Here is a 56828-nt window from a genome sequence, read left to right on the forward strand (position 1 = left end):
GTAGAGCACGGCGCCGCCGAGGCGTGCCGGTTCCTCGGAGCGGACGCGTCCGCGCAGGAACGCGTCGTGGTTGGGCTCGCCGGGGCGCAGGGTGCCGTAGACGAAGAACGGGAGTCTCACAGAAACGATTCTCTCCCCTCACACACCAGCACATTCACTCTATGGACATGACATGTCATGGCCCCTTAAATCTCAGGCATCAGCGCCGCCCCCACGCGCCCGAAGGCGCCTTGCCTAGGAGACCGATGAGTCGGACACGGCACATCCGAGGTTCCCGTCTCGCCGCGGCCGGTGCGGCCGCCACCACCGCCACCCTGCTGGCCGCCGCCCTCTCGCCCGCCGCCGAGGCCGCCGGCAGACCCACCCGGGACAGCGCGATCGAGAACGCCGCGGCGGTGCTCTCGGACCACGCCGCGAGCCTGGGCCTCACCTCCGCGCAGGACACGGCCGTCCGCGACGTCGTCGTCGACGAGGACGGCACCCAGCACATCCGCTACGACCGCACATACCGCGAACTCCCCGTCCTGGGCGGCGACTTCGTGCTCCATCTGGCCGCCGACGGCTCGTACCGCAGCGCGTCGCGCGCGACGAAGCGGTCCATGTCCCTGTCGAGCGTGACCCCCGAAGTGTCCGCGCCCAGGGCCGCCGACCTCGCGGTGAACGCGCTGCGCGCCGCCAACCCCGGCGAGACCCTGAAGAAGGTGACGGCCAAGCCGCGACTGGTCGTCGACGCTCTGCACGGCGCCCCGAAGCCGGCCTGGCGGACCGACGCCGTGGCCCAGGACTCGCTCGGCAACCCGGTCGCGCACACGGTGCTGACCGATGCCCGCACCGGTGCGCAGATCGACGCCTGGGACAGCATCGAGACCGCGACGGGCGACGGCAGGTCGCTCTACAACGGCACGGTCGCGCTGGAGACGACGCTGTCGGGGTCGACGTACCAGCTCAAGGACGCCACCCGCGGGAACACGTACACCGGCGACGCGGCGGACAAGACCGACCTCTGCATCCTCGGCATCTGCTTCAGCCGGGCACCGTCCACGGTGTTCACGGACGCCGACAACCACTGGGGCACGGGCACGACGTCCGACCGCGCGTCGGCCGCGGTGGACGCGCAGTACGGCACGAACAAGACCTGGGACTACTACAAGAACGTCCACGGGCGCAGCGGCATCGCGGGCGACGGCAAGGGCTCGTACAACCGCGTGCACTACGGCAGCGGCTACAACAACGCCTTCTGGGACGACGGCTGCTTCTGCATGACCTACGGCGACGGTGACGGGACGACGTTCGGGCCGCTGGTCTCCCTGGACGTGGCCGGCCACGAGATGTCCCACGGGGTCACCTCGAAGACGGCGGCGCTGACGTACTCCGGCGAGTCCGGCGGCCTCAACGAGGCGACCTCCGACGTCTTCGGCACGCTCGTGGAGTGGTACGCGAACAGCACGTCGGACCCGGGTGACTACCTGATCGGCGAGAAGATCGTCCGCTCCGGCTTCGGCCGGGACGCCCTGCGCTACATGGACAAGCCGTCCAAGGACGGCAACTCGGCGGACTGCTGGAGCAGTTCGGTGGGGAATCTGGACGTCCACTACTCGTCGGGGGTGGCGAACCACTTCGCGTACCTCCTGGCGGAGGGCAGCGGCGCGAAGAAGGTGGGCGGCGTCAGCTACAACTCGCCGACCTGCAACGGCTCGACGGTCTCGGGCATCGGACGGGACAAGCTCGGCGCGATCTGGTACCGGGCCCTGACGGTCTACATGACGTCGTCGACCAAGTACGCGGGCGCCCGGACGGCCACGCTGAACGCGGCGAAGGATCTGTACGGGGCCGGCGGCACGGAGTACGACGCGGTGGCGGCGGCCTGGAGCGCGGTCGGCGTGACCTGACGTTCGCGGGCGCGTGACGAGGCCGCCCCCGGCTCGCGGCCGAGGGCGGCCTCGCGCTGTCCTACGGGTCCCTGCCGGAGCGCGGCCCGTCGCGCAGGGCGATCCGGCGCGGGGCGCGGGCGGCGCGCCCGGTCACCCGTTCACCGGCGTCGCCGAACCCGATCGTGTTCTCCTCATCGGCACCCCCACGCGCGCGCTTGACCTGCCGGAACACGCCTCGGGCAGCCCTCGTGGGCGTCGCCGGGGACACCCGTTCACCGCATTTCTGACGCAACGTCAAGGAGCGGACTGGCCTCGGTGCCACTTACCTCGGAAGGGCAGGGGCGCGACCGACTCGGCGGCACATGGGGGTGCCGCGGGCCGTGCCCCGACCGAAGAGCTCGGAGGAGCACCGATGCGACGTACCGTCCGTCTGCTGACCGGCACCGCGCTCGCCGTCACCGCCGCGGGCCTCGCCGGTGCGCCCGCGTACGCCACTGGTACCGGCAGCCTGGAGCTGTTCCCCTCCTCCGTCGTACCGGGCGGGCAGGTCACGGCGAACACGGCGGCGTGCGGCGACGGCGGTACGGCCGCGGGCGACGCCAGCGCGGTGGGTGCCGGCTCCTTCACGCTGGCGCCCAGCGCGCACAAAGGCGACGCGATCGGGCAGTTCCGGGTGCCGCCGAGCGCGCAGCCGGGGACGTACGAGATCGTCGCGACGTGTGCCGAGGGCGGCAGGCGGGTGTCGGGCGACCTGGTGGTCACGCTGACGGCCGCCCGGGAGCAGGCGCGTCCCCGGGGAAGTGTGAAGACGGGGATCGGCGGCGCCCTTGGCCCCGATCCCGTGCAGACCGCGGCCGGTGTGGCGGCTCTCGCCGTCGCCGCCGCGGGCGGTACATGGCTCCTGCATCGCCGGGCGAGAGGCGACGGGATCTGACGGACACCCTCCGCTGTCCGTCCGCCGGTACCGCATGTCCCCTCCCCCTCCGGGTCCGACGCCCCTCGCGGCCCGGAGGGGGAGCTGGGCCGACGAGGAGGAGGCTCGCGTGCGCAGGTTCAGCAACGTCGTCATAACGGTCGTGACCGTGGTGGCCCTGTGCTGCGGCGCGTGGCTGCTGCGCAGCGGCGCCGAGACGCACGCACCACCGCAGCCCTCCGCGGCCCAGGCCGGCTCCGGGCAGGACGGCCGGCTGTCCGAGGCGCCCGCCGCGCCCGCGCTGCCGCCCTCCCCGCCCGACCGCATCCGAATCCCGGCGATCCGCGTGAACGCCCCCCTGATGGGCCTCGGCCTCACCCCCGCGGGCAGTCTCGACGTCCCGCCCGCCGCGAGGAAGAACCTGGCCGGCTGGTACGAGGCCGGCACCACTCCTGGCGAGACGGGCACCGCGATCGTGGCCGGCCACGTCGACAACACGGAGGGACCCGCCGTCTTCTACGACCTCGGCGCCCTGAAGAAGGGCAGCACCGTCGAGGTGGACCGCCGGGACGGCAGGGTCGCGCTGTTCACCGTGGACGCGGTCGAGATGTACGAGGCGAAGGACTTCCCCGACGAGAAGGTGTACGGCGCGGCGCACCGCCCGGAGCTGCGGGTGATCACATGCGGCGGCGGCTATTCACGCTCGACCGGGTACCAGGGGAACGTGGTCGTGTTCGCGCATCTGACGGGAAGCCGGTGAGTTCGCCCGGTCCCCGGGCGAGCTCCCGGCCCGCGGCGACCGGGGCCTCGCAGCGGACGCCGGCCCACAGCACGTCCGGGCCGGCCAGCGCCTTGCGCCACCGCTCCCCCGGGGTGGCGCGGGCCTGTTCCGGCGGATAGGCCCGGAACAGGGGCGGCTCCTCGTCCACGCCACCGGGAGATCGCCGGTCGTAGACGATGCTGCCTGCACGGAACCCCGCGGTGCGGCTTCCCGCGTCCCGCCCCTCCTCCGCCCCACCTCACACCGCTCCCCCGCCGCGCTCTCCGAACCCTCACACCTACCCCCGCCCACCGCTGAGGGCAGCGTTCCTCGTGGGAAACAGCCGTGATGCGGTCGGGAAACACCCGCACCGCACGCTCCTAGGCATGACCTCGAATACGCGTGTGGTGGTGATCGGCGCCGGCCTCGCGGGCGTACGACTCGCCCGGCGGCTCGGTGAGCTCGGCACGCCCGCGCTGGTGATCGGCGAGGAGGAGCACCGGCCGTACAACCGGGTGCTGCTCGCCGAGGTGCTGGCCGGCCGCTACAGCCCCGAGGTGATCGCCCTGCCGGCGCCCGCGGAGCTGACCCGGGGCCGGGTCACGGGCATCGACCGCGAGGGGCGAGCCGTGCACCTCGCGGACGGCTCGGTGATCGCATACGACACACTCGTCCTCGCCACCGGCTCCAACCCGGTACTCCCGCCGCTGCGCGGCCTGTTCACCCCGGACCACGAACTGCCGGAGGGCGTGCACGCGTTCCGCACCATGGACGACTGCCTGGGCCTGTCCAAGGCGGTACGGCCGGGGGTCCGGGCGGTCGTGATCGGCGGCGGCCTGCTGGGGGTGTCCGCGGCCCGCGCGCTCGCCGTGCGCGGCGCCCAGGTCGTCCTGGCCCAGCAGTCCGAGCGGCTCATGGAGCGCCAGCTCGATCCGAGCGCGTCGAAGCTCGTCAAGCGGCACCTCAGGGAGCTCGGCGTCGAGGTCCACACCGAGTGCCGGGTACGCGACGTGCGCTGCGTCGGCGGCGCGGTCCGCTCGGTCGAGATGGCCGACGGGTACGCCCTCGACGCCGACCTCGTGGTCCTGGCCTGCGGGGTCCACCCTCGCGTGGGTCTCGCCAAGGAGGCGGGGCTCGCCGTCCACAAGGGCATCGTCGTCGACGACCAGCTCCGGACGTCCGACCCGCACATCCGCGCCCTGGGCGACTGCGTCCAGTACGACGGCACGGTCTACGGCCTCGCCGCCCCCGCGCTCGAACAGGCCGACGTCCTGGCCGAGCTGCTGGCGGGCAGCGCCGGGAACGGTGACGCCCGCTACACCGGCACCCGTTCCCTCACCCGGCTCACCCTCGCCGGGAACAGCGCCTTCGATCTCGCCGCGTTCGGCGAGACGGAGCCGCGCCCCGGCGACGACGTCGTGCAGCTCGCCGACGCCACCCGCGGCACCTACCGCAAGGTCGTCGTCCGCGACGACCGCCTGGTCGGCGGGGTCCTCGTCGGCGAACTCGGCACCGTCGGCGCGCTGGCGCGCGCCTGGGAGGGAGCAGAGCCGCTCCCCTCCGGCGGCGGTCCCCTGCTCCACCTGCTCACCAACGATGGAGGCTCCTGATGACCGCCACCCTGGGGGCCACCCCCACGATCGTGCTCGTCGGCCACGGCATGGTCGGCCAGCGCTTCCTCGAAGCTCTCGCCGAGCGCGGCCTGACCGCCACGCACCGCGTGGTCGTGCTGTGCGAGGAGCCGCGCCCGGCGTACGACCGCGTCCAGCTCACCTCGTACTTCTCGGGCAAGACTCCCGAGGATCTCTCCATGACCGACATGGAGTTCATCAAGGACCACGGGATCGAGCTCTGCGTCGGCGACCCGGCGGAGACGATCGACCGCGAGGCCCGCAAGGTGACCGCCCGTTCCGGTCTGGTCGTCGACTACGACATCCTCGTGCTGGCCACCGGCTCGTACCCGTTCGTCCCGCCCGTCCCGAACAAGGACGCCGAGGGCTGCTTCGTCTACCGCACGATCGAGGACCTCCTCGCCATCGAGGAGTACGCGAAGTCGAAGGCGACGACGGGTGCCGTGGTCGGCGGCGGTCTGCTCGGCCTGGAGGCCGCGGGTGCGCTGAAGGGCCTCGGACTCACCAGCCACATCGTGGAGTTCGCCCCGCGCCTGATGCCCGTACAGGTCGACGAGGGCGGTGGCGCCGCGCTGCTGCGCACCATCGAGGACATGGGCCTGAGCGTCCACACCGGCGTGGGCACGCAGGAGATCGTCGTCGGCGAGGACGGCGCGGTCACCGGCATGAAGCTGTCCGACGGATCCGAACTCGCCACCGACATGGTGGTGTTCTCCGCCGGTGTCCGCCCCCGCGACCAGCTGGCCCGCGACTGCGGCCTGGCGGTCGGCGAGCGCGGCGGCATCACGGTCGACGAGCAGTGCCGGACCGTCCTGGACCCGCACGTCTTCGCGATCGGCGAGTGCGCGCTGGCCGCGGACGGCCGGGTGTACGGCCTGGTCGCCCCCGGCTACGAGCAGGCAGAGACGGCGGCCGCGACGATCGCCGCCGACGAGGCGTCCTTCCTCGGCGCCGACCTGTCCACCAAGCTCAAGCTCCTCGGCGTCGACGTCGCCTCCTTCGGTGACGCGCACGGCACCACCGAGGACTGCCTCGACGTCGTCTACTCGGACTCGCGCTCGGGCACGTACAAGAAGCTGGTCATCGGCCGCGACGGCGAGCTGCTCGGCGGCATCCTGGTCGGCGACGCGGAGGCGTACGGCACCCTGCGCGCCCTCACCGGCTCCGTCCCGCCGATCTCGCCGGAGCAGCTGGTGCTGCCCGCCGGTTCCGGGGGCGGCGCCCAGCTCGGCCCGTCCGCGCTGCCGGACGAGGCGGTCATCTGCTCCTGCCACAACGTCACCAAGGGCACGATCCGCGGCGCGGTCACCGACCACCAGTGCACGACCGTGCCGGAGGTCAAGAAGTGCACCAAGGCCGGTACCGGCTGCGGCAGCTGCGTCAAGGTCCTCGGCCAGCTCGTCACGGCCGAGCTGGAGGCCAGCGGCGTCGTGGTCGACAAGGGCCTGTGCGGCTGCTTCTCCCAGACCCGCGAGGAGCTGTACGAGATCGTCCTCGCCCTGCGTATCAACACCTACCAGGACCTCCTGGACCGCTACGGCCGCGAGGACGCACGGGGCGGCGACGGCTGCGAGGTCTGCAAGCCGGCGGTCGGCTCGATCATCGCCTCCCTCGCCCCGACGATCGGCGCGAGCGGCTACGTGCTGGACGGCGAGCAGGCGTCCCTGCAGGACAGCAACGACCACTTCCTCGCCAACCTGCAGAAGAACGGCTCGTACTCGGTCGTCCCCCGTATCGCCGGCGGTGAGATCACCCCCGAGGGCCTGATCGTGATCGGCGAGATCGCCCGTGACTTCGGCCTCTACACCAAGATCACCGGTGGCCAGCGGATCGACATGTTCGGCGCCCGGGTGGAGCAGCTCCCGCTGATCTGGGCCCGGTTGGTGGACGCCGGCTTCGAGTCGGGCCACGCGTACGGCAAGGCGCTGCGCACCGTGAAGTCCTGCGTCGGCCAGACCTGGTGCCGCTACGGCGTCCAGGACTCCGTCCGCATGGCGATCGACCTGGAGCTGCGGTACCGGGGCCTCAGGTCCCCGCACAAGCTCAAGTCGGCGGTCTCGGGCTGCGCCCGCGAGTGCGCCGAGGCCCAGTCGAAGGACTTCGGCGTCATCGCCACCTCCAACGGCTGGAACCTCTACGTCGGCGGCAACGGCGGCGCCACCCCGCGCCACGCGGACCTGCTGGCCCAGGACCTGACCGATGCCGAACTGGTCCGTCTGATCGACCGGTTCCTGATGTTCTACATCCGCACCGCCGACCGCCTGGAGCGCACCTCGACCTGGCTGGAGCGCATCCCGGGCGGCCTGGACCACGTACGCGACGTCGTGGTGGAGGACTCGCTGGGCATCTGCGAGGAGCTGGAGTCGCTGATGGCGGACCACGTGTCCCACTACCGCGACGAGTGGGCCGAGACCATCAACAACCCGGAGAAGCTTGCCCGGTTCGTCTCCTTCGTCAACGCGCCGGACACCCCCGACCCGGTCGTCGGCTTCGTCCCCGAGCGCGACCAGATCAAGCCCGACCTCCCGCTGCTGAGCATCGGCATGCGACCCCTGGAAAACGCGGAAGACGTCCTGGAAGGAAGCGCCCAGCGATGACCCTGGCACCCGAGACGACCGATCTGAAGGTCCAACTCCAGCTGGACGGTGAGTGGTTCACGGTCTGCGACCTGAGCGTGCTGCTGCCGGGCCGCGGGGTGGCGGCGCTGCTGCCGGACGGCCGCCAGGTCGCCCTCTTCCGCGACCGGGCCGGCCAGCTGTACGCCGTCGACAACCGGGACCCGTTCGGCGGTGCGGCGGTCCTCTCCCGCGGCCTGACCGGCACCCACCAGGGCCGCCCGTTCGTGGCCTCGCCCCTGCTGAAGCAGCGCTTCGATCTGGAGTCCGGGCAGTGCCTGGACGACGAGGCGGTGCGCATCGCGACGTACGAGGTGCGGACGGCGTAGCGGGGCCGCGGCCGGAGTCGGCCGCTGTCCCCGTCCGCTGCCCGGCGTTCAGACCGTCAACCGGTCGTATGCCACACCCGTCAGCTCCTCGGAGACGGTCCAGAGCCGTTCTCCCGCCGTGTCGTTGAGCGTCCACGGCGCCCGCCAGGACGGTGCGGGCGCCCCGCGCCACATCGCGAAGGACGGTCCGGTGAAGGAGTCGGGGCGTATGTCCGGCGCGGTCGCCGCACAGAGGGTGGGCAGGGCGCCGGCCTCGGCCGACTGGGCGAAGAACCGGTTGCCGATCTCCATGAACCGCTCGGTGGTCCTGCGGCCCGCCATCCGCGGCCCGGCGAACTGCAGGTTCGTGGCGGCGTACCCGGGGTGCGCCGCGGCCGCGACCACCTCCGAGCCGTGCGCCGCCAGCCTGCGTGCCAGCTCGTGGGTGAAGAGCAGGTTGGCGGTCTTGGAGCGGGCGTAGGCGGTCCAACGCCGGTAGCGGCGCTCGTTGTTCAGGTCGGTGATGTCGATGCCGGCCATCGCGTGCACCGGACTGGAGACGGTCACGACACGCGCGCCGGGGGTGGCGAGCAGCGCGGGGAGCAGCAGTCCGGTGAGCGCGAAGTGCCCGAGGTGGTTGACGCCGAACTGCGTCTCGAACCCGTCCGCGGTAGTCCCGTACGGCAGCGCCATCACCCCGGCGTTGTTGACCAGCAGGTCGAGCCGCTCGTAGGGGAACCGGTCCGCGAACTCCCGCACGGACCCCAGGTCAGCCAGGTCCAGCCGCCCGAGTTCCACCTCGGCGCCGGGCGCCTCGCTGATCATCCGGTCCACGGCCCGGGTGCCGCGTGCCTCGCTCCGGCAGGCGAGCACCACCCGGGCGCCCCTGCGCGCCAGCTCCCGCGCGGTGACGTACCCGATGCCGCTGTTGGCCCCGGTGACGACGGCGACGCGCCCACGCTGGTCGGGGATGTCCTTCTCGCTCCAGCCGGACATGGGCGGCCTCCCTCCGCTGACGGTGTGGGCTCAGAGCCTGTGTCCCCCCGGCCGGATCAGCGCACGTCGTCATGGGGGTCCCCCCGCTCGTGCGGAGCCGAGAGTGGGGGAGCGTGCGAGCGCAAGGCGCCGGAGCGCCTCGTGGCTGAGTCACGTGGGCGGTTCGGCAACGCGGCATGGGGGTCCCCCCGCTCGTGCGGAGCCGAGAGTGGGGGAGTACGTGCCGGACGGCGCGCGCCCGGCCGGGGATGTGCCACAGGTCTCAGCCTACGAGCGGCGGTCGCTCCGCGTAGTCGTCCGGCACGGGCCGGGTGTCCAGGTAGAACCACTCGGCTTCCGGGCCCGGCGCGGGCGCCTGCGCCGTGGGCGTCCTCTCCGCCACGGCCTCGGTCCCGGTGCCGCCGGTTCCGGGGACCGCCGGCTTCGCCGGTCCCGGCAGCAGCAGCTCCACCCTCAGGCCGCGCTCCCGCTGCTGGGCGGTGAACTCCTCGACCTGGTTGCGGCAGGCGTGGTCCAGATGCGTCACGCCGGTCAGGTCCAGGCGGATCCGCGGCTTGCCCGAGGCGGCGGCGGCCTCCAGCGCGTCTATGACCTTCGGCAGCCGCAGGAAGGTGGCGTTGCCGGCCATGACGACCTTGGCGGTGTCCTCCTCGACGTGCTGCCCGATCGCGGTCTGCGACATGCGCAGCGCGGCCAGCACGATCCCGGCGGCGAGCCCGACCAGCACGCCTTCGAGCAGCGCGGTCGCCACGATGACCAGCATGGTCAGGGTCATCACCGCGCACTCGCCCCGGTCCTGGCGCCACATCTTCGGGAACTCCCCGGGCGCGAACAGCTTCCAGCCGCTGTGCACCAGGACACCGGCGAGCACCGAGATCGGGATGAGCGCGAGGACCTGCGGCAGGAGCAGCGCGAAGCCGAGCAGCCACAGGCCGTGCAGGGTCCTGGAGAGCCGGGTCTTCGCACCTGCCTGCACGTTCGCCGAGCTGCGGGCGACCACGGCTGTGATCGGCAGGGCCCCGAGGATGCCGGCGACGGTGTTTCCGGCGCCCTGGGCGACGAGTTCGGTGTTGTAACGGGTGCGCGGGCCGCTGTGCATACGGTCCACGGCGGCCGCCGTGAACAGGCTCTCCGCGGAGGCGATGACCGTGAAGGTGAGGACGGACGTGATGATCGCCGCGTCGGCCAGGCCCGCGAACTGCTCGGCGCCCGGCACCTGTACGGAGGCGAGGAGATCGCCGACCTGGAGGGTCTTCACGTCCACGCCGGGCAGCGCGGCGACCGCGATCCCGATGCCCACGGCGACCAGCGCGGCCGGCATCTTCCCGGCCGGCCCCGGCACCTTCTTCCACACGAAGCTCAGCACGACCGTGACGACGCCGAGGAGCGCGGCGATCACCGCCTGCCGGTCCGCCAGGGTGTCGGCGAACAGTCCTGGTATCCCGGCCATGTTCTCGACCGGGGTGCCGGGCGCCTTGGCGTCGGCCGCCGGATAGGCCTGGCTGAACATCAGCGGCAGCCCGATGCCGGCCAGCATGCCCTGGACGACCGCGAGGGAGATCGCCTGGAACATCCGCCCGAGTCGTACGACGCCGAGGACGATCTGCAGGATCCCCGAGCACAGGACGATCACGCCGAGCATGGCCACGCCGTGCTCCGCGACGGTCTCCGCGACGAGCGCGGCCAGTCCGGCGGCGGGCCCGCTGACCTGGAGCGTGCTGCCCCGGACCGCGCCCACGACCAGCCCGCCGATCACCCCGGAGATGATCCCCAGCTCGGCCGGCACGCCGGATGCGACGGCGACGCCGATGCACAGGGGCAGGGCGACGAGGAACACGACGAGGGAGGCGGTGATCTCGGTGCCGATGTCGGCCTTCGCGCCCGCCTTGGCCCCCTCCTTCGGGCCTGCCGTGGCCCCTGCCTTCGCGCCCGCGGTCCTGGCGCCCGCTGCACGGCCGCGTGCGTGCGCCCCGCTCATCCGGCGTGCTCCCGGAAGCTGCCGTCGTCGTCGAGCTCGTACACGCGGCCGGTGTCGACCTCGTAGTACCAGCCGTGCAGTCGCAGCCGGCCGTCGTTCAGCAGTTGCCGCACCGTGGGGTAACTCCGCAGCGCGGCCAGCTGGTTGACGACGTTGCGCTGTACGACGTCGGACAGCGACGGATCGCCGGACGCGCCGGTGAGCACCGGGGCCAGCTCCGGGCGGGCCAGCGCGAGCCAGGCGTCCACGCCGGGCAGCGCGGTCAGGTCGTCGCCGGACTTCAGCGCATCCATCGCTCCGCAGTGTGAGTGACCGCACACGACGATGTCCTGAACTCCGAGCACGCCGAGTGCGTACTCGATGGTGGCTGCCTCACCGCCGGCGCCGTGCTGCCCGTACAGCGGCACGATATTGCCCGCGTTGCGCAACTCGAATATCTCTCCGGGCCGGGCGCCTGTGATGAGGGCGGGTATGACCCGCGAGTCCGAACAGGTAATGAAGAGCGCCTCGGGATATTGTCCCTCGGCAAGTTTCCGGTATTCGTCGCTCTCGAAATCCACCCGCCGCTTGAACGAACGGGCACGGTCCAGCAACGCCTTCAACGAAGCCTCCTCGATGGGGAGTTCGGTCAGTTGTCGCCACCGTAGAGGGACGAGGACCAGCCAAAGGTTAAGCGAACACCAGAGCGCGGCCAGCGTCCGGACATTCTTTGTCCGACACCTCGGCCACCCTCACACAATCGCTTTCTGAGCGGCTGGTCACACTGGGCCGCATTTACGCGACGCACGGTTGACATTGCTTGTAGCTTGTCAACTCCACGACATGGCATTTGAGTTGTCGTGTTGTCCGGATTTCACGAAAAGACAGGACCTATGGGCCTTCGAGTGCTGCTCATCGAGGACGACGAGACGATCGCCGAACCGCTCGCCGAGGGGCTGGGGCACTTCGGGCTGACAGTCGATCACGTGACCACCGGAGCGGAGGGGTTGAGAGCCCCGTACGGCGATGTCGTCCTGCTCGACCTCGGGCTGCCCGACATGGACGGCATCGACGTCTGCCGGGGCATCCGGCAGGTCTCCGACGTCCCCATCGTCATCCTCAGCGCGCGCGGCGAGGAGGCGGACCGGGTGCTGGGGCTGGAGCTCGGCGCGGACGACTATCTGGCGAAACCGTTCAGCGTGCGGGAGCTGGTGGCGCGGGTGCGGGCGGTGACCCGGCGGACGCAGCTCACGCAGGCGGCCGCGGAGGCATCGGTGACGACCGCGTACGAGCCGGCGGCGCCTCCGCTGTCGTACGAGCCCGCGCAGGGAACGCCGTACGAGACAGGACCGGAGACCGAACCCGGACCGCTCGTCGTCGACCGCCGCACCCGTCAGGTCTGGGTCGGTGAGGTCCCCGTCGCCCTCACCCCCAAGGAGTTCGAACTGCTCGCGCTGCTCACCGAGGACCCGGGCGCGGTCTACTCCCGGCAGCAGATCCTCGACCGGGTGTGGGACCCGCACTACGAGGGTCCGACCAAGACCCTGGACGTCCATGTCGCCGCACTGCGGCGCAAGCTGGGCCATCCGGCGTGGATCCAGACCCTGCGCGGTGTCGGCTTCCGGCTGGCGGTGCACACCGAGCCGAACGACCGCCCATGACGCGTCGGCTGCTGCTCAGCTACCTCACCCTGGCCGCCCTGGTGCTGCTGGGTCTGGAGATCCCGCTGGGCTTCGTCTACTCACGCGGCGAGCGGGAGCGGGTGGTCAACTCGGCGAAGCACGAGGCCGAGTCGGTCTCCGCGTACGCCGCACTGTCCCTGGCAGCGGGCCGGGCGGAGCTCGACCTGCCCCGGCGGGTGCACCACTGCGCCGACCGCATCGGCGGAAAAGTGGTGATCGTCGACGACGCCGGCGCACCGCTCGCCACCTCGCACCCGCTGACCGCCGCGGCCTCGCGTGCGCTGGCCCGCCGTCCCGGGATCGTGGCCGCGCTCCATGGCTCGTCCACGGTGGACGTCCGCACCTCGACCATCGGCGGGGTCGAGTACCTGTCGGTCGCCGCGCCCGTACTGCGGGGCGGGCGGGCGCAGGGCGCCGTTTGGCTCACGGTGCCCACGCGGACGGTGCACGAACGCGTCCACCATGTGTGGCTGCTGCTCGGCGCCGGCGGGTTCGGGGTTCTCACGGCGATCGCCCTGGTCGGCTTCGGCATCGCCCGCTGGACCGGCCGCCCCATCCGCGAACTGGAGCGCGCCACGCACGAACTGGCGGAGGGCGGCCGGGCCGACCCGGTGACGGTCGCGGTCACCAAGGGGCCGCCCGAAGTACGCAGCCTGGCCGCCGCGTTCAACCAGACCGCGGCGCGGCTCGCCCATCTCCTCGACTCCCAGCACGCCTTCGCGGGCGAGGCCTCGCACCAGCTCAAGACGCCCCTCGCAGCACTGCGGCTGCGCCTGGAGAACCTGGAGCCGAACGTCTGCGACCGCGGCCGGGCCAGCCTCACCGCCGCCGTCACCGAGACGGACCGCCTCTCCCGCATGGTCGAGGGGCTGCTGGCGATGGCCAGGCTGGAGGAGGACGCGGCCACCCCGGGCCCGGTGGACGTCGGCGCGGTCTGCGCGGAACGGCACCGCACCTGGACGCCGCTGTTCGAGCAGCAGGGCGTCTCGCTCGTCCTGTTCGCGGGCAGTGTGGGCCCGGTGCTGGCGCTCCCGGGTTCCGTCGAACAGATCCTGGACAACCTGCTCTCCAACGCCCTGCGGGCGTCCCCGTCCGACAGCACGGTGACCATCGAGCTGCGGCTCCACGTCCCGGCCCGCCGGGCACTGCGCGACGCCCGCCCCTGCTGGGTCGACCTCCACGTCACCGACGAGGGCCCCGGCATGACGGCGGACCAGCGGGCCCGCGCTTTCGACCGCTTCTGGCGGGCCCCCGGCGCCCCCAAGGGCGGCACGGGCCTCGGCCTCGCCCTCGTCCAGCGGCTCGCCCACGCGAGCGGCGGGGAGGCGAGCCTGCACGCCGCGGCCACCGGCGGACTCGACGCGGTGGTCCGCCTGCCGTCCGCGGAACCGCCGACGGGCACGCATCCCGTGGGCAAACCGGGCCCTCGGCGCCGGGAGGCACCCGCGTTGCCGGCCTGAGGCGCCGTTGGTCATGTGGAACGTACGCCCGCGTCACACCGAGTCCACGACACGTCAACCCCGCAACCGTAGGGTCCGTGACCGCGCGACCCCGCCGCCGACCGGTGGCGGGGCGGTCACGACACCCTTGGAGCAAGTGTGGAACGTCGTACCTTCCTGCGTGCGGCCGCGGTCGGCGGCACCTCGGCCGCCCTCGGCGGAACCCTGTGGCGCGGCGCCGCGTACGCCGCACCCGCCCAGCCCGGAACCGGACCCTACGGAGCGCTCGGCTCCCCCGACGCCAACGGCATCAGACTCCCGAGCGGCTTCACCAGCCGGGTGATCGCCCGTTCCGGCCAGACGGTCACCGGAACGTCGTACACCTGGCACAACGCCCCCGACGGCGGCGCCTGTTACGCCGACGCCACGGGCTGGATCTACGTCTCCAACTCTGAGATCAACCCCTCTGGCGGCGCGAGCGCCGTGAAGTTCTCGTCGACGGGCACGGTCACGGGCGCGTACCGCATCCTGTCCGGCACCCGGCAGAACTGCGCGGGCGGCAAGACGCCGTGGAACACCTGGCTGTCCTGCGAGGAGGTGTCCCTCGGCTACGTCTACGAGACCGACCCCTGGGGTGTGAACGCGGCGGTGCAGCGGCCGGCGCTGGGCCGCTTCAAGCACGAGGCGGCCGCGGCCGACCCGGTGCGCAAGGTGATCTACCTGACCGAGGACGAGACGAACGGCCGCTTCTACCGCTTCGTGCCGACGACTTGGGGCAACCTGTCCGCCGGCACCCTCCAGGTCATGGTCGCCGGCAGCGGCACGTCCGGCTCCTTCACCTGGGCGAACGTGCCCGACCCGGACGGCTCCCCGACCTCCACCCGCACCCAGGTCTCCGGCTCGAAGTCCTTCAACGGCGGCGAGGGCTGCTACTACGCCGACGACACGGTCTGGTTCACCACGAAGGGCGACAACCGTGTCTGGCAACTGAACCTCACAAGCAACACCTACGAACTGGCCTACGACGACTCCCTCGTCAACGGCACGGCGCCCCTCACCGGCGTCGACAACATCACCGGCTCCTCCTCCGGCGACCTGTTCGTGGCTGAGGACGGCGGCAACATGGAAATCTGCCTCATCACACCGGACGACGTGGTCGCCCCCTTCCTCCGGATCGACGGGCAGTCGTCGTCGGAGATCACGGGCCCGGCCTTCTCCCCCGACGGCACCCGCCTGTACTTCTCCAGCCAGCGGGGCACGAGCGGGAGTTCCTCCGGCGGAATCACCTACGAGGTGACGGGCCCGTTCCGGTCCTAGTGCCGCGTCAGCCAAGGTTCGCCCCGTCGCGACGCCCGGCACGCCCTCTCGCCGCACCGGCCGAAAGGCCAAGTACGTCCAGTACGAGGACTTCCGGCCGGCACGCCGAGAGCACGCACCGGACGCCGCTCCTTGACGGGCAAACCTTGGCTGACGCGGCACTAGTCACCATCTGGGCGGGCCCGCATCGCTTCGTCACGTCGAAAGTGCCTCCGACGCTGTGAGGACAAGGCTGCGGCAATTCTTGTCCTCACTGGTCAGAGCTGGTCAGAGCTGGTCAGAGGCACTTTCTGACGAGCCGCGCGGGGAGTCGCTCCTCCCGCTCCTCCTTCCGCTGCGTGGCCTCAGCGATGCTCTGTGTTGCGGGCCTCCATGTCCGGTGCGACCGTGTTCGAGGGGGCGGTGCCGACGGCCTGGCAAGGACAACCTTGCGGGTGACGTCAGTACGCGTCGTACACGGAAGAGCCGCGGCCCACCATCCTTGGCGCCTGACACGCCGTGATTCGGCGCGCGTCCACGAACCGGGGGAGTCCACAGAAAGCGGGAAATTCAATGGCGAACGGCCCCATGGACAGGCGCGGCTTCGGCGACCAGCCCGATTGGCCGAGTGGTCACCCCACGGGCCACGGCACGGAATACACCGGCCGATACGTGGTCCTGCTCGACCCGAACAACCAGGACAGCGGGCTGAACGCGTTGCGTTCCGCCGCCGACATCGCGTCCGTGGAACGGGTCCGGGGAACCGAGACCACGAACGTCTCCGAACTTCTCGAGCGCCCCGATGTCTCAGTGCTCTTCGAGGAACTCAGTGCCGCTGTCGTCGAGGTGCGGCCCGAGCAGCGCCACGCCCTGGTGACCACGGCCGAGGCGGAATCGTCGATCATCACTGCGGAGCCGGAGCGCATGGTCTACGCCCTGCCGATCACCGCCCCGCAGCAGGCACCGACCGAGTTCTTCCCGGCCTACCGCAGTGACGAGGACGTGGTCACCCGCCACACCAGGGCCGAGATCGCCGCAGGCCAGGGCCCGGACTGGAACGAGGAACAGTGGACCTGGGGCCTGCAGGCGATCCGGGCCAACCTGTCCAGCCTGACCGGACGCGATGTGAAGATCGCCGTCCTCGACACCGGCGTGGACACCGACCACCCGGACTTCGCCGGCCGCATCGAGGCGACCGCCTCGTTCGTGCCCGGTGAGACCGTCGAGGACGGCAATGGCCACGGCACGCACTGCATCGGCACGGCCGCCGGTCCGGCCAACCCCCACCATGGCCCCCGCTACGGCGTGGCCCCCGAGGCCCGGATCCTCGCGGCCAAGGTGCTCAGCAACGCGGGCAGAGGCACCGACGGCCAGATCCTGGCGGGCGTGGCCTGGGCCGTCGCCCGCGGCGCCCGGGTGATCTCCATGTCGCTGGGCGCGCCGGTCCGGCCGGGCGAGATCTTCCCGCAGACGTACGAGAGGCTGGCCCTGCGCGCGCTCGAGCGCGGGACGGTGATCGTCGCCGCCGCGGGCAACGAGAGCCGCCGGCCCCCGCACATCTCGCCCGTCGGCCGGCCCGCCAACTGCCCCTCCATCCTTTCGGTGGCGGCGCTCGACAAGGCGATCGCACCGACGTTCTTCTCCAACTCCGGCATCAACGGCCAGGGCGGCGAGATCAACATCGCCGCGCCCGGCTGGCAGGTGCGCTCGGCCGCCCCTGGCGGCGGGTACCAGCCGCTGAGCGGCACCAGCATGGCCACGCCGCACGTCGCGGGTGTCATCGCCCTGCTCGCCCAGGCGAACCCCGACGCTTCCGCGGCCGAGCTCATGGCCGGTCTGAAGTCCGGCGCGTTCCCGCTGCAGCAGCCCGTCACGGACGTCGGCGCGGGTCTGCTGCAGGCCCCGTGAGCCAGTCGTCCGAGCCCGCCCCGGTCGGGGTCGTCCTCGCGGTCGACCCCGACCGGTTCGCGGACGTCGTCGAGGCATTGCGACAGGCCGGGCTGACGGTCACGGGCGAGCAGCCGATCCTCGGCACGCTCTCCGGCACCGTCGCGGAGGACGGCATAGCGGCCTTGGAGGCGGTCGACGGCGTCGAGTCCGTCGACCGGGAGCGCACCGTCGGACTCCCCCCGCCCGACTCCCCGATCCAGTGAGCGCGAGAAACGGAACTGCCGGCTGCGCCAGTCCGCGCCACGCCGAAGGGGCGGCACCCCCGCACGGGTGCCGCCCTCTTCTTGCGTGCCGGAGCCGCCGCCGATCGGTTTGGTCGGGGACCAGCGGCGACTCCGGGGCCAGAAGGGTCAGCGGTGGTCGCCGCCCTTCGCGTTCCGGAGCCGCTGCCGATCGGTGAGGGTCGGGACCAGCGCCGGCTCCGGGGTCTGTCTGAAGGGTCGGCATCGATCGCATCGATCGCCGCCCTCATGTACCGGAGCCGCCGCCGATCGGTTTGGTCGGGGACCAGCGGCGACTCCGGAGTCGAACGGGGTCGGCATCGATCACATCGATCGCCGCCCTCATGTACCGGAGCCGCCGCCGATCGGTTTGGTCGGGGACCAGCGGCGACTCCGGAGTCGAACGGGTCAGCGGTGGTCGCTGCCCTGCGACTGGGAGGCCGCCCGGCCCGCCTCCAGGCGCGCCACCGGGATCCGGAACGGCGAGCAGGAGACGTAGTCCAGACCGACCTCGTGGAAGAAGTGGACCGACTCCGGGTCACCGCCGTGCTCGCCGCAGACGCCGAGCTTCAGGTCGGGCCGGGTCTCGCGGCCGGCCTTCGCCGCCAGCTTGACCAGCGAACCCACGCCGTCCTTGTCGATCGTCTCGAAGGGGGAGACTCCGAAGATGCCCTTCTCCAGGTACGCCGTGAAGAACGAGGCCTCCACGTCGTCCCGGCTGAAGCCCCACACCGTCTGGGTGAGGTCGTTCGTGCCGAAGGAGAAGAACTGCGCCGCCTCCGCGATCTGACCGGCGGTCAGCGCGGCGCGCGGCAGCTCGATCATCGTGCCGATCGACAGCTTCAGCTCCGTGCCCGTCGCCGCCTGCACCTCTGCGATGACCTGGTCGGCCTCCTCGCGGACGATCTCCAGCTCCTGCACCGTACCGACGAGCGGGATCATGATCTCGGCCCGCGGGTCGCCCTTCGCCGACTTGCGCTCGGCCGCGGCCTCGGCGATCGCCCGTACCTGCATGGTGAACAGGCCCGGAATCACGAGGCCAAGACGCACACCGCGCAGACCGAGCATCGGGTTCTGCTCGTGCAGGCGGTGCACCGCCTGGAGCAGGCGCAGCTCGTTCTCGTGCGGCTCCTGGCGGGACTCCGCGAGGGCCACGCGCACCGACAGCTCGGTGATGTCGGGCAGGAACTCGTGCAGCGGCGGGTCCAGCAGACGGACCGTCACCGGCAGGCCGTCCATCGCCTCGAACAGTTCGACGAAGTCCTGCTTCTGCAGCGGGAGAAGCTCCTTCAGGGACTCCTCGCGCTCGGCCTCGGTGTCGGCCAGGATCAGCCGCTCCACCAGCTCACGCCGGTCACCCAGGAACATGTGCTCGGTACGGCACAGGCCGATGCCCTGCGCGCCGAAGCGACGGGCGCGCAGCGCGTCCTCGGCGTTGTCCGCGTTCGCGCGGACCCGCAGGCGCCGCTTGCGGTCCGCGAACGCCATGATCCGGTGGACCGCCGCGACCAGTTCGTCGGCGTCGTCCGCACCCGCGTGCATCCGGCCCTCGAAGTACTCCACGACGGGGGACGGGACCACCGGGACCTCGCCCAGGTACACCTTTCCGCTCGACCCGTCGATGGAGATGAGGTCGCCCTCCTCCACCACGTGCCCGCCCGGCACCGTCATCCGGCGCCGCTTGGTGTCGACCTCGAGCTCCTCGGCGCCGCACACACACGTCTTGCCCATGCCGCGGGCCACGACGGCCGCGTGGGAGGTCTTGCCGCCGCGCGAGGTCAGGATGCCCTCCGCCGCGATCATGCCGTCCAGGTCGTCGGGGTTCGTCTCGCGGCGGACCAGGATGACCTTCTCGCCCGACCGCGACCACTTCACGGCGGTGTACGAGTCGAAGACCGCCTTGCCGACCGCCGCACCCGGCGAGGCCGCGATGCCCCGGCCGACCTGCTCGACCTTCGCGTGCTCGTCGAAGCGCGGGAACATCAGCTGCGCGAGCTGGGCGCCCGTCACGCGCTGGAGCGCCTCGGCCTCGTCGATGAGCCCCTGGTCCACCAGCTGCGTCGCGATGCGGAAGGCAGCGCCCGCCGTGCGCTTGCCGACACGCGTCTGCAGCATCCACAGCTGGCCGCGCTCGATGGTGAACTCGATGTCGCAGAGATCCTTGTAGTGGTTCTCCAGGGTCTCCATGATCTGCATCAGCTGGTCGTACGACTTCTTGTCGATCCGCTCCAGGTCGGCCAGCGGGACCGTGTTGCGGATGCCGGCCACCACGTCCTCGCCCTGGGCGTTCTGGAGGTAGTCGCCGTACACGCCCTGGTGCCCGGAGGCGGGGTCACGCGTGAAGGCCACGCCGGTGCCGGAGTCGGGGCCCAGGTTGCCGAACACCATGGAGCAGACGTTGACCGCGGTGCCCAGGTCGTGCGGGATGCGCTCCTGGCGGCGGTAGAGCTTCGCCCGGTCGCCGTTCCAGGAGTCGAAGACCGCCTTGATGGCGAGGTCCATCTGCTCGCGCGGGTCCTGCGGGAAGTCCCGGCCGGCCTCGGTCTTGACGATCTTCTTGAACTTGGTGACCAGCTTCTTGAGGTCGGCCGCCTCCAGCTCGGTGTCGACCGTGATCTTCTTGGCCGCCTTGGCCGCCTCCAGCGCCTCCTCGAAGAGGTCGCCGTCGACGCCGAGGACGGTCTTGCCGAACATCTGGATGAGGCGGCGGTAGGAGTCCCAGGCGAACCGCTCGTCGCCGGCCTGCTTGGCGAGGCCCTGCACGGACTTGTCGGAGAGGCCGATGTTGAGGACGGTGTCCATCATGCCCGGCATGGAGAACTTCGCCCCGGAGCGGACGGAGACAAGCAGCGGGTTGTCGGCCTGGCCGAGCTTCTTGCCCATCTTCGCTTCGAGGGCTTCGAGGTGCGCGCTCACCTCGTCACGGAGTGCCACCGGCTCCTCACCGCTGTCGAGGTAGACCTTGCAGGCCTCGGTGGTGATCGTGAAGCCCGGAGGCACCGGAAGACCCAGGTTGGTCATCTCGGCGAGGTTGGCGCCCTTGCCGCCGAGGAGATCCTTGAGGTCCTTGTTGCCTTCGGTGAAGTCGTAAACGAACTTCACGCCCTCAACGCTGGTGCCGTGCTCAGCTACGTGGGGATCTTTGTTTTCCGACACGGGTCTCGACTCCTCGAGGACGCGGTGGCTGCCCTGACGGCCAGGAACATACCCAGATCGAAGGCGCCTGGGTACGTCCACTTGCGTGTCATACGCCCGTAACCGATCGTCCGCCAGCGGATCGAAAGTCAAGGCTTGGCAAGCGACCGTCCGCTTGTGTTTTCACTTCTTGAACCCGCCAGCCCGCACAGATGGCCTGGGTCGCTCAGATGAGCGGCTTTCAGCACGCCTGAGTTCGATCGATGAACGATCAAGGGGTGGCACTCAGTGCCACCCCTTGGAGAAGTGCAGTCGCCCAAGATCCGCTCATCTGAGCGCAGCCCTTATCAAGGGTGGCGAGAATCACGCTGCCACAGGAGACGGGATTTCACCATGCGGACGCGTCCGGGGACCGAAACCCGCCCGTCACAAACCTGCCGGTCACACGCCCATCGCGAGCAACCGCTCCTCCGCCCGCTCCGGCGCGTACAGGTACTCCACGACCAGGGCCGCTGCCCCCACCAGCCCGGCCCGCTCGCCGAGCCGCGAAGTCACCACGCCCAGATGAGCGGTGGAGCGCGGCAGCGCCCGCTGGTACAGCAGCTCCCGCACGCCCGTGAGGAAGGGCGTTCCGGCCAGATCCCCCGCGATCATCAGAACTCCGGGGTTGAGCAGTGTCACCACGGTCGCCAGGACGTCACCGACCTGCCGCCCGGCCTCACGCGCCAGGGCGGCCGCCTCCGGATGTCCGGCAGCCAGCAGGTCCCGCACATCCGATCCGGAGGCCGCCGGGACCCCGGCCTCCGTCAGCTTCCGCGCCACGGCGCCACCACTGGCGACCGCGGCCAGGCAGCCGTAGGACCCGCACCGGCACAGCACCCCGGCACCCGCCGGCACCCTGATGTGGCCGATGTCCCCGGCACCGCCGTCGATGCCCCGGTAGAGGGAGCCGCCCACCACGACCCCCGCGCCTATGCCCGTCGACACCTTCACAAGGACGAACGCCGAACAATCGGGGTGTCCGGCGCGCTGCTCGCCGTACGCCATGAGGTTCGCGTCGTTGTCCACGAGCACCGGCACCGCCGCCGCTCCCGTGCGCTCCGTGAAGGCCCGGGCCAGGCGGCCCCTTATGTCGTAGCCGTCCCAGCCGGGCATGATCGGCGGCTGGACGACCCGGCCCGTGTCACTGTCGACGGGGCCCGGCACCGCGAGCCCGATACCGCAGACCTCGGCCCCCGTGTACCCGGCCTTCTCCAGCAGTTCGGCGAACCAGCGGCCGAGTTCGCCGAGAACGGCGTCCGGGCCGTCCTCGACGACCAGCGTGCCGCCGTGCTCGGCGAGGATCTCGCCGGTCAGCGACAGCACGGCCGCCCGCGCGTGCCGGGTGTCCAGGTCCGCGGCGAGCACGACGGCGTGGGCGTCGTCGAACTCCAGCGTTATCGAGGGGCGGCCGCCCAGCGGGGAGTCCACGGGCCCTCCGGCGCCCTCGCGCAGCCAGCCGGCGCGGAAGAGGCGGTCGAGGCGCTGGCCGACGGTGGCGCGAGAGAGTCCGGTGGCCTGCTGGAGCGCGCCGCGGGTGGTGGCGCGGCCCCTGCGGACCAGTTCGAGCAGATCGCCGGCGCCGGCCTGGGTCCGTCCAGTCATGCGCACCCCCTTGTGTTTCCCAAGTCTGCATTACATATTGGGTTTTGCGTGTTAAATAGACGTAACCCAATCGTAGCCAGCGCCGAACCAGGTCGGCCGGACGTCTTCGGGGAGCCCCGAGTGGATCGCACTGCCCAGCTCACTGCACGCCCCACGGCGCGTGACATCGCATACGATCCGCCGCCCGCGGCGGATTCGCTGCACGTCAGGGCCGCCGGGGTGCTGGAAGGCAACTGGACCGGCACGTCGACGGTGCCCTCGCGGGGCCTGTACCCGCACCAGTGGTCGTGGGACTCCGCGTTCATCGCCATCGGCCTGCGCCACCTGTCGCCGTTACGGGCCCAGACGGAGCTGGAGACGCTGCTGGACGCCCAGTGGGGCGACGGGCGCGTACCGCACATCGTCTTCAACCCCTCCGTCCCGCTCGACGCATACTTCCCGAGCCCCGACTTCTGGCGCTCCTCGACCGCGGGGCGCGCTGCGGGCGCCCCGCGCACCGTACAGACCTCGGGCATCGTCCAGCCACCGGTGCACGCGCTGGCGGCGTGGCTGGTGCACCGCGCCGACCCGGGGCTGTCACGGGCACGTGGCTTCCTCGCCGGCGTGTATCCGCGGCTCGCCGCCTGGCACCGGTACCTGCTGCACCGGCGGGACCTGGGCGGAGGCGGGCTCGCGTCCGTCGTGCACCCCTGGGAACAGGGTATGGACAACAGCCCCTGCTGGGACGCCCCGCTCGCGCGCATCACCCCCGCTCCGGCCCGCTCTTTCTGCCGCGCCGACCTCGATCACGGCGCCCCGGAGGACCGGCCGACGGATCTCGACTACGGGCGGTACGTGCGGCTGGCCACGGACTACCGGGACGGCGGCTATGCCGACGGGGCGAGCGAGTTCGCCGTGGAGGACCCGTCCTTCAACGCGCTGCTCATCGCCTCCGAGTACGCGCTGGCGCGGATCGCGCACGAACTGGGCGCGACCGGCACGGCCCGGCACGCACGCGCGGAACGACTCACGGCGGCGCTCGTCGACCGGCTCTGGGACCCGGCGCGGGGCATGTTCTTCTGCCGGGACGTGCGCAGCGGGAGGCTGATCCCCGAGCGCAGCGTCTCGGGCCTGGTCCCGCTGCTCCTGCCCGCCCTCCCCCGCGGCCTCGCGGCCGGCCTCGTCCGCACGGCGTGCTCACCGCACTTCGGCCTCGGCACCTCGACGCGCCTCGTACCGAGCTACGACCTGCTCGGCGAGGCCTTCGACCCGCACCGCTACTGGCGGGGGCCGGCCTGGTTCAACACGAGCTGGCTGCTGGAGCGGGGACTGAGGCTGCACGGCGAGCAGGCCCGGGCGGAGGCGCTGCGGGAGGCCGTCCTGCGCACCGCCGACGTGTCGGACTTCGCGGAGTACGTCGACCCGTACACCGGCGAGGCCTGCGGGGCGACCGGCTTCAGCTGGACCGCCGCGCTCACGCTCGACCTGCTGCACGAGCCCCTCGCGGCCGGCGCACCAGGCGTGAACAGTCTGAACGACCAGCACAAGACGGCACTCAAGGGCGTCAAGGGAGGGGACCGGGGATGACGAACAGGCATCATCTGCTCGTGCACGGCGGGACGTTCGCCGCCGTGGGGGATGGCGGGGACATCAGCGGTGTACGGGGTGGGGGCTCCCCGGACGGATTGTTCGTGCGCGACGCCCGGCACCTCAGCCGTTGGCAACTGACGGTCGACGGTGCGGTGCCGGAGGCGCTCACGCCGGTCGCGGACGGGGACTCGGCACGCTGTGTCCTCGTCCCGCGCGGCGGCCGCCAGGAACCGCCCGCGTACACGCTCTTCCGCCAACAGGCCGTCGGCGACGGCGTGTTCGTCGAGTCGCTGCGCGTGACCAGCAACCGCCCCGTGCCCACGGCGGTCCGTCTCGCCGTCACCGCTGACGCCGACTTCACCGACCAGTTCGAGCTGCGCTCGGACCACCGCACGTACGCCAAGACCGGCGCCATCCGCTCCCGCCAGGTCCTCGACGACGGCGTGGAGTTCACCTACCGGCGCGGCGAGTGGCGGTCCTGTACGACGGTGACCGCCGAGCCCGCCCCGGACGGCATCGAGGAGACGGGCACGGGCGCCCGCCGTCTCGTATGGACGCTGGACCTGGAAGCGCACGGCACGGCGGAGCTGACCCTGCGGGTGATGGCGCGCCCCCACGGGGACCGGCGGGCCCGGCGCGTACCGCGCTCCCCTGCCGCCGTGAACGAGCAGCTCATCGCCCTGGAGGGCGAGTTCGTGGAGGGCGTGGCTTTCCCGACCGGCTGGCCCGAGCTGGCCGCGGCCTGTGCGCGCGGCCTCGCCGACCTCGCCTCGCTCCAGGTCCCGGCGACCGGTCCGGACGGTGAGGAGCTGCGCGTCCCGGCCGCCGGCGCCCCCTGGTTCCTGACGCTGCTGGGCCGCGACGCCCTGCTCACCTCACTGTTCGCTCTCCCCTACCGCCCGCAGCTCGCCGCCGCCACCCTCCCGGCGCTCGCCGCGGCCCAGGCCACGGAGTCCGGCACCGACTCGGTCGCCCAGCCCGGAAAGATCGTCCACGAGGTACGGCACGGCGAGCTGGCGCACTTCGGGCAGGTGCCGTACGGGCGCTACTACGGATCGGTGGACGCCACCCCGCTGTTCCTGGTGCTGCTCGGGGCGTACGTCGAGCAGACCGGCGACACGGGACTCGCCCGCCGTCTGGAGCCCCACGCCCGCGCGGCGATCGGCTGGATGCTCGACCACGGCGGCCTCACCTCGCGCGGCTACCTGGTCTACCGCGCCGACCAGGGCGGCCTCGCCAACCAGAACTGGAAGGACTCCCCCGGCGCGATCTGCTCCGCCGACGGCAGCAGGGCGAGCGGCGCGGTGCTCGCGGCCGGGGCCCAGGGGTACGCGTACGACGCGCTGCGCCGCACCGCGCACCTCGCCCGCACGGTCTGGGACGACGAGGTCTACGCGGCCCTGCTGGAACAGGCCGCCTCCGACCTCCGCGACCGCTTTCAACACGACTTCTGGATGCCGGACCGGTCCTTCCCCGCGCTCGCGCTCGACGGCCAGGGCCACCAGGTGGACGCGCTGGCCTCCGACGCCGGGCATCTGCTGTGGTCGGGGCTGCTCGACAAGGAGTACGGCGAGCTGGTCGGCCGGCGTCTGCTGGAGGCCGACTTCTTCTCGGGCTGGGGTGTGCGCACGCTGGCGGCGGGCCAGCCCGCGTACCACCCACTCTCGTACCACCGCGGTTCGGTCTGGCCGCACGACAACGCGCTGATCGCCCTGGGCCTGGCCCGCTACGGCCTGCACGACGAGGCCCGCACGGTCGCCCACGCCCTGGTCGACGCGGCGACCGCGACCGGCCACCGCCTCCCCGAGGTCCTCGCGGGCTACGGCCGCGACAGCCACGCGGAGCCGGTGCCCTACCCGCACGCGTGCGTACGGGAGTCCCGGTCGGCGGCGGCTCCGCTGGCGCTGCTCACCGCGGTGGGGGGCGCGTAGCGGCGGCGGCCGGCGACCTCGGCGACGAGGTGGTTGACGTGGCGTTTGCCCGGTGTTTGCCGAGCCCTGGCGCTGGTACGTGAACAGGGCTCGCGAACCGGCCGTACGGGAATACGGCGGCCCCGATCCTCCCGTATCGGGTCCGCCGGTCACCGGGCTTCGTACGGAAGGACCCTCGGGTGCCTGTCTTCACGCGCTTTCGCCACCTGCCTGACACGGACGACGACGTGCCCGCCGCCGAGGACGCGTCAACGGCACCCGAAGCCGAGGCACCGTCGGCGGCACCGGCCGCCGACGCCGACGCCGACGCCAACGCCGATGCCGACGGCAAGCCGGCACCGGCCCAAGACGACGCCGACGCGCCCACCACCGAGAACCCGCCCACGGCACCCAATACCGCGACACCGCCACCCGCACCAGCCGACCACGCCAGCGGCAAGCCGGCACCGGCCGAAACCGACCCGACGCCTCCCGCCCACCAGACCACCGTCATCTCCTCCGTCAAGGCCCGCATCGCGCACTGGCGCACCTGGCGCGCCCGGTGTCCCACCGCCGCACGCGCCCTGCGGTGGACGACCACCGCCCTGGCCGCGGCCCTCGTCCTCGGTGCGCTGCTCCTGCCGAACAGCGTCGCCGCGCTGCACGTCAACCGGTTCGCGCGGCTGCCGGGGGAGGCGATCGTCGTGGCGGCCGTGCTCATCGCTCTGCCTCACCGGCCGCGCATCGCCTTGGCGGCGGTGTCCGGGGCGGGCCTGGGCGCGCTGACCGTGCTGAACCTCCTCGACATGGGCTTCACCGAGTACCTGGGCCGCGGCTTCAACGCCGTCCTCGACTGGGAGCTGCTGGACGACGCGCGGGCGTACGTCGAGGACTCGATGGGGAAGCCGACGGCGATCGCCGCGACCGTCGGTGCCGTCGTCCTGGTTCTGCTGCTGCTGGCCCTGATGGCGCTGGCGACGGTCCGGCTCAGCGATCTGCTGGCCCGCAACACCCGGACCGCCACCCGGGCCACGCTGATCGCCGGAACCGTCTGGATCACCTGCTCGACGCTCGGCGTGCAGATCGCGGGTGTGCCGGTCGCCTCCGACCGTGCCGCCAGCGCCCTGGAGATCCAGGCGCGGCGGGTCCGGGACACCCTGCGGGACGAGGCGGCGTTCGCGAAGGAGGCCAAGGCCGACGCCTTCGGCAACACCCCCGGCGACCAGCTGGTGCCCGACCTGCGCGGCAAGGACATGATCTTCACGTTCATCGAGAGCTACGGCCGCAGCGCGATCGAGGACCCGGTCATCGCCCCCGGCGTGGACAGGACTCTGGAGGCCAGGACCGCGGCCCTGGCCGAGGCGGGCTTCCACGCGAAGAGCGGCTGGCTGACCTCGGCGACGTACGGCGGCAGCAGCTGGCTCGGCCACTCCACCACGATGTCCGGCCTGTGGATCGACAACCAGCAGCGCTACCGCACCGTCATGGCCGGCGGCCACCTCAGCCTCACCAAGGCGTTCCGGAAGACGGGTGACTGGGACACGGTCGGCATCATGCCGGGTGTGCAGAAGGGCTGGCCGGAGGCGAGGTTCTACGGCCTCGACAAGGTCTACAACGCCTTCCAGATGGGCTACAAGGGCCCGAAGTTCAGCTGGTCGACGATGCCGGACCAGTACGCGCTGGAAGCCTTTCAGCGGCTGGAGCACGGCAAGAAGCGCGACAAGCCGCTGATGTCGGAGATCATCCTGACGTCCAGCCACCAGCCGTGGGCGCCGATCCCGAAGTCGGTCGGCTGGGACGAGCTCGGCGACGGCTCGGTGTTCGGCCCGATCGAGCAGGCGGGCAACAAGCCCTCGGACGTCATCGCCGACTCCACCCGCTCCAAGCAGGAGTACGGCAAGTCCATCCAGTACTCGGTCAACAGCCTCACCCAGTGGCTGGAGCGCTACGGCACCGACAACACGGTCCTCGTGTTCCTCGGCGACCACCAGCCCATCGCCCGGGTCAGCGGCGACAACGCCAGCCGTGACGTGCCGGTCTCCATCGTCGCCAAGGACCCGAAGGTCCTGGACGAGATCGCCGCCTGGAACTGGACGGACGGCCTGAAGCCGGCCCACAACGCCCCGGTCTGGAAGATGAGCTCGTTCCGCGACCGCTTCCTGACGGCGTACGGGTCCACCCCGCACCCCTCCAAGGACTGATCAGCCCCCGGAGGTGTCCAGCTCCGCGTCCTCGCTGATGCCCGCGCAGTCGTACGGGTCTTTCAGCCAGCCGTCCGGCAGCACCACCCGGTTGTTGCCGGACGTGCGGCCGCGGGGGCCGTCGGCACCGGTGGGCCAGGGCTGGCCGAGGTCCAACTCGTCCAGTCCCGCGCGGAGTTCCGCCAGCGAGGAGGTGATGGCGAGGCGCCCCCGCATCTCGGAGCCGACCGCGAAGCCCTTCAGGTACCAGGCCACGTGCTTGCGGAAGTCGATGACCCCGCGCGACTCGTCGCCGATCCACTCGCCGAGCAGGGTGGCGTGGCGGACCATGATGTCGGCGACCTCGCGGAGGGCCGGCCGCGCGATGTCGTCCGGGCGCCCTTCGAACGCCGCCACCAGGTCCGCGAACAGCCACGGCCGCCCCAGGCAGCCGCGGCCGACCACCACCCCGTCGCAGCCGGTCTCCCGCACCATCCGCACCGCGTCCTCGGCCGACCAGATGTCGCCGTTGCCGAGCACCGGAATCTCCGGCACGTGCTCCTTCAGCCGTGCGATGGCGTCCCAGTCGGCGGTGCCGCCGTAGTGCTGGGCGGCGGTGCGGCCGTGCAGCGCGATGGCCGTCACGCCCTCCTCGACGGCGATGCGCCCGGCGTCGAGGTAGGTGATGTGGTCGTCGTCGATGCCCTTGCGCATCTTCATGGTGACGGGCAGGTCGCCCGCGCCGCTCACGGCCTCGCGCAGGATCGCCCGCAGCAGGTGGCGCTTGTACGGCAGCGCGGAACCGCCGCCCTTCCGCGTGACCTTCGGCACCGGGCAGCCGAAGTTCAGGTCGATGTGGTCGGCGAGGTCCTCTTCCGCGATCATGCGGACGGCCTTGCCGACGGTCGCCGGGTCGACGCCGTACAGCTGGATCGAGCGCGGCTTCTCGGTCGCGTCGAAGTGGATCAGCTGCATGGTCTTCTCGTTGCGCTCGACCAGCGCCCGGGTCGTGATCATCTCGCTCACGAACAGGCCCTTGCCGCCGCTGAACTCTCTGCACAGAGTGCGGAAGGGCGCGTTGGTGATCCCGGCCATGGGCGCGAGGACGACGGGTGGCCGGACGGTGTGCGGACCGATCGACAGGGGCGAGACGAGCTTGGGCATTCCCCCATTGTCGCGTACGAGGATGGATGTGACAGCCATTAGTTAGACGCACTATTGAAATGCGCGTACGCTGCAAAACATGCCCGAGCTCAGCCCTCGCCGACGTTCCCTGGTCCTCGCGATCTGCTGCATGAGCCTGCTGATCGTGAGCCTCGGCATCACCGTTCTGAACGTCGCCCTCTCGTAGTTCGGCGGGTGCGGGTCGTGGGGGGCTGGTCGCGCCCACGCGGCGGGGCCGCGGATCGATACAGCCCCGCGCCCTCACGTCCTCCACCGCCCTTACGTCGCCTGCACTCTCTCCAGCGCTATCGCGTGCAGCTTCTCCAGTCTTGCCCTCGAATCCTCGTCCGCCGGTGCGTACGTCACCATCCTCGGGCCCGTCTCCGGGCCCAGCCACAGGTCGGTGTGGTCGACGGTGATGCGGCCCACGTGGCGGTTGCGGAACTCCTTGCGCTTGGTGCGGTGGGCGACGACCTCGTGGCGGTCCCAGGCCTCGCAGAAGGCGGGGGACTCCGCGCGCAGGCGCTTGAGGAGCATCTTCCAGGCGGGCTCGGTGAGATGGCCGGCCATCGTGGCCCGGAAGCGGGCGGCCATCAGGCGCCGGGTCTCCTCCAGGCGCACGATCGACGAGCTCCACTCCTCGTTCGTGTAGCAGAGGATCATGCAGTTGCGGTCCTCGGGCGGTACCGCGTCCAGGTCGCACAGCAGCAGCCCGTACGTGCGGTTGTGGGCGAGGATGTCGTACCGGCTGTTCTGCACACAGGCCGGGAACGGCTCGACCTGCTCCAGGAGGGCCCGCAGCGCGGGGGTGACCGACGGGCAGGTGGTGGCCGGGGTGGGGTCCACCGCGTCGGCCAGCTGGAAGAGGTGGGCGCGCTCGCTGGGGTCGAGCAGCAGGGTGCGGGCGAGGGCGTCGAGGACCTGGACGGAGACCTGGATGTCCCGGGCCTGTTCGAGCCACGTGTACCAGGTGACGCCGACCGCGGAGAGCTGGGCGACCTCCTCGCGACGCAGGCCCGGCGTACGGCGCCGCCGGCCGCGGGGCAGGCCGACCTGCTCGGGGGTGATGTGCTCGCGGCGGTGCCGGAGGAAGGCGGCGAGTTCGTGCCGCCGGACCGCCGCCGCGCCCCTGCGGACAGGCGTTCCCGTCTCCTGGACCATGGTCGTCATACCTCCAGCCTGCCGCGCCGCGAACCCTGTTGCCAGGTACTCCTTCTACCAGGACAAGAAGACTCTGGTACCAGCCTGGGAGGGGGCGCAGGCTCGGGACCGTGACCGAAACCACGACCACACGTCCCGTCCGCACCGCCGTGCCACCACCCGAGCTGGGCGGCCTCGGGCTCTTCACCGTGCTGCTGGCCGCGGCACTCCCGCTCATCGACTTCTTCATCGTCAACGTCGCCCTGCCCACCATCGGCAAGGATCTCTCCGCGAACGAGTCGGTCCTCGAACTCGTCGTCGCCGGCTACGGCCTCGCGTACGCCGTCCTCCTCGTCCTCGGCGGCCGGCTCGGCGACCTGTTCGGCCGGCGGCGGCTCTTCCTCGGCGGCATGGCGGCCTTCGGGCTGACCTCGCTGGCGTGCGGGCTCGCGCCCACCGCCTGGACGCTGGTCGCGGCCCGGGTCGCGCAGGGCGCCGCGTCCGCCGCGATGCTCCCGCAGGTGCTCGCCACCATCCAGTCGGCCACCGCGGGACCGCGCCGGGCCAAGGCGATGGGCCTGTACGGCGCGACGGCCGGCCTGTCCATGGTGGCCGGCCAGATCCTCGGCGGCGTCCTGGCCGCCGCGGACATCGCGGGCACCGGCTGGCGCTCGGTGTTCCTGGTCAACGTACCGGTGGTGATCGCCGGGCTGGTGCTGGCCGCCCGTGCCGTGCCGGAGACCCGCTCCCAGCACCCGGAGCCGGTCGACGGGCCGGGGACCGTCCTGCTCGCCGTGTCCCTGCTCGCGCTCCTGGCCCCGCTGACCGAGGGCAGGGCGGCGGGCTGGCCCCTGTGGACGTGGCTGTCGCTGGCGGCCTTCCCGTTCGCGGCGGCGGCGTTCTACGCGGTGGAGCGCAGAGCGGACCGCCGGGGCCGTACGCCGCTGGTGCCGCCGAGCCTGTTCGCGCTGGTGTCCCTGCGACGCGGCCTGGTGATGATCGTCCCGTTCTCCGTCGGCTTCAGCGGGTTCATGTTCGTGATCGCGGTGGCGCTCCAGGGGGGCGCGGGCCTCGGGCCGGTTCCGGCGGGGCTGGCGCTCGCTCCCATGGCCGTCGTCTTCTTCTTCGTCTCGCTGGCCGGCCCGCGGCTGGTCGCCCGGTACGGCACCCGCGTGGTGACCGCGGGCGCGGCGGTCCAGGGTGCGGGCGTGGCCCTGATGGCGCTGGCCGTCTGGCGCTCCTGGCCGGACCTCGGCCTCGTCGAACTGCTCCCGGGCGCGGCGGTCGCCGGCGCGGGTCAGGCGCTCCAGCTTCCCGTGATCTTCCGGGTCGTCCTCTCCGAGGTGCCGCCCGCCCGGGCCGGCGTCGGCAGCGGAGTGATGATCACCACTCAGCAGGCGTCGCTGGCGCTCGGCGTGGCCACGCTCGGCACGCTCTTCCTGTCCCTGATCCCCGCCCTGGGCATGCGGGACGCCCTGGTGACGACGCTGCTGGTGCAGCTGGCGGGCGTGGCCCTGACCGGCCTGCTGAGCCTGCGGCTGCCGCGGACGATCGGTTGAGCCGCCGACGGCTTGGAGAACTCGCCGCCGAATGACCCCTGTTGATGTTGGTCTTGCTGCACACTCCTTGCTGCGCACACAGACAGGTTCTTCTCCGCAGGCGGCCGCTGGAGGCGTCATGCTGCAGATCAACACGAGCAAGGTGAGCCGCTGGGACCAGCACGGGCGCGAGCACGTCGTCCGGGTACGGCGCACGGGAGTGCAGCGCACGATCAGATGTGACACCTGCGGCTGGCGCAAGGCGGCGCAGTTCCTGCCCTGGCTGAAGGCGGAGGAGCACCTGGCCCGGGCACACCAGGCGACGGTGGACCCGGCCGGGGCGTAGCCCGCCGCCCGATGACTTTCCGCGCCGCGCACTTCGGCGAGCCGCAGGGCGTGCGGAACCCGACGCCCGGCCGGCACGGCCTCCTCGATCGCGGCGAGGTCGGCCTCGTCCAGCGTGACGTCCAGCGCGCCCAGCGACTCCGCCGGCCGCTGCCGGGTCCGGGCACCGACGAGCGGCACGATGTCCTCGCCGCGGGAGAGCACCCTCGATCAACTGGGACGGCTCGAAGAACTGGACGTTTCGGCGACAACGTGAAATCCCTGCAGGGCCGTTGACGCGTCAGCGTGCCGTCAGCGCGAGCTTCGCCCCGAGCGCGACGAACGACCCCGCGAAGCTCCGGCGCAGCCACGTCATCACCCGCGGCCGGGAGGTGACGTGACTGCGGACGGAGGCGGCCAGGACTCCGTACGCGGCGAAGACCACGAACGTCGCCAGCATGAACACGCCGCCGAGCCCCAGCATCCGCACGACCGCGTGCGGCTCCCGCGGGTCCACGAACTGCGGCAGGAAGGCGAAGAAGAAGATCGTCAGCTTCGGGTTGAGGAGGTTGATCAGCACACCGCGGCCGATCACCCGCCCTGAGGAGAGGGGCGCGGCTTCCGCCACGGCGATCGGCTCCTTGTCCCGCACCGTGGCCCATGCCATGTACAGCAGATAGGCGACCCCCGCGTACTTGAGAACCTGAAAGGCCGTCGCGCTCGCGTGCAGCAGCGCGGCGACGCCGGTGACGGTGGCCACCATGTGCGGCACGATGCCGAGCGTGCACCCGAGGGCGGCGACGACACTGGCCCGCCGCCCGCGGGACAGCCCGGCGGCGAGGGTGTAGACGACCCCGGTGCCCGGGGTGGCGACCACGACGAGGGTGGTCAGCAGGAACGCGATACTCATGGGGCCACCCTGGCGGCGCGGGCGGTCCCGGCAACAGGTCCAAACCGGCGGGCGTATCGGGGGCCAATGCGGAACGCCGGGCGAGCTGGAGTTCCAGCTCGCCCGGCGTCGAGACCGGGCCGCACGGGTCGCGCGGAGACGGATACCGTCGCGGCACTAGCAGCCGACGAGGCGGCCCGCCAGGTAGCCCTCGATCTGGTCCAGCGACACACGCTCCTGCTTCATCGAGTCGCGCTCGCGGACCGTGACCGCGTTGTCCTCGAGCGTGTCGAAGTCGACGGTCACGCAGTACGGCGTGCCGATCTCGTCCTGGCGGCGGTAGCGGCGGCCGATGGCGCCCGCGTCGTCGAACTCGATGTTCCAGTTCTGGCGCAGCGCGGCAGCGAGGCCCTTGGCCTTCGGAGACAGCTCCGGGTTGCGGGAGAGCGGCAGGACCGCGACCTTCACCGGGGCGAGGCGGTGGTCGAGGCGCAGCACCGTGCGCTTCTCCAGCTTGCCCTTGGCGTTGGGGGCCTCGTCCTCGACGTACGCGTCGAGCAGGAACGCCAACATCGCGCGGCCGACACCGGCCGCGGGCTCGATGACATACGGCGTCCAGCGCTCGCCGGCCTCCTGGTCGAAGTAGGAGAGGTCCTGGCCGGAGGCCTTGGAGTGGGCGCCGAGGTCGTAGTCGGTGCGGTTGGCGACGCCCTCCAGCTCGCCCCACTCGTTGCCGCCGAACTGGAAGCGGTACTCGATGTCAGCGGTGCGCTTGGAGTAGTGGGAGAGCTTCTCCTGCGGGTGCTCGTACCACCGCATGTTCTCCTCGCGCAGGCCCAGGCCGGTGTACCAGTTCCAGCGCTGCTCCATCCAGTACTCCTGCCACTTCTCGTCCTCGCCCGGCTTGACGAAGAACTCCATCTCCATCTGCTCGAACTCGCGGGTGCGGAAGATGAAGTTGCCGGGCGTGATCTCGTTGCGGAAGGACTTGCCCATCTGCGCGATGCCGAACGGCGGCTTGCGGCGCGAGGTCGTCTGCACCTGGGCGAAGTTGGTGAAGATGCCCTGCGCGGTCTCGGGGCGCAGGTAGGCGATGGAGCCCGAGTCCTGCGTGGGGCCGAGGTGCGTCGACAGCAGACCCGAGAACTGCTTGGGCTCGGTGAACTGGCCCTTGTTGCCGCAGTTCGGGCAGTTCACGTCCGCGAGGCCGTTCTCCGGCAGGCGGTTGTGCTTGGCCTCGTAGGCCTCCTCCAGGTGGTCCGCGCGGAACCGCTTGTGACAGGAGGTGCACTCGGTGAGCGGATCCGTGAAGGTGGCGACGTGGCCGGAGGCGACCCAGACCTCGGGGGCCAGGATCACGGACGAGTCGATACCGACCACGTCCTCGCGCGACGTCACCATGTAGCGCCACCACTGGCGCTTGAGGTTCTCCTTGAGCTCGACACCCAGCGGCCCGTAGTCCCAGGCGGCGCGCTGGCCGCCGTAGATCTCACTGCAGGGGAATACGAAGCCACGGCGCTTGCTCAGGCTGACGATGGTGTCGATCTTGTCGGCGGCCACGGTGCTCTCTTCATTACGACGACGGGCGACGAAGCGAGACGCTTCAGAGCGAATGCTTCAGGGTACCGGCGGGGGCTCCCCCTCAACCAAATCGGTTCCCGGTACAACCGGCCCACCCCGCTTGTTGACAACGGTTTCCATATTTGTTGAAAATGACTGTCATGAACGTACGACGACTCATACCCGCGACCGCGGTCGCGGCGGCCACCGTCCTCGGCGGCGCCACCCTCTCCGCCTGTTCCGAGAGCACCGCCGCCGGCAACACGGCCAAGTTCGACGTCGTCGCGTCGTTCTACCCGATGGCCTTCCTCGCCGAGCGGATCGGCGGGAGCCACGCCAACGTCACCAGTCTCACCGAACCCGGCCAGGAGCCGCACGACCTGGAGATCAGCGCCAAGCAGCGCGTGCAGCTGGAGCAGTCCGACGCCGTCCTCTACCTGAAGAACCTCCAGCCCTCCGCCGACGAGGCCGTCGCCCAGTCCGGGGTGAAGACGAAGATCGACGCCGCCTCCCTGACCACGCTGGAGGAGCACGGCAACGAGGCCGGCGGCCACGCCGCCGAGCACGACCACGAGCACAGCGACGAAGCGGGCGGCAAGGACCCCCACATCTGGCTCGACCCGGTGAGGTACGCAGAGGTCGCCAAGGGCGTCGGCGCGGCCTTCGAGAAGGCCGACCCGGACCACGCGGCCGACTACCGGAAGAACACCGCCGCGCTGGTGAAGCAGCTCGACGAGCTCAACACCCGGTACACGGACGGCCTGAAGAACACCGAGTCGAAGGTCTTCATCACCACCCACGCCGCCTTCGGCTACCTCGCCGAGCGCTACGGCCTGACCGAGGAGGCCATCAACGGCCTCGACCCCGAGTCGGAGCCCAGCGCCGCCCGCGTGCGGGACCTTGAGAAGATGGCGAAGGCGGACGGCGTCACCACGGTGTTCTACGAGACGCTCGTCAGCGACAGGACCGCGAAGACCGTCGCCCAGGACGCGAATCTGAAGACGGACGTCCTCGACCCGATCGAGGGCATCACCTCCAAGTCCCGGGGCAAGGACTACATCTCGGTCATGGAGGCCAATCTCAAGGCGCTGCAGACGGCCCTGGGAACCAAGTGACCGTTACGGAGGACCTCATGGGCGAGTCCGTCATATCGATGCGCGGCGTACGCGCCGAGCTGGGCTCGCGCCCCGTCCTGCGCGGCATCGACCTCACCGTGCACCGCGGTGAGGTCGTCGCGCTGCTCGGCGCTAACGGCTCGGGCAAGTCGACGGCGGTGCGCAGTGTGATCGGCCAGGTGCCGGTCGGCGCCGGCGAGATCGAGCTGTTCGGCACCCCCCGCGGCCGCTTCCGCGACTGGCGGCGCGTGGGCTACGTACCGCAGCGCACGACGGCCGCGGGCGGCGTGCCCGCGACGGTCACCGAGGTCGTCTCCTCCGGCCGCCTCTCCCGCGCCCGCTTCGGCGTGCTGCGCAAGGCGGACCACGCGGCCGTGCGCCGGGCCCTGGAGCTCGTCGGCCTGGCCGACCGCGCCAAGGACTCGGTCGACGCGCTCTCCGGCGGGCAGCACCAGCGCGTCCTGATCGCCCGCGCGCTCGCCGCCGACCCCGAGCTGCTGATCATGGACGAGCCGATGGCGGGCGTCGACCTGGCCAGCCAGGAAGTACTGGCCGGAACCCTGCGCGAGCAGGTCGCGGCCGGTACGACCGTCCTGCTCGTCCTGCACGAACTGGGCCCCCTGGAGCCCCTGATCGACCGGGCCGTCGTCCTGCGCGACGGCTGTGTGGTGCACGACGGCCCGCCCCCGCGGGCGGTCGGCCAGCACGCGCTGCCCGGCCACGACCACGTCCACCCGCACGCACCCGCGGGCGCCGAACCCCTCCGCACGGGACTGCTGAGCTGATGACCTTCCTCGACTACCCCTTCATGCAGCGGGCCCTGCTCGCCGCCGTCCTGGTCGGCATCACCGCCCCCGCCGTCGGCATCTACCTCGTCCAGCGCCGCCAGGCCCTGATGGGCGACGGCATCGGCCACGTGGCCATGACGGGCGTCGGCCTCGGCTTCCTGCTGTCCACCTCGCCGGTGTGGATGGCGACGGCCGTCTCGATCCTCGGCGCCGTGCTGATGGAACTGATCCGCTGGTACGGCAGGACCCGCGGCGACATCGCCCTCGCCATGCTCTTCTACGGCGGCATGGCCGGCGGCGTGATGTTCATCAACCTCGCGCCGGGCGGCTCGAACGCCAACCTCACGTCGTACCTCTTCGGCTCCCTCACGACCGTCTCGCAGTCCGACGTGACCGCGATCTGCCTGCTCGCGGCCTTCGTGATGCTGGTCACCCTGGGCCTGCGCCGCCAGCTCTTCGCGGTCAGCCAGGACGAGGAGTTCGCGCGGGTCACGGGCCTGCCGGTGCGCGCGCTGAACCTGCTGACGGCGGTCACGGCTGCGGTCACCGTGACCGTCGCGATGCGGGTCGTGGGCCTGCTGCTGGTCAGCGCCCTGATGGTGGTTCCGGTGGCCGCGGCCCAGCAGCTCAGCCGGAGCTTCGCGGCGACCTTCGCGATCGCGGTCGCGATCGGCGTGAGCGTGACGATCGGCGGCACGATCACGTCGTACTACCAGTACGTGCCGCCCGGTGCGACGATCGTGTTGCTGACCATCGCCGTCTTCATCGTGCTCACCGCGCTGGCCGCCCCGCTGGCGCGGCGGCGCGCACGGGCGCTGTCCGCCGCACAGCCCGGCGGGGACCCCGCGGAGTGCGCGATTCCGGCCGGCCGGGCGCCCGACGGCGAGGTCGGCGTCTGACCGTCCGCGGGCCGGGCTGGCACAATGGCCCGGCAGGCGCAGACGTGAGCCGCGAGAGAGCCGATGCTTCCGTAGGCGAACGAGCAGGAAAGAGGAGGCAACCGGTGACGACCGCTGGACCGCCCGTGAAGGGCCGCTCCACCCGGCAGCGGGCCGCCGTGGCGGCGGCTCTCGACGAGGTCGACGAGTTCCGCAGCGCGCAGGAACTTCACGACATGCTCAAGCACAAGGGCGACTCCGTCGGCCTCACCACGGTCTACCGCACGCTCCAGTCCCTCGCCGACGCCGGCGAGGTCGACGTCCTGCGTACGTCCGACGGCGAGTCCGTCTACCGCCGCTGCTCCACCGGCGATCACCACCACCACCTCGTCTGCCGCGTCTGCGGCAAGGCCGTGGAGGTCGAGGGCCCGGCCGTGGAGAAGTGGGCGGAGGCCGTCGCAGCCGAGCACGGCTATGTGAACGTGGCGCACACGGTGGAGATCTTCGGCACCTGCGCGGACTGCTCCGCGGCGTGAGCCGGCTCTCGTGCGGGTGAGTCGTGGAGCCCGTCCGGGGGCTGCCGCCCCCGGACCCCCGTCGGCCGAACGGCCTCGTCCTCAAACGCCGGACGGACTGTTCGGTTCCTGCCTGCCCTCCATGGCCAGCAGCTCCTCGTTGGGGATCGCCCCGCCGAACCGCCGGTCGCGCGAGGCGAACTCCACGCACGCCCGCCACAGGTCACGCCGGTCGAAGTCCGGCCACAGCACGTCCTGGAAGACCATCTCGGCGTAGGCGCTCTGCCAGAGAAGGTAGTTGGAGGTCCGCTGCTCGCCACTGGGCCGCAGGAACAGGTCCACATCGGGCATGTCGGGGTAGTAGAGGTACTTCGCGAAGGTCTTCTCGTTGACCTTCGACGGGTCGAGCCGCCCCGCCCGCACGTCCTCCGCCAGCGCCTGCGCGGCGTCGGCGAGCTCGGCACGGCCGCCGTAGTTCATGCAGAAGTACAGGGTGAGCTTGTCATTGCCCTTCGTCTGCTCCTGTGCGACCTGGAGCTCCTTGGCGACGGACCGCCACAGCTTGGGCATCCGCCCCACCCAGCGCACCCTGATGCCGAGCTCGTCGAGCTGGTCGCGGGTCTTGCGGATGAAGTCCCGGTTGAAGTTCATCAGGAAGCGGACCTCGTCCGGCGAGCGCTTCCAGTTCTCGGTGGAGAAGGCGTACAGGGAGATGGCGCCGACGCCCATCTCGACCGCGCCCTGCAGCACGTCGAGGACCCGCTCGGCGCCGACCTTGTGCCCCTCGGTGCGCGGCAGCCCGCGCTCCTTCGCCCAGCGCCCGTTCCCGTCCATGACGATCGCCACATGGTTGGGGATCAGCTCACCGGGGAGCTTCGGCGCGCGGGCGCCGGACGGATGCGGCTCCGGCGTCTTGTACTCGCGGCGCTGGCGCCCCAGGAACCCGCGTGCAGCCATGTGCTCCTCGTCTCCTCTTGCGGCTTACTTCTCGTTACTTCTCGACGTAGCGCAGCGAACGCAGCCCGCGCTCGAGATGCCAGTGCAGGTAGGCGGACACCAGCCCGCTCCCCTCCCGGACATACCGCGGCTCGCACGCGTCCGCGGTCTCCCAGTCTCCCGTAAGCAGTGCCCCGAGCAGTTCGAGGGTCTGCGGCGAGGGTACGACGCTGCCCGGCACCCGGCAGTCCCCGCAGACCGACCCTCCGGAGGCGACCGAGAAGAACCGGCTCGGCCCGGGCATCCCGCACTTCGCACAGTCGCTGAAGCTGGGGGCGTACCCGTTGACCGCGAGAGACCGCAGCAGGAAGGCGTCCAGTACGAGGTGCGGGGCGTGCTCGCCGCGGGCGAGGGTGCGCAGGGCGCCGACGAGCAGCAGGTACTGCTGCACCGCCGGCTCCCCCTCGTGATCCGTGAACCGCTCGGCGGTCTCGAGCATGGCGGTGCCGGCGGTGTAGCGCGCGTAGTCGCTCACGATCCCGCCGCCGTACGGGGCGATGGTCTCGCTCTGCGTACACAGCGGCAGCCCGCGCCCCACCAGCTCGCTCCCCCGCGCGAAGAACTGCACGTCGACGTGGGAGAAGGGCTCCAGCCGGGCCCCGAACTTGGACTTGGTCCGCCGGACCCCGCGCGCCACGGCGCGTACCCGGCCGTGACCGCGCGTGAGCAGCGTGATGATCCGGTCCGCCTCACCCAGCTTCTGGGTGCGCAGCACGATGCCGTCGTCGCGGAACAGACTCATGGGGTCCATTCTGGCCTACTGCGCCCGCGCACCGGTCCGGGCGGGCGGCATGGGTGCGGGCGGCTTCTCCCGTGCGGGTGGGGGCCCGCTTCAAGGCACCTCGCCCCGGCTGCGTGCGTTCGCATACGCCGTCGCCGCGCTGAGCCGCTCCGCCGGAGTGGCACGGCGTACGGCAGCAGGCTCGGCGTCCCACTCCCGGCCGCCGCCGTACGGTCTCAGCTGTACGTACGGACCCTCGTGTCCCATGACGATCCCCAGCCTCCCGGAGCAGGTGTCCACGACGTACGAACCGACCGGGTGCTTCACCACGCCTCCCCGGCACGCCACAAGGAAATTCCGGCCGTCTCCGGCGCCGCCGCCGGTAATTCCTCCACGGTTTCCTCCGCATGTCCGACACAGAGCACCAAGTGATGCGCCGCCACTTTGCTCCCCCTACTTATCGAGTTTCACTCTTCTCACCTCCGACGGGAGGCGGTGCACCTACACTCGGCGGGAGTCCGGGCACCACAAGTGCAGGGCAGGGCAAGGGGATTGGCGAGCGGGAAATCGCCGGGCAATTGGCACCGGTGTGGCACCCGGTGTGAGGGTCAGGAAGCGGGGGGCTCGGGTGAGCTGGTCGTCGCCCGGACCGAGTCGGGTAATCCGTTCGGGCTGATGTTCCAGAGCTCGGTGAACCGCTTGACCCGCTCCTGCACCTCCTTCGTGGTGGCGTCCACGGTCGTCCACGAGGGCACGTTCATCTGGTCCGCGGTGATCTCGTAGGTCAGTGCCCCGTCGAAGATGATGAAGTCGATCATCTTGCCCCGCTGGGCGTACATCGGAAGCTGCGGCAGGGCCACCACGCGCACCTCGATGCCTATCCCCCGCTGCTCCTCGCACAGCTGGTCCAGGAGCGCGATGTCGTCGGCGGTCTTCACGACGTGGAGCCGCCGCACCCTGACCCCCCTCTCGATCGCCTCGGCCTGCGCCTCCAGATAGCGGCCGGCCGGCTCACTGCTCCAGAAGTCCCGGTCGACGGAGGTGCTGATGGCGTCGACGGAGGTCCGCGCGCACTTGGTGAGGGTCAGCAGCCAGTCGTGGTTCTCGCCAGGGGACTTGGCGTGCAGGTTGGCGAAGTTGTACATGTAGCCGGCGAGCCGGTCGATCTCCTGGTGCGCGAACTCGTGCAGGATCGTGGGGCCCGTGGCGACCACCCTCGTCGCGTACTCGGCCAGCCGGGGCACCCCGTCGTCGCGCAGTTGCTCCACCTCGTTGAAGAGCTTGGTCGCCCGGCCGATGTCGACGAAGCGCTGCTCGACCACGCCCTTCAGTTCGCCGAGCTGATGCGCGAACGTGATCATGAACTGGACGATCAGGATGGCGCCCCCGAAGAGCACCGACACGACGACCCGCCACAGGTCGTCCTGGGACGGGGAGATCACGTTGGTCAGCACATACGCGACGCCGCCCGTCACCACGGTGATCAGGATCTTCTGCAGCAGCGAGCGTGCACCGTCGTCCCTGTCCCTGTCCCGGTGCGCTCTGCGCGCCGGTCCTTCGTGGTTGCGTGTTGTTATGGGTTGGTTCATCTCTCTTCTCCCCCGTCTGGATGGTGCCTGTCGCTGTCAGGGCATCGCCAAAGACTCCCGCCGTGCCGTGGCGGCCTGGAGGGCCAGCTGGTCGCGGACACGATTGACCTGGGTCTGCCACTGCCTGCTGAACCCGGGTTCCTGTTCGAGTACGTCCCACAGGGCGCCCAGCGCCCGGTCCACCCGCGCTCCCGGCATCCACAGATGCAGCAGGTGGTCGACGAGCGGGCGCAGCGCTTCCAGGCGGGCCGCGCCGTCCGCCGATCCGAGCCGTATGCCGTCGAGTCTGTCCACGACGGTCGTGAGCAGCCAGTCGTGCAGCGCGAAGTCCTCTCCGAGCCGGGCCACCGCGGCGGGTTCCGTGCCGTCGGGAACCCTCAGCTCGACCAGACGCACCCCGTCGTCCGCGAGCGTGAAGTGCTCCATCGACACTCCCTCGCCCTCCCGCGCCGGCAGCGCCGCCCAGCGCAGAACGGTGGTGGCGGACTTGAAGGGAACGTCGTCGTCATGGAAGAGAGGGTTGCGGGAGATCTGCGCGAGGATGCCCTCGGCGATGGAACCGACGTCCAGTTCGTCGTGACGATTCTGTCGGCTCTCCGTCAGGAACCCGTGTGCCGCGGGCAGTTCGGGGAGGCTGCCGACGGGAACCAGGACTCCGGGGCGGACCAGGTAGTAGCCCCACGGCCTGCGTCGGTCCGGGCCGGCGGCCGGTGCCGAGAAGTGGGCGGTCGCCTGCAGGACGCGGCCCTCGGTGAGGGTCGCCCGGGCCGCCACCGTACCGACCGCGCGGACCTTGGACTTGTCGGCGGTGGGCAGCCGGCAGTCCACGCCCGTGAGGATGTCGGGCGACACCGCGTACAGGTTGGGCCGCCGGGAGATGCGGACGCGTTCGTCGGCACGCAACCGCAGCAGTCGCTCTGCGACGGCCGCGCTCACCGCGTCACGGCACGGCAGCAGACAGGTGCGCACCTCGCCGCAGGCGAGCACCGGGTGTGTCGTCACCCCCGGGACACCCATGTCACAGCCCTGGCGGGAACACGTAGGAGGTGCGCTCCACGACGTCCGTGGGCACGGCGAAGTCCTCGCCGGTGGAGCGCTGGACGAGCTGGCCGAGTGCTCCCGCGTCCACGTGGGTCTGCTCGAGGATGACGCGCACGGCGTGCTCGACGGGCAGGAACCTGGACGGCAGAACGCTGCATGTGTAGTACGCGCTGAAGGGCGCCGCGGACGGGTTGAGCCGGAGCAGGGACGGCAGGGCGTCCCAGTCGTCGGGGAATCCGCTCTGGTCCCAGGGTGTGGGGGCCGGCACGGCCTTGCCGTTGTCGCGCAGCAGGCCGAGACGGGCGAGCTGCCACACTGCGGCCAGGAAGGCGCAGGACCAGGTGCGGCGGTCGGTGCTCTCGTCCCACAGTTCGACGTCCACGAAGACGGAGTGGCCGCGCGCTCCGGTCTCGCTGGGCGGCTGCCAGGAGGCGGCGGAGTTCAGTGCCGCCCCCCTGCGCTGCGCGGGTGCGCGCCGGCCGTTGGTGAGCCAGCCGGTCCGGCTGAGGGGCGGGCGGAAGCCCTTGCTGCCGGGCGGGGGTGTCTCGACGAGCCGGCCCAGGACGGCCTCGGCGAGTCCGCCCCGCTCCGGCCGGCGGGGATCGGTGGCGGCGCAGCCGGACTCGCGCGCCAGGTAGTCGATCGTCAGTCCGGCCCGCTCGGCGGCTTTCAGCAGGGGCGGCAGAAGCTCGGCGGGCGTGGCGAGGCGGCTGAAGTAGTCGTCGACCAGAAAGCAGGTGCTGACCCGGGGCCGTTTGCCGTCCGGGAGCGCGGGCACCGAGCCGCGGGCGGCCTCCGCCCAGGGGCGCACCATGGCGAAGTGCCCGTGCAGCCGTTCGGGGCCCTCCGCGAAGTCCTCCATGTACAAGTGGCCGAGTTCCAGGGAGAGATGGGAGAACGGCACGGCCTCGGTACGCGGCTGGGCGCTGGTCTCCTGGAAGACGGCTCCGGTTCCGCTCACAGCTGCCCCCAGTACTTGTCGTCGGCCAGCCGCTCCGCCAGTTCGCCCATCGCCTGCCAGGTCTCGATGTTGGCGATCCGGCTGTCGAGTACGTCCTGGTCGGTGATGAGCTGTTCACGTAACTGCAGTACCGGTTCCAGGGGTACGGATCCCAGCACCCTGCTCCTGCCGAGACCCAGGTCGGCCGCAATGGCCTCGAGTTGTTTGTTGTACTGGCGCATCCAGGTGGACTGTGCGGGCGGCAGCTGGGACCACAGCGCCGATTCCAGATCAGGTACGGCGGCCCGGACGAAACGGATGGCGCCGAGCAACGCGTGCCGGTCGTGCCCCATTGACCCGCCGGCACTCACGATGCCCTGTTTTCCGGTGACGAGTTCGGCGGCGGCCATGACATGCTGCCGGGTCCAGCGGTGGTAGATCAGCCAGCGCGCTTTGATTCGCCGTAGTTCTTCCTGCGCGGTGGCGGCGAGTGCGAGATCCATCGCATAGCTGCGTCCGGCACTCAGATCCACCACGATGACGTTGAATTCGCGCTTCAGGCGGAGGATGAGGTCCACGCACCGGTGCAGGTTCTCCGTGTCGGTGACGAATTCGCCGCCGCCGCGGTCCCCGGGCAGCAGGACCAGCCGTCCGGAGCGGTCCGGCTTGTCCCGCAGGACGTAGTGTTCCGTGCGCGCCCAGATGTCGACGCGCAGCGGCTCGCCTGTTTCACCCTTCAGATAGGAGTGCAGGCCGCGCCCTTCGGCTTCCTCGATGACGTCGGGGGTGTCGAAGACCGCGGGGGCTGTCGGCGAACCGAAGTCGAAGTCCAGATAGCAGACGTCGTCCCCGTCGAGTGCCCGGCGATAGGCGAGGTTGGCGCTCGTGACCGAGCGGCCGGTGCCTCCCTTGTCGGAGGCGGCGAAGACGAGCACGGTTCACACCCCCGACCCGGTGTCCCTGGCCCGGGCCAGGGAGTCGAGCCGGCGCAGCACTCCGAGGGCCAGCGCGCAGGCGGTGCCGGGTTCGGTGTCGAGCAGCAGCCGGGCGCGGCGCAGGTCGGCCTCGACGCCTTTCAGCTCCTCGCCTTCCTGGCTCTTGGCCGGCGGGGCGAGCTTCATCTGTTCCTTGCCCAGCAGGTGGGTCGATTCGCTGAGCAGGGACCGGGCGAGCGTGGTCAGTTCGGCGCTGCGGATCGGCGGCTGGGTGTAGAGCTGGGAGGCCGCGACCATGCACTCGGTGACGCGTTCGGTGATGCTCCAGGACAGGGGTCCGGTGCGTTCCAGCGAACTCGGGTAGGCCGCGTGGACGTTGTCCCAGAGGCCGGCTCCTTCGCCTTCGCCGAGGCGCCGTTTCCACAGGTGGCCGAGGATGTCCTCGGCGAGCTGCAGCAGCCGGTCGTGGGAGGCCAGGTTGCGCGAGAGCGAGCACAGCTGGATGGTCCGCTTGAGCAGCTGAGCCGAGAAGTCCGTCATGGCCCACTGCATGGCCGGACCCTGGTCGGCGCTGCCGAGCAGCGGCAGCGAGACGCCGGGGTTGTGCAGGCGTACGGCGGGGTCGTCCGCGGTCATGCGGCTGGTGATGCGGCCGCGTTCGGCGAGGCGTTCCATGACGCCGACGGTGCGCGTCAGGTCGTCGTCGGTGGCACGACGGCGTACCAGGTCGTGGACCAGGATCGAGGCGACGCAGAGCGAGAAGTACTCCGACTCCAGCTGCTGGCCCGTGGTCCGCCAGGGGATGTCCTCCAGGGGCCAGCTGCCTTCCCCGAAGCGGGCGATGGCCGACCAGTACTGCTGAGTGATCTCCCAGCGGAGCCGTAACGCCTCGGCGAGCCGTTGCTGTTCGGTGTTGAGCAGGGCCAGGGTCAGGGTGCGGTCCGAGAACAGGTCCTGGATGCCGTCGAGGGCCACGACGGTGAAGTAGAGGTAGGGCACTGCGTCGGCGACGCCTGCCGGCTGGTCGCCGATCTCCTCGCTGGTGTCGACTTCCGGTGCGTCCCTGACCAGGCTCCAGGCCCAGCCGCACTCGAACAGGCGGTTCTCGTTCCTGAGCTGTTCCTCGACGTCGACACCGAGGATCAGGCTCTCGCCGATGACTGCGCGGAGGGCCTTGAAGCGTTCCTGGAACCGCTGCAGGACCACCCGGTCGGACATCCTCCCCTGGCCGAGGAGACGGATGAGGGCCTGTCCCTGTGCGCCTTCGGCGTCGAAGACGTTGACGGTGAAGGACCGCAGCAGGCTCACCATGGCAGAGGTGAGCCGTTGGCTGGTCGCGTCCCAGAGTCCCTGGATCAGGTTCTGTGTGTCGGCGCGGCTCGTTCTCGTCCGGTAGATCTTGAGGAAGCCGAGGGTTGCGAGGCACAGGGTGACGGACATCGAGAAGGAGTCCACCACCCCGAATTCCTGCTGTTCCTTGGTGAGTTCCTGGTCCGGGTCCTCCGGGAGGAAGTAGTAGCCCCCGGCGAACGTGGGACCTTGCTCGCCCCCGTGGTGCTTTCCCATGAATTCACTCAGGACCCGTACCAGGCTCCCGGGAATCTCCGTGGCGTCCCCCGCCTCCTTGAGGGCCTTCTCCACGTCCTCCTGGGTCGTGTCGGGATTGTCGAGGCGGAATTCGGGGATCTCGGTGGCGGGGTACATGAGGCAGAGCAGACGCTCGGCATCGGCGACGCTGCTGCGGCCGCCCCATTCGCCCCAGCTCCAGTCACCGCTCCTGAAGGAATGGCCGGCGATGGCCTGCCATACGTCCAGAAGCTGAAGCCGCGGTTTGATCTGCATTCCCCATGCCCCCTCACGCAGGTCCCCATTACTTCCCGTTCCCGCCCGACGAGAACACGAAGCGCGGTCAGTCGTTCCGGTGGCCGCAGGCCAGGATCATTCCCGTGTATCCCTCGCGCACCAGACCGCCGGGTTTACCGATATGAATGGGATCGACGTCACCGGCGAATCCCTTCAGCAGGTTGCGCACTTCCAGCGCGCCGATGTCGCTCGCCGGGAATTCGTAGTCGCCCACCGGGTATCCCAGAGAATGCTCCATGAATGCGGCGGCGAAAGGAGCACCCGGTTCCAGAGCGTTCATGAAGCAGGAGACACCGCGCTGGAATTCCTCGTGCGACTCGGTGATCGACTCCGCGACGAAGAACATCGTGCCCACGGCCCAGCGTTCCACTTCGCCGTCAGGGCCCGGCTGACCGAGGTCGTACAGGTTCCCGGGTCTGGGCTTGACGACGTCCTTGAACCGCACCCGGGGGTCCACTTCGAGCCGCTCGTACCCCGTGTCCTCGCACAGGACGTCCCAGAACTGGTCCCAGTTGTCGTCGTAGGAGGCGAGCTGGCCCCTGAGGTAGGCCACGTTCTTGGCGGACCGCTCGAGCAACGTGATCTCGTCGCACCAGGGCAGCATGGTGAACGCAGGATAGAGGTTCGGCCCCGCGCCCACGTCGATACCGGAACGGACGCGACCCGGACTCCTCCGGAAATGATCACCGAAATGATCACGGACAGCCGAGATGATCTCCTCGTCGTCGCGATGAAGGGCGAGGTAGTTGCGGCTGATGTATTCGCGGGAGTCGAATTTGTCCCAATCGACATCATCGTTCAGCTTATCCGCACGACTTGGTGATCCCGGGGTCATTGGCTCAATGTAGCGCACTGCGCCCATGAGGACTGCCAGCCAATCACGGTAGGTCCTGTTCTCTCCTTGAATGACCAGATACCGTCGGACGAAGATAGGGAAACATGCGCGCCCACCCCAGTCGGTATGCATATCGCACCATGGCATGCATCGTCGAACCCTCCACAAGGGGACTACATGGCTCCTCTTCTGCAGATCAGAGCGGTCGCCGAGGCCGATCTGCCGGAACTCGTACGCCTGGACGCGAAGGCCTTCCCCTCGGCGCCGTATCCCTACTTCGTGCTGCGGCAATTCTTCGACGCGTACGGTGACCACTTGCTCGTCCTCGACGACGGCAGGAGCCTCCACGGTTACGTGTTCGCCACCGCGCCCGACGACAAGGTCAGCTGGATCCTCAGCCTCGCCATCGCACCGGACCTGCAGGGACAGGGGCTGGGCCGCAGACTCATGACGCAGATACTCGACCACCTACGGTCCGAAGGGGTGCGCGAGGTGTGGCTCACCGTGGAGCCCGGCAACGACACCGCCGTACTCCTCTACCGCTCCATGGGCTTCCTGGCGGAAGACACCCCGCGCAAGGACTACTTCGGCCCGGGCCAGGATCGCCTGATCATGACGCTTGCCCTGTGAAACCGGCGTCGGCGGCAGCGCGCGTCCGGCCTGTCGGCCGTGGAATCCGTACGGTGCTCGCGGTCCAGACGACGTTCCCGGACCGGGACCCCCGTACGACCACGCGCTCATCGCCGAGACGGCGGCGCTGTCGGCGCAAGCCCTGACCTGAACCGCCGTACGTACCGCCGCTGCCACGGCGTCTCCACCGCGTGCCGGTCGTAGTGAGCGCGGACATAGGCGACGGCGTCCCCGGGCGGTACGCCGTCCAGGACCGCCAGACAGGCCAGGGCCGTCCCGGTGCGGCCGCGCCCGCCGCCGCAGGCGATCTCGACACGTCCGTCCGCGGCCCGCTCCCAGGCCTCCGCCAGCAGGGTGCGGGCGGCACCCCGGTCCGCGGGCAGCCGGAAGTCGGGCCAGCGCAGCCAGCGGGACTCCCAGGGAACCTCGGGCGGCTGCCGGCCGAGGAGGTAGACGCCGTACGACGGCTCCGGCGTCTCCGATGCGAGAGGGCGCCGCAGTCCGCGGCCGCGGACCAGCCGCCCGGAGGGCAGGCGCAGGACACCCGGGTCCCGCTCGTCCCATCGCTCGCCGCTCGCCACGCACCCATTAAAGCCGGTCTACGACTCCGGCCAGGACAAGCGACGAAAGACGCTGCCGTGGCGGCTGCCGGTGCCACCATGGCCTGCATGACCTTCCCCGCTCCGCTGACCGGTGTCGTCCCGCCCGTCTGCACGCCCCTGACACCGGAGCGCGAGGTGGACGTGCCCTCGTTGCTGAGGCTGGTCGACCATCTGGTGGGGGCCGGGGTGAACGGACTGTTCGTGCTCGGCTCGTCCTCGGAGGCGGCATATCTGACGGACCGGCAGCGGCGGCTCGTGGTGGAGTCGGTCGTGGGGCACACGGGCGGACGGCTCCCCGTACTGGCCGGGGCGATCGACATGACCACGCCCCGGGTGCTGGACCACGTCATGTCGGTCACGGCGGCGGGCGCGGACGCCGTGGTGGTGACGGCGCCGTTCTACACCCGCACCCACCCCGCCGAGATCGCCCGCCACTACCGCCTGGTCGCGGCGGCCTGCCCGGTGCCCGTCCTGGCCTACGACATCCCGGTCGCCGTGCACACGAAGCTGGGCGCGGACCTGGTCCTGGAGCTGGCCGCCGAAGGGGTTCTGGCCGGTCTCAAGGACTCCAGCGGCGACCTGGCCGGCTTCCGGACGGTCGTGACCGGCGCCCGCGTCCGCCCCGACATCACCGGCTTCAGCGTCCTGACCGGCTCCGAGGCCGTCGTCGACGCGGCCCTCGCGCTGGGCGCGGACGGCGCGGTGCCCGGCCTCGCCAACGTCGACCCGCACGGCTACGTCCGCCTCGACGGCCTGTTCCGGGCGGGTGACCTGGAGCGGGCCAGGGCCGAACAGGAGCGGCTGTGCGCCCTGTTCGGCATGGTGGGCGTCGGGAATCCGGGCCGCATGGGCGGCAGTTCGTCGGCGTTGGGGGCCTTCAAGGCGGCGCTGCATCTGCGGGGAATCATCGACTGTCCGGCGACGGCGGAGCCTCAGGTGCCGCTGTCTCCGGGCGAGGTGGAGCGGGTATCTGAGTTCCTGTCCGGTGCCGGACTGCTCTGAAGCCCGCGGTCACCTCGGTCTGGCGACGGGGGCGGGCCGGGCGGCGGGACATGAGGGTGATGAAGGCCCTCTGGATGTGGGCTTCGGCGTGGGACATCAGGCGTTCGCCGTCCCTTGCGTTGGGCCCTCCCGCTACCGGGTGGGCGGACTACCGCAGGACCGGCTGACCCGCGAGGATCGCCTGCTGGGCCTTTGCCGTGTCCAGGTAGCCCTCGTCATCGAGGAACTCCGCCCGCACCGCGCTCTCCGCCCGCTCGGCGTCGGCGTCCTTGCGAAAGCAGGGGTCTTCGGGATGGTTGACAGTTCCGAGAAGCCGCCCTGTTGGCGGAGCGGAGAATTCGATGGAACCGCGGCCGGCTGCTTCGATCCATGCCCCGACGGAGACGGGGCCGTGGACGACCAGCTGCCCCGCGTCGAACAGGTTCGTCACCAGCAAGTTCTTGACGACGAGTGACCCACCGACGAAGAGCTGGCTGGAGGGCATGCACACCAGGTCCTCCACAACGACCGAGCCTGTGACGTGCAGCGACGTGTTGATGCCCCAGTTGTGGAATTTGACCGGACCGTTCACTGTCAGGTTGCCGTCGACTACATAGAGTGTGTTCTCGTCGTCTTCGAGGATGAGGGTGCCCTCAACGGTCACGTCACCCCGGTGGACGAAGAAGCACTCGGGCTCCTCGCCGAACTGGTCTTCGAGACCCACGCTGTCGTTGCTGATCTCGACCAGGTCGTATTGTTCCTTGGCTTTTGCCACCGGTACGACCTCCCAGGTCGGGCGGGGCACTCCGTCAAAAAACATGTGTGTTCTCATTCCTCGCCGGGGACTCGCCGCTTGATGGAGATCGCTGCACACGGCGATGCCAACACCCAGGGCATCAATGGTTCCAGCGGTCGATGTCCCGCCACCTGACCCGACAGCACCGCCGCCCCGGGACGCCGGCCGGGGTGCGGCACGCCACCGCGGCACGCCACCGTGTGCTTGTCCTTGCGGCCCCCACGGGACGGGTCTCGCTCCGGCCGGGTGTCTGGGCCGGTCTCCGGACTCCCGGCGCGCCGGGGCCGATTCGTCGGGCGTGAGGGTGAGTTGGGGGAGGTACTGCGGGGGGGTGGCCCGGGGCCGGGACTACTCCCCGGGGAGTAACGGGCCCCGTACCACCACTCCTACGGCTCCCACGACTCCTACGACGGCGTCCGCGCCGCCGCCAGCAGGCGGGTCACGTCGTCCGAGCAGATGGTGAGCGCGGCGCCCACGGTGGCCAGGACGTCGCGTTCGGCGGGTGTGTAGGGCCCGTCGGCCAGGGCGATGCGGGCGCCCTGGAGAAAAATCGATTCGCGGCCTGCGCAGGCGAGGTGCGGGGCCAGCGGGTCCAGCGCCTCGTGGAGCTCTATGGCGAGCCCGGCCCCGCACGGGCGGCCGTAGACCCGGCCGGTGTCGGCGGCGAGCGCCTCGACGAGGGCTTCCAGGTGCTCCTCCGTGCAGTCGTCGAAGCCGGCGGCACGGACCGTGCTCGCGGCGGCCTCCAGAGCCGTACGGGCGCAGGTGCCGCTCGCGGCGAGCACCGCGAGGGCGACGGTGTGGACGGCGTCGCGGAGCATCGCGGAGAAGCGGGTGGTGGTCGGGTGGTCGAGGACGTCGGTGCCGAAGTGGCGGCGGCAGGCCGCGCACTCGACGACCGGGCCGGTCTCGCCGCGCGGCAGCACGGGCACGCCGAGCAGGGTGAAGCGGCGGCGGCCGGTCAGCCGCTGGTAGTTGCGGTCGCCTCCGCAGCCGGGGCAGAAGAACTCGCCGTCGCCCACCGGCGTCCACGCGATACGGGTGCCCAGCATGCGCGAAAGCCCGGCGGCACGGCCGTCTTGTTCCCGTCCTGGCAGCACGTCGCACCTCCGTAACGCCGCGGCAACATCGCCGCGCTTGCGTGATGTTAGCCACAGGGGCGAGGCGTAGTCAGTACCCAGGACGAGACCTTCCCGTGACCTGCACACGGATTGGCCGGTATACGACGGGGTCCCGCCCGCCGACATGCGGCGGACGGGACTCCTGAAATTCGGACAAACTCTGTCAGAAGGTTCAGCGAGCGGCGCGGTTGACGGCCGATACGACCGCCTTCAGCGACGCGCGCGTGGTGTTCGCGTCGATGCCGATGCCCCACAGAACCTTGTCGTCGATCGCGCACTCGATGTAGGAGGCGGCCTGCGCGGAGGCTCCTTCGCTCATCGTGTGCTCCTGGTAGTCCAGCAGGCGGGCGTCGATTCCCACGCCCTGCAGGGCGTCGAAGAAGGCGGAGATCGGGCCGTTGCCGGTGCCGGTCAGGACGGTGTCCACGCCGTCGACGGTGGCCTCGACCTTCAGGGTGTCCACGCCGTCGGTGTCGGTCGTCGACTGGCCGTTCTTGACCTGAATGCGACCCCAGGGGTTCTCGGGGTTGGGCAGGTACTCGTCCTGGAAGACCGACCAGATGTCGCCGCCCGTGACCTCGCCGCCCTCGGCGTCCGTCTTCGCCTGGATGATCCTCGAGAACTCGATCTGCATCCGGCGCGGCAGGTCCAGCTTGTGGTCGTTCTTCAGGACGTACGCGATACCGCCCTTGCCGGACTGCGAGTTGACGCGGATGACGGCCTCGTAGGAGCGGCCGACGTCCTTCGGGTCGATCGGCAGGTACGGGACCGCCCACTCGATGTCGTCGACGGTGACGCCCTTGGCCTTCGCGTCGGCCTCCATGGCGTCGAAACCCTTCTTGATGGCGTCCTGGTGGGAGCCGGAGAAGGACGTGTAGACCAGGTCGCCCACGTACGGGTGGCGCGGGTGGACCTCCATCTGGTTGCAGTACTCCCACGTACGACGGATCTCGTCGATGTCGGAGAAGTCGATCTGCGGGTCGACGCCCTGCGAGAACAGGTTCATGCCCAGGGTGACCAGGTCGACGTTGCCGGTGCGCTCGCCCTGCCCGAACAGACAGCCCTCGACGCGGTCGGCGCCGGCCATCAGCGCCAGCTCGGCGGCGGCTACGGCCGTACCGCGGTCGTTGTGCGGGTGGATCGACAGGCAGACGTGCTCGCGGCGGGACAGGTTGCGGCCCATCCACTCGAAGCGGTCCGCGTGCGTGGACGGCGTCGAACGCTCCACGGTGGCGGGCAGGTTGAGGATGATCTCGCGGCCCGGAGCGGGCTGCCAGACGTCCATGACCGCCTCGCAGACCTCCAGGGCGAAGTCCAGCTCGGTGTCGGTGAAGATCTCGGGCGAGTACTGGTAGCCGAACTCCGTCTCCGGGCCCAGCAGCTTCTCCGCGTACTCCATGACCAGGCGTGTGCCGTCGACGGCGATCTGCTTGATGTCGTCCTTGGAGCCGCGGAAGACGACCCGGCGGAAGACCGGCGCGGTGGCGTTGTACAGGTGCACGGTGGCGCGCTTGGCGCCCTTCAGGGACTCGACGGTCCGCTCGATCAGGTCCTCGCGGGCCTGGGTCAGTACGGAGATGGTGACGTCGTCGGGGATGACGCCGGGCTCCTCGATGATGGAGCGCACGAAGTCGAAGTCGGTCTGCCCGGAGGCGGGGAACCCGACCTCGATCTCCTTGTAGCCCATCTTGACCAGCTGGTCGAACATCCGGCGCTTGCGCTCGGGCGACATCGGGTCGATCAGAGCCTGGTTGCCGTCGCGCAGGTCGGTGGAGAGCCAGCGGGGTGCGACGGTGATCCGGTTCTCCGGCCAGGTGCGGTCGGGGATGCCGACCTGCTCGTACTGACCGTACTTGTGGATCGGCATGGAACTGGGCTGCTGGCGGTTGGCCATGATGCGGGGGCTCCTCGAAGGCGGGTCCGGAAGGACGGCCGACGGCGCAACGCCAAACTCCGCGGGGAGGGGGTCGGCCTCGACTACAGGCCCTCGCCGCGGCAGCTAAGGAGGAGCAGCCCGAAAAACATGATGCTCCGCAGCCTAGCCGAGCCGCGCCGGATGCGCGGGCCCGTATCAGTATGCGGGACCGCCCCAATCAAAAGGGGCGAACCGGACAAAAAGTGTTCCATACCACTTGGCGACGGAACGCGAGGCTCCTTATCACCACAATTCACCAATCATGGTTGCGGGTAGTGACAGCGGAATAACTCAGTGCAAGGGTGCCGCACATGACGACGAACGGGGGCTTCGAGCCCGTCTTCTGCACCATCGTGCCACCCCATGTCCTCGACAAGGTCGCCCAGAACGAGGACCCCGCCCTCTCCGGTCCCGCCCGGCGCACCCTGATGCGCGACGCCCAGGAACGCGGCCGCCGCCGGGTGACCACCGAGTTCGGCCTCGCCGCCGCGCCGACGGCGAAGGCACCGTCGGACCAGCCGCTGCGCACCATCTACGACGCCGAGCACGACACCGGCCTGCCCGGCACCAAGGTCCGCGCCGAGGGCGAGGACCCCGGCCAGGACGCCACGGTCAACCGCGCCTATTCCGGCCTCGGCGCCACCTTCGACCTCTACCTCAAGGCCTACCAGCGCCACTCGATCGACGGCGACGGCCTGCCCCTCGACGCCACCGTCCACTACGACGAGAACTACAACAACGCCTTCTGGAACGGCGAGCAGATGGTGTTCGGCGACGGTGACGGCGAGATCTTCCTCGACTTCACCATCCCGATCGACGTCATCGGCCACGAGCTCACCCACGGCGTCACACAGCACACGGCCAACCTCACCTACTACGGCCAGCCGGGCGCCCTGAACGAGTCGATGTCCGACGTCTTCGGCTCACTCATCAAGCAGTACACGCTCGGCCAGACCGCCACCGAGGCCGACTGGCTGATCGGCGCGGGCCTGCTCGCCCCGAGCGTGACCGGCAAGGCCCTGCGCTCCATGAAGGAGCCGGGCAGCGCGTACGACGACGACGTGCTCGGCAAGGACCCGCAGCCCGCGACGATGGACGACTACGTCCGCACGGGCCGCGACAACGGCGGCGTCCACATCAACTCCGGTATCCCCAACCACGCCTTCTATCTGGCCGCCACCGCGCTCGGCGGCTACGCCTGGGAGAAGGCGGGCCAGATCTGGTACGACGTCCTGACCGGCGGCGAGCTCGCGGAGCGGGCCTTCTTCGCCGACTTCGCCAAGCTCACCGTCAAGGCCGCGCGCGAGCGCTTCGGCGACGGCGGCGAGGAGCTCCAGGCCGTGCAGAAGGCGTGGGAGCAGGTCGGGGTGCGGATTCCCTGACTCCGTACTAGACAGGAACCCATGCGTATTCAGGTGAGGCGCACGGGCGGATTCGCGGGCATCGAGCGCCATGCCGAGGTGGACACCTCGGGACGGCCCGATGCCCACGAGTGGCAGGCCCTGGCCGAGCAGGCACTCGCCGCCGGCCGGGGCACACCGCCGATCGGTGTGCCGGACGGCTTCAGCTACCAGATCACCGTGGACGGGAAGACGGTGTACGCGAGCGATCCCCGGCTGACGCAGGAGCAGCGCAAGCTGATCTCGAAAGTGCTCAAGGAAGGCGCGTAGAACGGGCCCCAGGAAGGCGGGTAACCCGTTCTTCAGGCCTGCCCGTTGACTTCTGTTACCGCCGGTACGGATGATCCGGCGCATGGCGACGAACCCGATACCTCAGTTCCCGGCCGGCTTCCTGTGGGGCGTGTCGACCTCGGCCCACCAGATCGAAGGGGCCGCGGACGAGCGCGAGCCGTCCGTGTGGGACACCTTCACGGCCGAGCCGGGGCGGGTGAAGGACGGCTCGACGGCGGCGGTGGCCTGCGACCACTACCACCGCTACCGCGAGGACGTGGCGCTCCTGGCCGGCCTGGGCGTGGACGCGTACCGCTTCTCGATCTCCTGGCCGCGGGTGAACTCTCCGGGCGGCCTCGACTTCTACGACCGCCTCGTGGACGAGCTGTGCGCGGCGGGCGTACGGCCCGTGCCGACGCTCTTCCACTGGGACCTGCCGGCCGGGCTCGACTGGCTGGAGCGGGACACGGCGTCGCGTTTCGCGGAGTACGTATCGGTCGTCGCCGGCCGTCTCGGCGACCGGGTGAACAAGTGGATCACTCTCAACGAGCCCGCCGAGCACACGCTCCTGGGCCATGCGCTGGGCGCCCACGCCCCCGGCAAGCAGCTGCTCTTCGACGCGCTCCCCGCCGCCCACCACCAGCTGCTCGGCCACGGCCTGGCCGTACGGGCCCTGCGCGCGGCCGGGGCGGCGGACATAGGGATCGCCAACTCGCACGGGCCGGCGTGGCCGGCGTCCGAGGAGACCGCGGACGTGGAGGCGGCGCGGGTCTACGACCTGCTGCTCAACCGGCTGTTCTCGGACCCGGTGCTGCTGGGTGAATACCCGGAGGGGATCGGCGAGCTGATGCCCGGCGAAGCCGGGGCCGATCTGAAGGTCATCGGGGAGCCGCTGGACTGGTACGGCATCAACTACTACGCGCCGGCCACGCTGGGCGCCCCGCAGGGCGCGGAGATCGAGTTCGGCGGGCTGACCCTGCCCGCCGAACTCCCCTTCTCCGTACGGGAGACAGCAGGCCGCCCGGTCACGGACTTCGGCTGGCCGGTGGTCCCGGAGGGCCTGACCGAGCTGCTCACCGGCTTCCGCGACCGCTTCGGCGACCGGCTCCCGCCGATCGTCATCACCGAGAACGGCTGCTCGTACCAGGGGATCGACGACCAGGACCGGATCACCTACCTCGACGGCCACATCCGGGCGCTGCACGACGCGCTGACGGCCGGCGTGGACGTGCGCGGCTACTTCGTCTGGTCGCTGCTGGACAACTTCGAGTGGGCGGAAGGGTACGAGCGCCGGTTCGGCCTGGTCCACGTCGACTACGAGACGCTTGAACGGACGCCCAAGGCGTCGTACGGCTGGTACCGGGACGCGCTACGGGCGCAGAGATGACGACGGCCGGACGTTCCTCCGACGCCCCCCGCTCACCCTCGCCGAACCCTTCGACCGGGAGTACGGGGCCGGCAGCCCCAGGGACGGGACCAGCCGCCGGGTCGACACCCCACCCCGGTCAGAACCCCAGCTTCCGCAGCTGCCGAGGATCCCGCTGCCAGTCCTTGGCAACCTTGACATGCAGGTCCAGGAACACCGGAGTACCCAGCAGCGCCTCGATCTGCTTGCGGGACTTGATGCCGACGTCTTTCAGGCGCTTGCCCTTGGGGCCGATGATGATGCCCTTCTGGCTGGGGCGCTCGATGTAGACGAAGGCGTGGATGTCGAGGAGGGGCCGGTCGGCGGGCCGGTCCTCGCGCGGCAGCATCTCCTCGACCACGACCGCGATGGAGTGCGGAAGCTCGTCGCGGACGCCCTCGAGCGCGGCCTCACGGATCAGCTCGGCCACCATGACCTGCTCGGGCTCGTCCGTGAGCTCACCGTCGGGGTACAGTGCCGGACCCTCCGGCAGCAGCGGGACGATCAGGTCGGCCAGCAGGTCGACCTGCTTGTCGCCGACCGCCGACACCGGCACGATCTCCGCCCACTCGAAGCCCAGCTCCTTGCCGAGCTGGTCGATGGCGATGAGCTGCTCGGCGAGCATCTTGCCGTCCACGAGGTCGGTCTTCGTGACGATCGCGATCTTCGGCGTCTTCTTGATCGACGCCAGCTCCTTCGCGATGAACCGGTCACCGGGACCGAGCTTCTCGTTCGCGGGCAGGCAGAAGCCGATCACGTCGACCTCGGCCCAGGTCGTACGGACGACGTCGTTGAGGCGC

51 protein-coding genes and 2 pseudogenes (2 of these 53 running past the window's edge) are annotated in these 56828 nt (G+C 70.7%); 26 read left to right on the plus strand and 27 right to left on the minus strand.

From position 1 onward, the window contains the following. On the minus strand, positions 1–120 hold the start of the coding sequence (locus ACZ562_RS13050; protein WP_471177306.1) for a gamma-glutamylcyclotransferase family protein. Its footprint begins 291 nt before the window's first position; 120 of the gene's 411 nt are visible here — the first part of the coding sequence; the start codon lies at positions 118–120; its stop codon lies off the left edge, out of view. Positions 121–245: 125 nt separating this feature from the next. Here ACZ562_RS13050 and ACZ562_RS13055 point away from each other — a divergent pair, with 125 nt between their 5' ends. Then, the gene (locus tag ACZ562_RS13055) at positions 246–1889 is read left to right on the plus strand and encodes a M4 family metallopeptidase (RefSeq protein WP_471177309.1); all 1644 of its coding nucleotides are present in this window, start codon (positions 246–248) and stop codon (positions 1887–1889) included. Positions 1890–1950: 61 nt separating this feature from the next. On the opposite strand, the gene ACZ562_RS13060 is transcribed toward ACZ562_RS13055, so the two are convergent. Next, entirely contained in the window at positions 1951–2103 is a 153-nt protein-coding gene (locus tag ACZ562_RS13060) for a hypothetical protein (RefSeq protein ID WP_471177312.1), read from the minus strand. 180 nt (positions 2104–2283) lie between these two features. Between ACZ562_RS13060 and ACZ562_RS13065 the strand changes: the two genes are divergently transcribed. Together ACZ562_RS13065 and ACZ562_RS13070 are read left to right on the plus strand one after the other, a co-directional pair. Then, positions 2284–2805, plus strand: coding sequence for a hypothetical protein (locus tag ACZ562_RS13065; protein ID WP_471177314.1), 522 nt, complete (start codon positions 2284–2286; stop codon positions 2803–2805). Positions 2806–2914: 109 nt separating this feature from the next. Then, complete coding sequence (locus tag ACZ562_RS13070) at positions 2915–3544, plus strand: class F sortase (RefSeq protein ID WP_471177316.1); 630 nt, start codon at positions 2915–2917, stop codon at positions 3542–3544. On the opposite strand, the gene ACZ562_RS13075 is transcribed toward ACZ562_RS13070, so the two are convergent. Then, positions 3462–3713, minus strand: a complete 252-nt coding sequence (locus ACZ562_RS13075) for a phosphotransferase-like protein (RefSeq protein ID WP_471177319.1) — start codon at positions 3711–3713, stop codon at positions 3462–3464. The two genes, ACZ562_RS13070 and ACZ562_RS13075, sit on opposite strands and share 83 nt — an antisense overlap. Before the next feature lie 217 nt (positions 3714–3930). Between ACZ562_RS13075 and ACZ562_RS13080 the strand changes: the two genes are divergently transcribed. Genes ACZ562_RS13080 through nirD form a run of 3 tightly spaced genes read left to right on the plus strand, consistent with a single transcriptional unit; the run spans position 3931 to position 8119 of the window. Beyond that, complete coding sequence (locus tag ACZ562_RS13080; RefSeq protein WP_471177322.1) at positions 3931–5154, plus strand: NAD(P)/FAD-dependent oxidoreductase; 1224 nt, start codon at positions 3931–3933, stop codon at positions 5152–5154. Next, positions 5154–7772 carry a nitrite reductase large subunit NirB gene (nirB, locus tag ACZ562_RS13085; protein WP_471177325.1) on the plus strand — a complete coding sequence of 873 codons (2619 nt, stop codon included), beginning with the start codon at positions 5154–5156 and terminating at the stop codon, positions 7770–7772. The genes ACZ562_RS13080 and nirB overlap by 1 nt, the downstream gene beginning before the upstream one ends. Further along, on the plus strand, positions 7769–8119 hold the full coding sequence (gene nirD / locus ACZ562_RS13090; protein ID WP_471177327.1) for a nitrite reductase small subunit NirD: 351 nt from the start codon (positions 7769–7771) through the stop codon (positions 8117–8119). Before nirB ends, nirD begins: the two co-directional genes overlap by 4 nt. A 48-nt stretch (positions 8120–8167) precedes the next feature. Here the strand turns inward: nirD and ACZ562_RS13095 are convergent, their stop codons facing one another. The 3 genes from ACZ562_RS13095 to ACZ562_RS13105 all read right to left on the minus strand — a co-directional run bounded on the left by ACZ562_RS13095 (position 8168) and on the right by ACZ562_RS13105 (position 11674). Continuing rightward, entirely contained in the window at positions 8168–9094 is a 927-nt protein-coding gene (locus tag ACZ562_RS13095; RefSeq protein ID WP_471177329.1) for an oxidoreductase, read from the minus strand. A 262-nt stretch (positions 9095–9356) separates the two neighbouring features. Continuing rightward, positions 9357–11072, minus strand: a complete 1716-nt coding sequence (locus ACZ562_RS13100; RefSeq protein WP_471177332.1) for a SulP family inorganic anion transporter — start codon at positions 11070–11072, stop codon at positions 9357–9359. Continuing rightward, positions 11069–11674 (minus strand): carbonic anhydrase, encoded by a 606-nt coding sequence (locus ACZ562_RS13105; RefSeq protein ID WP_471177335.1) that lies wholly within the window; start codon positions 11672–11674, stop codon positions 11069–11071. Before ACZ562_RS13105 ends, ACZ562_RS13100 begins: the two co-directional genes overlap by 4 nt. Before the next feature lie 270 nt (positions 11675–11944). On the opposite strand from ACZ562_RS13105, the gene ACZ562_RS13110 reads away from it, so the two are divergent. The 5 genes from ACZ562_RS13110 to ACZ562_RS13130 all read left to right on the plus strand — a co-directional run bounded on the left by ACZ562_RS13110 (position 11945) and on the right by ACZ562_RS13130 (position 17621). Beyond that, positions 11945–12712 carry a response regulator transcription factor gene (locus ACZ562_RS13110; RefSeq protein WP_471177338.1) on the plus strand — a complete coding sequence of 256 codons (768 nt, stop codon included), beginning with the start codon at positions 11945–11947 and terminating at the stop codon, positions 12710–12712. Beyond that, positions 12709–14193 (plus strand): sensor histidine kinase, encoded by a 1485-nt coding sequence (locus ACZ562_RS13115; RefSeq protein ID WP_471177340.1) that lies wholly within the window; start codon positions 12709–12711, stop codon positions 14191–14193. The genes ACZ562_RS13110 and ACZ562_RS13115 overlap by 4 nt, the downstream gene beginning before the upstream one ends. Before the next feature lie 138 nt (positions 14194–14331). After that, entirely contained in the window at positions 14332–15489 is a 1158-nt protein-coding gene (locus ACZ562_RS13120) for an alkaline phosphatase PhoX (protein WP_471177343.1), read from the plus strand. Positions 15490–16041: 552 nt separating this feature from the next. Then, positions 16042–17376: a S8 family peptidase gene (locus tag ACZ562_RS13125; protein WP_471177346.1), complete on the plus strand. Its 1335-nt coding sequence runs from the start codon at positions 16042–16044 to the stop codon at positions 17374–17376. After that, positions 17373–17621: a hypothetical protein gene (locus tag ACZ562_RS13130; protein ID WP_471177348.1), complete on the plus strand. Its 249-nt coding sequence runs from the start codon at positions 17373–17375 to the stop codon at positions 17619–17621. The genes ACZ562_RS13125 and ACZ562_RS13130 overlap by 4 nt, the downstream gene beginning before the upstream one ends. Before the next feature lie 426 nt (positions 17622–18047). Here the strand turns inward: ACZ562_RS13130 and ppdK are convergent, their stop codons facing one another. Then, the gene (gene ppdK / locus ACZ562_RS13135) at positions 18048–20795 is read right to left on the minus strand and encodes a pyruvate, phosphate dikinase (protein WP_471177351.1); all 2748 of its coding nucleotides are present in this window, start codon (positions 20793–20795) and stop codon (positions 18048–18050) included. A 420-nt stretch (positions 20796–21215) separates the two neighbouring features. Continuing rightward, positions 21216–22418 carry an ROK family transcriptional regulator gene (locus ACZ562_RS13140; protein ID WP_471177354.1) on the minus strand — a complete coding sequence of 401 codons (1203 nt, stop codon included), beginning with the start codon at positions 22416–22418 and terminating at the stop codon, positions 21216–21218. A 120-nt stretch (positions 22419–22538) separates the two neighbouring features. Here ACZ562_RS13140 and ACZ562_RS13145 point away from each other — a divergent pair, with 120 nt between their 5' ends. The 3 genes from ACZ562_RS13145 to ACZ562_RS13155 all read left to right on the plus strand — a co-directional run bounded on the left by ACZ562_RS13145 (position 22539) and on the right by ACZ562_RS13155 (position 28098). Further along, the gene (locus tag ACZ562_RS13145; protein WP_471177357.1) at positions 22539–23984 is read left to right on the plus strand and encodes an MGH1-like glycoside hydrolase domain-containing protein; all 1446 of its coding nucleotides are present in this window, start codon (positions 22539–22541) and stop codon (positions 23982–23984) included. Further along, positions 23981–25918 (plus strand): amylo-alpha-1,6-glucosidase, encoded by a 1938-nt coding sequence (locus ACZ562_RS13150; protein WP_471177360.1) that lies wholly within the window; start codon positions 23981–23983, stop codon positions 25916–25918. Before ACZ562_RS13145 ends, ACZ562_RS13150 begins: the two co-directional genes overlap by 4 nt. Before the next feature lie 179 nt (positions 25919–26097). Next, positions 26098–28098, plus strand: a complete 2001-nt coding sequence (locus ACZ562_RS13155) for an alkaline phosphatase family protein (protein WP_471177363.1) — start codon at positions 26098–26100, stop codon at positions 28096–28098. Here the strand turns inward: ACZ562_RS13155 and dusB are convergent, their stop codons facing one another. Further along, complete coding sequence (gene dusB, locus ACZ562_RS13160; protein ID WP_471177366.1) at positions 28099–29241, minus strand: tRNA dihydrouridine synthase DusB; 1143 nt, start codon at positions 29239–29241, stop codon at positions 28099–28101. It abuts the gene before it with no gap. Between the two features lie 79 nt (positions 29242–29320). Here dusB and ACZ562_RS13165 point away from each other — a divergent pair. Beyond that, positions 29321–29422, plus strand: a pseudogene (locus tag ACZ562_RS13165) (MFS transporter); the annotation flags it as partial. A 98-nt stretch (positions 29423–29520) separates the two neighbouring features. On the opposite strand, the gene ACZ562_RS13170 reads toward ACZ562_RS13165, so the two are convergent. After that, positions 29521–30411 carry a helix-turn-helix transcriptional regulator gene (locus ACZ562_RS13170; protein ID WP_471177368.1) on the minus strand — a complete coding sequence of 297 codons (891 nt, stop codon included), beginning with the start codon at positions 30409–30411 and terminating at the stop codon, positions 29521–29523. A 101-nt stretch (positions 30412–30512) separates the two neighbouring features. On the opposite strand from ACZ562_RS13170, the gene ACZ562_RS13175 reads away from it, so the two are divergent. Both ACZ562_RS13175 and ACZ562_RS13180 read left to right on the plus strand, forming a co-directional pair. After that, positions 30513–31940: an MFS transporter gene (locus tag ACZ562_RS13175; RefSeq protein ID WP_471177370.1), complete on the plus strand. Its 1428-nt coding sequence runs from the start codon at positions 30513–30515 to the stop codon at positions 31938–31940. 118 nt (positions 31941–32058) lie between these two features. Further along, positions 32059–32265 carry a hypothetical protein gene (locus ACZ562_RS13180; protein WP_471177373.1) on the plus strand — a complete coding sequence of 69 codons (207 nt, stop codon included), beginning with the start codon at positions 32059–32061 and terminating at the stop codon, positions 32263–32265. Between the two features lie 44 nt (positions 32266–32309). Here the strand turns inward: ACZ562_RS13180 and ACZ562_RS13185 are convergent. The 3 genes and pseudogenes from ACZ562_RS13185 to ACZ562_RS13195 form a co-directional block, all read right to left on the minus strand. Further along, a pseudogene (locus ACZ562_RS13185) lies at positions 32310–32468 on the minus strand (aldo/keto reductase); the annotation flags it as partial. Between the two features lie 76 nt (positions 32469–32544). Continuing rightward, positions 32545–33153, minus strand: a complete 609-nt coding sequence (locus tag ACZ562_RS13190) for a LysE family translocator (RefSeq protein ID WP_471177376.1) — start codon at positions 33151–33153, stop codon at positions 32545–32547. Between the two features lie 156 nt (positions 33154–33309). Then, on the minus strand, positions 33310–34692 hold the full coding sequence (locus tag ACZ562_RS13195; RefSeq protein WP_471177379.1) for a glycine--tRNA ligase: 1383 nt from the start codon (positions 34690–34692) through the stop codon (positions 33310–33312). Between the two features lie 161 nt (positions 34693–34853). Between ACZ562_RS13195 and ACZ562_RS13200 the strand changes: the two genes are divergently transcribed. The 4 genes from ACZ562_RS13200 to ACZ562_RS13215 all read left to right on the plus strand — a co-directional run bounded on the left by ACZ562_RS13200 (position 34854) and on the right by ACZ562_RS13215 (position 38009). Next, a complete protein-coding gene (locus tag ACZ562_RS13200; protein ID WP_471177382.1) occupies positions 34854–35807 on the plus strand; it encodes a metal ABC transporter substrate-binding protein in 954 nt (317 codons plus the stop codon). Between the two features lie 17 nt (positions 35808–35824). After that, positions 35825–36592, plus strand: coding sequence for a metal ABC transporter ATP-binding protein (locus ACZ562_RS13205; protein WP_471177385.1), 768 nt, complete (start codon positions 35825–35827; stop codon positions 36590–36592). Then, complete coding sequence (locus ACZ562_RS13210) at positions 36592–37494, plus strand: metal ABC transporter permease (protein ID WP_471177388.1); 903 nt, start codon at positions 36592–36594, stop codon at positions 37492–37494. Before ACZ562_RS13205 ends, ACZ562_RS13210 begins: the two co-directional genes overlap by 1 nt. 104 nt (positions 37495–37598) lie before the next feature. Next, positions 37599–38009, plus strand: a complete 411-nt coding sequence (locus tag ACZ562_RS13215; RefSeq protein WP_471177390.1) for a Fur family transcriptional regulator — start codon at positions 37599–37601, stop codon at positions 38007–38009. Between the two features lie 81 nt (positions 38010–38090). Here ACZ562_RS13215 and ACZ562_RS13220 read toward each other — a convergent pair whose 3' ends face one another. The 9 genes from ACZ562_RS13220 to ACZ562_RS13260 all read right to left on the minus strand — a co-directional run bounded on the left by ACZ562_RS13220 (position 38091) and on the right by ACZ562_RS13260 (position 46908). Next, positions 38091–38945, minus strand: coding sequence for an isoprenyl transferase (locus ACZ562_RS13220; RefSeq protein ID WP_471177393.1), 855 nt, complete (start codon positions 38943–38945; stop codon positions 38091–38093). Between the two features lie 34 nt (positions 38946–38979). Further along, entirely contained in the window at positions 38980–39726 is a 747-nt protein-coding gene (gene recO, locus ACZ562_RS13225) for a DNA repair protein RecO (RefSeq protein ID WP_471177395.1), read from the minus strand. Between the two features lie 90 nt (positions 39727–39816). Beyond that, on the minus strand, positions 39817–40032 hold the full coding sequence (locus ACZ562_RS13230) for a hypothetical protein (RefSeq protein ID WP_471177398.1): 216 nt from the start codon (positions 40030–40032) through the stop codon (positions 39817–39819). Positions 40033–40313: 281 nt separating this feature from the next. Next, on the minus strand, positions 40314–41294 hold the full coding sequence (locus ACZ562_RS13235) for a DUF6879 family protein (RefSeq protein WP_471177401.1): 981 nt from the start codon (positions 41292–41294) through the stop codon (positions 40314–40316). A gap of 36 nt (positions 41295–41330) precedes the next feature. Beyond that, positions 41331–42311, minus strand: coding sequence for an SCO2521 family protein (locus ACZ562_RS13240; protein ID WP_471177404.1), 981 nt, complete (start codon positions 42309–42311; stop codon positions 41331–41333). A gap of 1 nt (position 42312) precedes the next feature. Then, on the minus strand, positions 42313–43296 hold the full coding sequence (locus tag ACZ562_RS13245; RefSeq protein WP_471177407.1) for an SCO2522 family protein: 984 nt from the start codon (positions 43294–43296) through the stop codon (positions 42313–42315). Next, entirely contained in the window at positions 43293–44210 is a 918-nt protein-coding gene (locus tag ACZ562_RS13250) for an SCO2523 family variant P-loop protein (RefSeq protein ID WP_471177410.1), read from the minus strand. Before ACZ562_RS13250 ends, ACZ562_RS13245 begins: the two co-directional genes overlap by 4 nt. Positions 44211–44213: 3 nt before the next feature. After that, a complete protein-coding gene (locus ACZ562_RS13255) occupies positions 44214–46052 on the minus strand; it encodes an SCO2524 family protein (RefSeq protein WP_471177413.1) in 1839 nt (612 codons plus the stop codon). A 67-nt stretch (positions 46053–46119) separates the two neighbouring features. Continuing rightward, positions 46120–46908 carry an SCO2525 family SAM-dependent methyltransferase gene (locus ACZ562_RS13260; RefSeq protein ID WP_471177416.1) on the minus strand — a complete coding sequence of 263 codons (789 nt, stop codon included), beginning with the start codon at positions 46906–46908 and terminating at the stop codon, positions 46120–46122. A 177-nt stretch (positions 46909–47085) separates the two neighbouring features. Between ACZ562_RS13260 and ACZ562_RS13265 the strand changes: the two genes are divergently transcribed. Next, entirely contained in the window at positions 47086–47538 is a 453-nt protein-coding gene (locus ACZ562_RS13265) for a GNAT family N-acetyltransferase (RefSeq protein WP_471177419.1), read from the plus strand. A 107-nt stretch (positions 47539–47645) separates the two neighbouring features. Here the strand turns inward: ACZ562_RS13265 and ACZ562_RS13270 are convergent, their stop codons facing one another. Beyond that, positions 47646–48119 carry a protein-tyrosine phosphatase family protein gene (locus tag ACZ562_RS13270; RefSeq protein ID WP_471177422.1) on the minus strand — a complete coding sequence of 158 codons (474 nt, stop codon included), beginning with the start codon at positions 48117–48119 and terminating at the stop codon, positions 47646–47648. Between the two features lie 87 nt (positions 48120–48206). Here ACZ562_RS13270 and ACZ562_RS13275 point away from each other — a divergent pair, with 87 nt between their 5' ends. After that, entirely contained in the window at positions 48207–49142 is a 936-nt protein-coding gene (locus ACZ562_RS13275; RefSeq protein WP_471177425.1) for a dihydrodipicolinate synthase family protein, read from the plus strand. A gap of 148 nt (positions 49143–49290) precedes the next feature. On the opposite strand, the gene ACZ562_RS13280 is transcribed toward ACZ562_RS13275, so the two are convergent. The 3 genes from ACZ562_RS13280 to leuA form a co-directional block, all read right to left on the minus strand. Next, complete coding sequence (locus tag ACZ562_RS13280; RefSeq protein ID WP_471177427.1) at positions 49291–49926, minus strand: hypothetical protein; 636 nt, start codon at positions 49924–49926, stop codon at positions 49291–49293. A 395-nt stretch (positions 49927–50321) separates the two neighbouring features. After that, entirely contained in the window at positions 50322–51017 is a 696-nt protein-coding gene (locus tag ACZ562_RS13285) for a tellurite resistance TerB family protein (RefSeq protein WP_471177429.1), read from the minus strand. Positions 51018–51210: 193 nt separating this feature from the next. Beyond that, positions 51211–52932 (minus strand): 2-isopropylmalate synthase, encoded by a 1722-nt coding sequence (gene leuA, locus ACZ562_RS13290; RefSeq protein ID WP_471177432.1) that lies wholly within the window; start codon positions 52930–52932, stop codon positions 51211–51213. 332 nt (positions 52933–53264) lie between these two features. Here leuA and ACZ562_RS13295 point away from each other — a divergent pair, with 332 nt between their 5' ends. The 3 genes from ACZ562_RS13295 to ACZ562_RS13305 all read left to right on the plus strand — a co-directional run bounded on the left by ACZ562_RS13295 (position 53265) and on the right by ACZ562_RS13305 (position 56010). Further along, entirely contained in the window at positions 53265–54335 is a 1071-nt protein-coding gene (locus ACZ562_RS13295) for a M4 family metallopeptidase (protein ID WP_471177434.1), read from the plus strand. 21 nt (positions 54336–54356) lie between these two features. Then, complete coding sequence (locus ACZ562_RS13300) at positions 54357–54623, plus strand: protealysin inhibitor emfourin (protein WP_471177437.1); 267 nt, start codon at positions 54357–54359, stop codon at positions 54621–54623. Between the two features lie 70 nt (positions 54624–54693). Then, entirely contained in the window at positions 54694–56010 is a 1317-nt protein-coding gene (locus ACZ562_RS13305) for a GH1 family beta-glucosidase (RefSeq protein ID WP_471177439.1), read from the plus strand. Positions 56011–56128: 118 nt separating this feature from the next. Here the strand turns inward: ACZ562_RS13305 and era are convergent, their stop codons facing one another. Continuing rightward, on the minus strand, positions 56129–56828 hold the 3' portion of the coding sequence (era, locus tag ACZ562_RS13310; RefSeq protein ID WP_471177442.1) for a GTPase Era. Its footprint extends 260 nt past the window's final position; 700 of the gene's 960 nt are visible here — the last part of the coding sequence; its start codon lies beyond the right edge, outside the window; it ends in the stop codon at positions 56129–56131.

This window comes from Streptomyces sp. NPDC040410 (assembly GCF_055595715.1).

Excerpts from the sequence above, each read along its gene's own strand:
- ACZ562_RS13055 (WP_471177309.1), top strand. The coding sequence starts at position 246 with ATGAGTCGGACACGGCACATCCGAGGTTCCCGTCTCGCCGCGGCCGGT.
- ACZ562_RS13065 (WP_471177314.1), top strand. The coding sequence starts at position 2,284 with ATGCGACGTACCGTCCGTCTGCTGACCGGCACCGCGCTCGCCGTCACC.
- ACZ562_RS13080 (WP_471177322.1), top strand. The coding sequence starts at position 3,931 with ATGACCTCGAATACGCGTGTGGTGGTGATCGGCGCCGGCCTCGCGGGC.
- nirB (WP_471177325.1), top strand. The coding sequence starts at position 5,154 with ATGACCGCCACCCTGGGGGCCACCCCCACGATCGTGCTCGTCGGCCAC.
- nirD (WP_471177327.1), top strand. The coding sequence starts at position 7,769 with ATGACCCTGGCACCCGAGACGACCGATCTGAAGGTCCAACTCCAGCTG.
- ACZ562_RS13095 (WP_471177329.1), bottom strand. The coding sequence starts at position 9,094 with ATGTCCGGCTGGAGCGAGAAGGACATCCCCGACCAGCGTGGGCGCGTC.
- ACZ562_RS13100 (WP_471177332.1), bottom strand. The coding sequence starts at position 11,072 with ATGAGCGGGGCGCACGCACGCGGCCGTGCAGCGGGCGCCAGGACCGCG.
- ACZ562_RS13110 (WP_471177338.1), top strand. The coding sequence starts at position 11,945 with ATGGGCCTTCGAGTGCTGCTCATCGAGGACGACGAGACGATCGCCGAA.
- ACZ562_RS13115 (WP_471177340.1), top strand. The coding sequence starts at position 12,709 with ATGACGCGTCGGCTGCTGCTCAGCTACCTCACCCTGGCCGCCCTGGTG.
- ACZ562_RS13125 (WP_471177346.1), top strand. The coding sequence starts at position 16,042 with ATGGCGAACGGCCCCATGGACAGGCGCGGCTTCGGCGACCAGCCCGAT.
- ACZ562_RS13140 (WP_471177354.1), bottom strand. The coding sequence starts at position 22,418 with ATGACTGGACGGACCCAGGCCGGCGCCGGCGATCTGCTCGAACTGGTC.
- ACZ562_RS13150 (WP_471177360.1), top strand. The coding sequence starts at position 23,981 with ATGACGAACAGGCATCATCTGCTCGTGCACGGCGGGACGTTCGCCGCC.
- dusB (WP_471177366.1), bottom strand. The coding sequence starts at position 29,241 with ATGCCCAAGCTCGTCTCGCCCCTGTCGATCGGTCCGCACACCGTCCGG.
- ACZ562_RS13170 (WP_471177368.1), bottom strand. The coding sequence starts at position 30,411 with ATGACGACCATGGTCCAGGAGACGGGAACGCCTGTCCGCAGGGGCGCG.
- ACZ562_RS13180 (WP_471177373.1), top strand. The coding sequence starts at position 32,059 with ATGCTGCAGATCAACACGAGCAAGGTGAGCCGCTGGGACCAGCACGGG.
- ACZ562_RS13190 (WP_471177376.1), bottom strand. The coding sequence starts at position 33,153 with ATGAGTATCGCGTTCCTGCTGACCACCCTCGTCGTGGTCGCCACCCCG.
- ACZ562_RS13200 (WP_471177382.1), top strand. The coding sequence starts at position 34,854 with ATGAACGTACGACGACTCATACCCGCGACCGCGGTCGCGGCGGCCACC.
- ACZ562_RS13205 (WP_471177385.1), top strand. The coding sequence starts at position 35,825 with ATGGGCGAGTCCGTCATATCGATGCGCGGCGTACGCGCCGAGCTGGGC.
- ACZ562_RS13210 (WP_471177388.1), top strand. The coding sequence starts at position 36,592 with ATGACCTTCCTCGACTACCCCTTCATGCAGCGGGCCCTGCTCGCCGCC.
- ACZ562_RS13220 (WP_471177393.1), bottom strand. The coding sequence starts at position 38,945 with ATGGCTGCACGCGGGTTCCTGGGGCGCCAGCGCCGCGAGTACAAGACG.
- recO (WP_471177395.1), bottom strand. The coding sequence starts at position 39,726 with ATGAGTCTGTTCCGCGACGACGGCATCGTGCTGCGCACCCAGAAGCTG.
- ACZ562_RS13235 (WP_471177401.1), bottom strand. The coding sequence starts at position 41,294 with ATGAACCAACCCATAACAACACGCAACCACGAAGGACCGGCGCGCAGA.
- ACZ562_RS13240 (WP_471177404.1), bottom strand. The coding sequence starts at position 42,311 with ATGGGTGTCCCGGGGGTGACGACACACCCGGTGCTCGCCTGCGGCGAG.
- ACZ562_RS13255 (WP_471177413.1), bottom strand. The coding sequence starts at position 46,052 with ATGCAGATCAAACCGCGGCTTCAGCTTCTGGACGTATGGCAGGCCATC.
- ACZ562_RS13260 (WP_471177416.1), bottom strand. The coding sequence starts at position 46,908 with ATGACCCCGGGATCACCAAGTCGTGCGGATAAGCTGAACGATGATGTC.
- ACZ562_RS13265 (WP_471177419.1), top strand. The coding sequence starts at position 47,086 with ATGGCTCCTCTTCTGCAGATCAGAGCGGTCGCCGAGGCCGATCTGCCG.
- ACZ562_RS13275 (WP_471177425.1), top strand. The coding sequence starts at position 48,207 with ATGACCTTCCCCGCTCCGCTGACCGGTGTCGTCCCGCCCGTCTGCACG.
- leuA (WP_471177432.1), bottom strand. The coding sequence starts at position 52,932 with ATGGCCAACCGCCAGCAGCCCAGTTCCATGCCGATCCACAAGTACGGT.
- ACZ562_RS13295 (WP_471177434.1), top strand. The coding sequence starts at position 53,265 with ATGACGACGAACGGGGGCTTCGAGCCCGTCTTCTGCACCATCGTGCCA.
- ACZ562_RS13300 (WP_471177437.1), top strand. The coding sequence starts at position 54,357 with ATGCGTATTCAGGTGAGGCGCACGGGCGGATTCGCGGGCATCGAGCGC.
- ACZ562_RS13305 (WP_471177439.1), top strand. The coding sequence starts at position 54,694 with ATGATCCGGCGCATGGCGACGAACCCGATACCTCAGTTCCCGGCCGGC.